The 57,671-nt window shown below is 40.5% G+C and carries 55 protein-coding genes (1 of these 55 running past the window's edge); 24 read left to right on the top strand and 31 right to left on the bottom strand.

Going from position 1 to position 57,671, the window contains the following annotated elements:
* Positions 1 to 152, bottom strand: partial view of a hypothetical protein gene (locus RH40_RS04215; protein ID WP_009600117.1) — the 5' portion only. 40 nt of this gene lie to the left of the window's left edge; 152 of the gene's 192 nt are visible here — the first part of the coding sequence; it begins with the start codon at positions 150 to 152; its stop codon lies beyond the left edge, outside the window.
* A gap of 174 nt (positions 153 to 326) precedes the next feature.
* Between RH40_RS04215 and RH40_RS04210 the strand changes: the two genes are divergently transcribed.
* Complete coding sequence (locus RH40_RS04210; protein ID WP_009600116.1) at positions 327 to 845, top strand: GNAT family N-acetyltransferase; 519 nt, start codon at positions 327 to 329, stop codon at positions 843 to 845.
* A gap of 103 nt (positions 846 to 948) precedes the next feature.
* Here the strand turns inward: RH40_RS04210 and RH40_RS04205 are convergent, their stop codons facing one another.
* Genes RH40_RS04205 through RH40_RS04195 form a run of 3 tightly spaced genes read right to left on the bottom strand, consistent with a single transcriptional unit; the run spans position 949 to position 3,016 of the window.
* Positions 949 to 1,779, bottom strand: a complete 831-nt coding sequence (locus RH40_RS04205) for a membrane protein (RefSeq protein WP_009600115.1) — start codon at positions 1,777 to 1,779, stop codon at positions 949 to 951.
* On the bottom strand, positions 1,779 to 2,648 hold the full coding sequence (locus RH40_RS04200; protein ID WP_009600114.1) for an ABC transporter ATP-binding protein: 870 nt from the start codon (positions 2,646 to 2,648) through the stop codon (positions 1,779 to 1,781). Before RH40_RS04200 ends, RH40_RS04205 begins: the two co-directional genes overlap by 1 nt.
* Complete coding sequence (locus tag RH40_RS04195; protein ID WP_009600113.1) at positions 2,645 to 3,016, bottom strand: GntR family transcriptional regulator; 372 nt, start codon at positions 3,014 to 3,016, stop codon at positions 2,645 to 2,647. The genes RH40_RS04200 and RH40_RS04195 overlap by 4 nt, the downstream gene beginning before the upstream one ends.
* A gap of 393 nt (positions 3,017 to 3,409) precedes the next feature.
* Here RH40_RS04195 and RH40_RS04190 point away from each other — a divergent pair, with 393 nt between their 5' ends.
* Together RH40_RS04190 and RH40_RS04185 are read left to right on the top strand one after the other, a co-directional pair.
* Positions 3,410 to 3,787, top strand: a complete 378-nt coding sequence (locus tag RH40_RS04190) for a hypothetical protein (RefSeq protein WP_009600112.1) — start codon at positions 3,410 to 3,412, stop codon at positions 3,785 to 3,787.
* A 48-nt stretch (positions 3,788 to 3,835) separates the two neighbouring features.
* Entirely contained in the window at positions 3,836 to 4,456 is a 621-nt protein-coding gene (locus RH40_RS04185; protein WP_009600111.1) for a hypothetical protein, read from the top strand.
* A 599-nt stretch (positions 4,457 to 5,055) separates the two neighbouring features.
* Here the strand turns inward: RH40_RS04185 and RH40_RS04175 are convergent.
* Positions 5,056 to 6,129 (bottom strand): ABC transporter substrate-binding protein, encoded by a 1,074-nt coding sequence (locus RH40_RS04175; RefSeq protein ID WP_009600109.1) that lies wholly within the window; start codon positions 6,127 to 6,129, stop codon positions 5,056 to 5,058.
* A 215-nt stretch (positions 6,130 to 6,344) separates the two neighbouring features.
* On the opposite strand from RH40_RS04175, the gene RH40_RS04170 reads away from it, so the two are divergent.
* From RH40_RS04170 to RH40_RS04150, 4 genes are all read left to right on the top strand, one after another.
* Positions 6,345 to 7,457 carry a DUF481 domain-containing protein gene (locus tag RH40_RS04170; protein WP_009600108.1) on the top strand — a complete coding sequence of 371 codons (1,113 nt, stop codon included), beginning with the start codon at positions 6,345 to 6,347 and terminating at the stop codon, positions 7,455 to 7,457.
* Positions 7,458 to 8,091: 634 nt separating this feature from the next.
* Positions 8,092 to 8,646 (top strand): hypothetical protein, encoded by a 555-nt coding sequence (locus RH40_RS04165; RefSeq protein WP_009600106.1) that lies wholly within the window; start codon positions 8,092 to 8,094, stop codon positions 8,644 to 8,646.
* Between the two features lie 99 nt (positions 8,647 to 8,745).
* Positions 8,746 to 10,107 carry a tetratricopeptide repeat protein gene (locus RH40_RS04160; RefSeq protein WP_009600105.1) on the top strand — a complete coding sequence of 454 codons (1,362 nt, stop codon included), beginning with the start codon at positions 8,746 to 8,748 and terminating at the stop codon, positions 10,105 to 10,107.
* A gap of 225 nt (positions 10,108 to 10,332) precedes the next feature.
* Positions 10,333 to 10,563 carry a DUF2789 family protein gene (locus tag RH40_RS04150; protein WP_009600103.1) on the top strand — a complete coding sequence of 77 codons (231 nt, stop codon included), beginning with the start codon at positions 10,333 to 10,335 and terminating at the stop codon, positions 10,561 to 10,563.
* A gap of 162 nt (positions 10,564 to 10,725) precedes the next feature.
* Here the strand turns inward: RH40_RS04150 and metG are convergent, their stop codons facing one another.
* Positions 10,726 to 12,225, bottom strand: a complete 1,500-nt coding sequence (gene metG / locus RH40_RS04145; protein WP_009600102.1) for a methionine--tRNA ligase — start codon at positions 12,223 to 12,225, stop codon at positions 10,726 to 10,728.
* Between the two features lie 511 nt (positions 12,226 to 12,736).
* On the opposite strand from metG, the gene RH40_RS04140 reads away from it, so the two are divergent.
* The 5 genes from RH40_RS04140 to RH40_RS04120 all read left to right on the top strand — a co-directional run bounded on the left by RH40_RS04140 (position 12,737) and on the right by RH40_RS04120 (position 18,766).
* Complete coding sequence (locus tag RH40_RS04140; protein WP_009600101.1) at positions 12,737 to 13,951, top strand: multidrug effflux MFS transporter; 1,215 nt, start codon at positions 12,737 to 12,739, stop codon at positions 13,949 to 13,951.
* A gap of 283 nt (positions 13,952 to 14,234) precedes the next feature.
* Positions 14,235 to 15,833 carry a hypothetical protein gene (locus tag RH40_RS04135; protein WP_009600100.1) on the top strand — a complete coding sequence of 533 codons (1,599 nt, stop codon included), beginning with the start codon at positions 14,235 to 14,237 and terminating at the stop codon, positions 15,831 to 15,833.
* Positions 15,834 to 15,990: 157 nt separating this feature from the next.
* A complete protein-coding gene (locus tag RH40_RS04130) occupies positions 15,991 to 16,722 on the top strand; it encodes a substrate-binding periplasmic protein (RefSeq protein ID WP_009600099.1) in 732 nt (243 codons plus the stop codon).
* Between the two features lie 499 nt (positions 16,723 to 17,221).
* Positions 17,222 to 18,430, top strand: coding sequence for a type III PLP-dependent enzyme domain-containing protein (locus RH40_RS04125; protein ID WP_009600098.1), 1,209 nt, complete (start codon positions 17,222 to 17,224; stop codon positions 18,428 to 18,430).
* 87 nt (positions 18,431 to 18,517) lie between these two features.
* Positions 18,518 to 18,766, top strand: coding sequence for a DUF3297 family protein (locus tag RH40_RS04120; RefSeq protein ID WP_009600097.1), 249 nt, complete (start codon positions 18,518 to 18,520; stop codon positions 18,764 to 18,766).
* 308 nt (positions 18,767 to 19,074) lie between these two features.
* Here the strand turns inward: RH40_RS04120 and RH40_RS04115 are convergent, their stop codons facing one another.
* Positions 19,075 to 19,734, bottom strand: a complete 660-nt coding sequence (locus RH40_RS04115; protein WP_009600095.1) for a DUF6624 domain-containing protein — start codon at positions 19,732 to 19,734, stop codon at positions 19,075 to 19,077.
* 886 nt (positions 19,735 to 20,620) lie between these two features.
* On the opposite strand from RH40_RS04115, the gene RH40_RS04110 reads away from it, so the two are divergent.
* From RH40_RS04110 to RH40_RS04090, 5 genes are all read left to right on the top strand, one after another.
* Positions 20,621 to 22,462 (top strand): carotenoid oxygenase family protein, encoded by a 1,842-nt coding sequence (locus RH40_RS04110; protein WP_009600094.1) that lies wholly within the window; start codon positions 20,621 to 20,623, stop codon positions 22,460 to 22,462.
* A gap of 67 nt (positions 22,463 to 22,529) precedes the next feature.
* Positions 22,530 to 24,140, top strand: a complete 1,611-nt coding sequence (locus tag RH40_RS04105; RefSeq protein ID WP_009600093.1) for an FAD-binding protein — start codon at positions 22,530 to 22,532, stop codon at positions 24,138 to 24,140.
* Between the two features lie 80 nt (positions 24,141 to 24,220).
* On the top strand, positions 24,221 to 25,279 hold the full coding sequence (locus tag RH40_RS04100) for a hypothetical protein (RefSeq protein WP_009600092.1): 1,059 nt from the start codon (positions 24,221 to 24,223) through the stop codon (positions 25,277 to 25,279).
* A 65-nt stretch (positions 25,280 to 25,344) separates the two neighbouring features.
* The gene (locus RH40_RS04095) at positions 25,345 to 25,596 is read left to right on the top strand and encodes a DUF2999 family protein (RefSeq protein WP_009600091.1); all 252 of its coding nucleotides are present in this window, start codon (positions 25,345 to 25,347) and stop codon (positions 25,594 to 25,596) included.
* Positions 25,597 to 25,735: 139 nt separating this feature from the next.
* The gene (locus RH40_RS04090; RefSeq protein ID WP_009600090.1) at positions 25,736 to 26,482 is read left to right on the top strand and encodes an SDR family oxidoreductase; all 747 of its coding nucleotides are present in this window, start codon (positions 25,736 to 25,738) and stop codon (positions 26,480 to 26,482) included.
* 108 nt (positions 26,483 to 26,590) lie between these two features.
* Here RH40_RS04090 and RH40_RS04085 read toward each other — a convergent pair whose 3' ends face one another.
* The 3 genes from RH40_RS04085 to RH40_RS04080 all read right to left on the bottom strand — a co-directional run bounded on the left by RH40_RS04085 (position 26,591) and on the right by RH40_RS04080 (position 27,684).
* Complete coding sequence (locus RH40_RS04085) at positions 26,591 to 26,944, bottom strand: VOC family protein (protein WP_039954188.1); 354 nt, start codon at positions 26,942 to 26,944, stop codon at positions 26,591 to 26,593.
* A 145-nt stretch (positions 26,945 to 27,089) separates the two neighbouring features.
* Entirely contained in the window at positions 27,090 to 27,269 is a 180-nt protein-coding gene (locus RH40_RS20595; RefSeq protein ID WP_009600088.1) for a DUF2947 family protein, read from the bottom strand.
* Positions 27,270 to 27,312: 43 nt separating this feature from the next.
* Positions 27,313 to 27,684 (bottom strand): nuclear transport factor 2 family protein, encoded by a 372-nt coding sequence (locus tag RH40_RS04080; RefSeq protein WP_009600087.1) that lies wholly within the window; start codon positions 27,682 to 27,684, stop codon positions 27,313 to 27,315.
* A 292-nt stretch (positions 27,685 to 27,976) separates the two neighbouring features.
* On the opposite strand from RH40_RS04080, the gene RH40_RS04075 reads away from it, so the two are divergent.
* The 3 genes from RH40_RS04075 (at position 27,977) to RH40_RS04060 (ending at position 30,668) form a co-directional block, all read left to right on the top strand.
* Complete coding sequence (locus RH40_RS04075; RefSeq protein WP_009600086.1) at positions 27,977 to 28,441, top strand: type III secretion system chaperone; 465 nt, start codon at positions 27,977 to 27,979, stop codon at positions 28,439 to 28,441.
* A gap of 146 nt (positions 28,442 to 28,587) precedes the next feature.
* Positions 28,588 to 29,457, top strand: coding sequence for a metallophosphoesterase family protein (locus RH40_RS20935; protein ID WP_174260318.1), 870 nt, complete (start codon positions 28,588 to 28,590; stop codon positions 29,455 to 29,457).
* Between the two features lie 326 nt (positions 29,458 to 29,783).
* On the top strand, positions 29,784 to 30,668 hold the full coding sequence (locus RH40_RS04060; protein ID WP_009600082.1) for a hypothetical protein: 885 nt from the start codon (positions 29,784 to 29,786) through the stop codon (positions 30,666 to 30,668).
* Between the two features lie 56 nt (positions 30,669 to 30,724).
* Here RH40_RS04060 and RH40_RS04055 read toward each other — a convergent pair whose 3' ends face one another.
* Both RH40_RS04055 and RH40_RS04050 read right to left on the bottom strand, forming a co-directional pair.
* The gene (locus RH40_RS04055; RefSeq protein ID WP_009600081.1) at positions 30,725 to 31,171 is read right to left on the bottom strand and encodes a hypothetical protein; all 447 of its coding nucleotides are present in this window, start codon (positions 31,169 to 31,171) and stop codon (positions 30,725 to 30,727) included.
* Between the two features lie 133 nt (positions 31,172 to 31,304).
* On the bottom strand, positions 31,305 to 32,069 hold the full coding sequence (locus tag RH40_RS04050; protein WP_009600080.1) for an HAD-IIB family hydrolase: 765 nt from the start codon (positions 32,067 to 32,069) through the stop codon (positions 31,305 to 31,307).
* Between the two features lie 146 nt (positions 32,070 to 32,215).
* Between RH40_RS04050 and RH40_RS04045 the strand changes: the two genes are divergently transcribed.
* The gene (locus RH40_RS04045) at positions 32,216 to 33,037 is read left to right on the top strand and encodes a helix-turn-helix transcriptional regulator (protein ID WP_009600079.1); all 822 of its coding nucleotides are present in this window, start codon (positions 32,216 to 32,218) and stop codon (positions 33,035 to 33,037) included.
* 44 nt (positions 33,038 to 33,081) lie between these two features.
* On the opposite strand, the gene RH40_RS04040 is transcribed toward RH40_RS04045, so the two are convergent.
* The 5 genes from RH40_RS04040 to RH40_RS04015 form a co-directional block, all read right to left on the bottom strand.
* Entirely contained in the window at positions 33,082 to 34,434 is a 1,353-nt protein-coding gene (locus tag RH40_RS04040) for an MATE family efflux transporter (RefSeq protein WP_009600078.1), read from the bottom strand.
* A gap of 253 nt (positions 34,435 to 34,687) precedes the next feature.
* Complete coding sequence (locus tag RH40_RS04030; protein ID WP_241209863.1) at positions 34,688 to 34,876, bottom strand: hypothetical protein; 189 nt, start codon at positions 34,874 to 34,876, stop codon at positions 34,688 to 34,690.
* A 57-nt stretch (positions 34,877 to 34,933) separates the two neighbouring features.
* Entirely contained in the window at positions 34,934 to 35,179 is a 246-nt protein-coding gene (locus RH40_RS04025) for a GIY-YIG nuclease family protein (RefSeq protein WP_009600076.1), read from the bottom strand.
* 493 nt (positions 35,180 to 35,672) lie between these two features.
* Entirely contained in the window at positions 35,673 to 36,020 is a 348-nt protein-coding gene (locus RH40_RS04020) for a hypothetical protein (protein WP_009600075.1), read from the bottom strand.
* 744 nt (positions 36,021 to 36,764) lie between these two features.
* Complete coding sequence (locus tag RH40_RS04015) at positions 36,765 to 37,238, bottom strand: T6SS immunity protein Tdi1 domain-containing protein (protein ID WP_009600074.1); 474 nt, start codon at positions 37,236 to 37,238, stop codon at positions 36,765 to 36,767.
* A 668-nt stretch (positions 37,239 to 37,906) separates the two neighbouring features.
* Here RH40_RS04015 and RH40_RS04010 point away from each other — a divergent pair.
* Positions 37,907 to 39,019 (top strand): hypothetical protein, encoded by a 1,113-nt coding sequence (locus tag RH40_RS04010; RefSeq protein ID WP_009600073.1) that lies wholly within the window; start codon positions 37,907 to 37,909, stop codon positions 39,017 to 39,019.
* A 372-nt stretch (positions 39,020 to 39,391) separates the two neighbouring features.
* Here RH40_RS04010 and RH40_RS04005 read toward each other — a convergent pair whose 3' ends face one another.
* The 7 genes from RH40_RS04005 to RH40_RS03975 form a co-directional block, all read right to left on the bottom strand.
* A complete protein-coding gene (locus tag RH40_RS04005; RefSeq protein WP_009600071.1) occupies positions 39,392 to 39,703 on the bottom strand; it encodes a hypothetical protein in 312 nt (103 codons plus the stop codon).
* 403 nt (positions 39,704 to 40,106) lie between these two features.
* Positions 40,107 to 40,442 carry a DUF6966 domain-containing protein gene (locus RH40_RS04000; RefSeq protein WP_009600070.1) on the bottom strand — a complete coding sequence of 112 codons (336 nt, stop codon included), beginning with the start codon at positions 40,440 to 40,442 and terminating at the stop codon, positions 40,107 to 40,109.
* 355 nt (positions 40,443 to 40,797) lie between these two features.
* Positions 40,798 to 41,481 (bottom strand): SLATT domain-containing protein, encoded by a 684-nt coding sequence (locus RH40_RS03995; RefSeq protein WP_009600069.1) that lies wholly within the window; start codon positions 41,479 to 41,481, stop codon positions 40,798 to 40,800.
* 13 nt (positions 41,482 to 41,494) lie between these two features.
* The gene (locus tag RH40_RS03990) at positions 41,495 to 42,760 is read right to left on the bottom strand and encodes an SMODS domain-containing nucleotidyltransferase (RefSeq protein ID WP_009600068.1); all 1,266 of its coding nucleotides are present in this window, start codon (positions 42,758 to 42,760) and stop codon (positions 41,495 to 41,497) included.
* A gap of 426 nt (positions 42,761 to 43,186) precedes the next feature.
* A complete protein-coding gene (locus RH40_RS03985; protein WP_009600066.1) occupies positions 43,187 to 43,687 on the bottom strand; it encodes a hypothetical protein in 501 nt (166 codons plus the stop codon).
* A gap of 7 nt (positions 43,688 to 43,694) precedes the next feature.
* A complete protein-coding gene (locus RH40_RS03980) occupies positions 43,695 to 44,600 on the bottom strand; it encodes an endonuclease/exonuclease/phosphatase family protein (RefSeq protein WP_009600065.1) in 906 nt (301 codons plus the stop codon).
* 538 nt (positions 44,601 to 45,138) lie between these two features.
* Entirely contained in the window at positions 45,139 to 45,972 is an 834-nt protein-coding gene (locus RH40_RS03975; protein ID WP_009600064.1) for an EcsC family protein, read from the bottom strand.
* 396 nt (positions 45,973 to 46,368) lie between these two features.
* Between RH40_RS03975 and RH40_RS03970 the strand changes: the two genes are divergently transcribed.
* Complete coding sequence (locus RH40_RS03970) at positions 46,369 to 47,715, top strand: MATE family efflux transporter (protein WP_009600063.1); 1,347 nt, start codon at positions 46,369 to 46,371, stop codon at positions 47,713 to 47,715.
* A 39-nt stretch (positions 47,716 to 47,754) separates the two neighbouring features.
* On the opposite strand, the gene nhaC is transcribed toward RH40_RS03970, so the two are convergent.
* The 6 genes from nhaC to RH40_RS03940 all read right to left on the bottom strand — a co-directional run bounded on the left by nhaC (position 47,755) and on the right by RH40_RS03940 (position 55,483).
* Positions 47,755 to 49,182 (bottom strand): Na+/H+ antiporter NhaC, encoded by a 1,428-nt coding sequence (nhaC, locus tag RH40_RS03965; protein ID WP_009600062.1) that lies wholly within the window; start codon positions 49,180 to 49,182, stop codon positions 47,755 to 47,757.
* A 165-nt stretch (positions 49,183 to 49,347) separates the two neighbouring features.
* Entirely contained in the window at positions 49,348 to 50,220 is an 873-nt protein-coding gene (purU, locus tag RH40_RS03960) for a formyltetrahydrofolate deformylase (protein ID WP_009600061.1), read from the bottom strand.
* Between the two features lie 64 nt (positions 50,221 to 50,284).
* Entirely contained in the window at positions 50,285 to 50,923 is a 639-nt protein-coding gene (locus tag RH40_RS20230) for a sarcosine oxidase subunit gamma (RefSeq protein ID WP_009600060.1), read from the bottom strand.
* A complete protein-coding gene (locus RH40_RS03950; protein WP_009600059.1) occupies positions 50,916 to 53,939 on the bottom strand; it encodes a sarcosine oxidase subunit alpha family protein in 3,024 nt (1,007 codons plus the stop codon). The genes RH40_RS20230 and RH40_RS03950 overlap by 8 nt, the downstream gene beginning before the upstream one ends.
* The gene (locus RH40_RS03945; RefSeq protein WP_009600058.1) at positions 53,926 to 54,222 is read right to left on the bottom strand and encodes a sarcosine oxidase subunit delta; all 297 of its coding nucleotides are present in this window, start codon (positions 54,220 to 54,222) and stop codon (positions 53,926 to 53,928) included. The genes RH40_RS03950 and RH40_RS03945 overlap by 14 nt, the downstream gene beginning before the upstream one ends.
* Positions 54,223 to 54,232: 10 nt before the next feature.
* Positions 54,233 to 55,483, bottom strand: coding sequence for a sarcosine oxidase subunit beta family protein (locus tag RH40_RS03940; RefSeq protein WP_009600057.1), 1,251 nt, complete (start codon positions 55,481 to 55,483; stop codon positions 54,233 to 54,235).
* A 127-nt stretch (positions 55,484 to 55,610) separates the two neighbouring features.
* On the opposite strand from RH40_RS03940, the gene RH40_RS03935 reads away from it, so the two are divergent.
* Positions 55,611 to 56,720 (top strand): GlxA family transcriptional regulator, encoded by a 1,110-nt coding sequence (locus RH40_RS03935; RefSeq protein ID WP_081454961.1) that lies wholly within the window; start codon positions 55,611 to 55,613, stop codon positions 56,718 to 56,720.
* 77 nt (positions 56,721 to 56,797) lie between these two features.
* Here the strand turns inward: RH40_RS03935 and RH40_RS03930 are convergent, their stop codons facing one another.
* Positions 56,798 to 57,091, bottom strand: a complete 294-nt coding sequence (locus RH40_RS03930; protein ID WP_009600055.1) for a hypothetical protein — start codon at positions 57,089 to 57,091, stop codon at positions 56,798 to 56,800.
* Positions 57,092 to 57,671: the final 580 nt, after the last annotated feature.

Raw genomic sequence — 57,671 nt, 5'->3', positions numbered from 1 at the left:
TTATGATAAATGTGAGCCTTGTGTTGCTCGATGAGTACTATCGCCGAGATTGGGCTGACAGAATGGATTTCACCTTTACGAAAAGAGACCGGACGCCCCCACGCACCATCCTTATACTCTCCTGCAACATCAAACTGAATAAGAACGTTCATGCGTACCTCCAAACCACATGTGGCACTCTTAAAGCTTAGTCTGTAAATTGCAATTTTATTAGTCTGTCAATAAAAGACTCTTTTCTATTCACCTAGTCTTTGACTAATCCCATGATTCATTGGACTCTTTATATATGCTACCTTGGGCTTAATAACAGCACTCAAGGAAAGACCATGCGACTCATTAGCCCATCAAACGCTTTCAAGCAATCGTTCAAGCACTTCTATTCAGATTTGGAGCAGAGTGACCCCGAAAGAGCAGAATATTATCAAGAGAGCCAGATAAACTTCGAAAGTTATGTGCAAAGGCTCGCTAATGAAGAAAAAGGTATTAACCTCAAACCCAATTATGTCCCCTGTCATCATTTTTGGTTTGTTGATCAGCACAATCAGATATTGGGCTGCCTTCGGATTCGCCACAATCTGGGTAACGACTTTTTATTAATTGAGGCAGGTCACATTGGTTACGATATCGCACCAGCATTTCGTGGAAAAGGATTTGGCAGTATGATGTTAAAATTGGCGTTACCAAAAGCCAAGCAACTTAACATTGGCAAGGCACTTATTACAGCCGATGAGGATAACATAGCTTCGCGTAAAGTGATTGAGGCAAATGGCGGGCAACTTGAAAGCATCATTACTGGAACTGTCTTTCCCTATCGTATTGCGAGGTATTGGGTGGACTGCCAATAGCACAGTTAGAAAACTTCACCAATAGTTGAGAGTTGCGATTAAGAAAGTCCTCGCAACTTCTCTTTCTCTTCGCGCCAAACGCTTCAAGATTACTTGAATATATTTATGCGACTGTGCGGCTTAACCTTAAGCTTATTACTAAACTCACGACACCCAGTAAAAAATAAATACAAAGATTGAGCGTACCAAACTGAGTAAAAGCATAGTATATGCTGTCTTCAGTTAAAACATTGATTGGTAGCCACATAACCAGTCTGAAAAATTGACTTAGCATCGCATCGCCAAAAATCACTGAAGACAGCAGTTTTAAGACATAAAAACCCAAAAGCATAATAAGAAGCGGTGAGTTTATTCGCTGTGATATTGCCATCGCCAGAATAGCCAGTGGCAGTAATGCAATGCCCACAGCCCACATTCTAAAGATAAACTCTAACCAATGAGTCAAGACATACCACATAGAACCACCTTCCCAAAATAAGGGCATTTTTTCATTTAGGAAGTGGCTGGTAGCCCACATAATGATGTCAGTACTTATTACTAGTATTGAACAAATTACAGGAACAATTAAAAGTCCAAAAATGAGCTTAATTGCATGTTGCGTACCATCTGAGATAGGCATACTGCGCCAAAACATCAAACTTCCCTCTAGACGTTCTTTGCGCAGAGTTTTGGGGAAATACAAGGTTGATAATAAGATCGAGACCATACCACTTAAAAAGAAAATAATATGACTCAATTGCTCACCAAAGTTGGGGCCAGAATCCCAATCATCAAAGTTGTACGACAACTCATAACTAATATTGCTTTGAAAGCCTGCATTTGAAGACAAGAGAACAAGCATCACGAGGCCACAAAACAGTAAAAATAACGGCACCCGTGTAACCACTTTATGCTCTAGCCATTCTTTTTCTAATAAGGTCATAATTACGTTCATCACAGTGCACCTTTCTGTAGAGCAAGAAACATATCACTCAGCTTTACATTGTAAATTTTATCGATATTAGTTAATAAATCACGTTGCTCAGAGCGTAATAGTAAACGTGAGCTGCCAAGTACTCGCTCATTTGATAAAGGTTTAATTGCGCTTAGATCCGTATTTTTTTCATCACTGATTTCAACAATGACGTAGTCATTAGCTATGTCCTCCATCGTCGATTGCATCACAATTTCACCCTGTTTTAAGATCAGCACATCGGTAAGAAGGTGCTCGATTTCCGATACTTCATGACTGGCAATAATTAAGGCCCGCTCGCCATCATGAAACCATTCCAACAAGTGGCGATAAAACGTATCTCGATAAACGAGATCTAAGCCCAATGTCGGCTCGTCCAGAATCAATACTTTTGCATCCGTAGCGATAACAATGGATAGGTGAAGTTGAACCTTCATTCCTTTTGACAATGTGTATATTTTACTGCTCAGCTTGATATCAGTTTTTTCAAGAACTGCCAACGCTTTATGTTTATCGAAGCTCGGATGAACGCCATCGGTATAACGTATAACTTGTTCGACAGTCATCCAATCAGGCAGAACACTAACATCAGAAATATAAGATAAATGTTGCATCACTTTCGGACGCTGAGACTGTGGTTCATACCCTAGTATGTCTATCTTTCCTTGGTAGTCATGAGCACCCAATAAACTCTTTATCAGCGTTGATTTCCCTGCCCCATTGTGTCCGAGCAAACCCAATACTTGACCGGTTTTCAATTCAAAGCTGAGGTTATTTATTGCCTCAGAGCGGCCTTGTTTCGAGCCTGAATAGCTCTTAGTCACATTTTTTGCCTTGATTAAAATACTCATATCTTCTCCTCAAGGTGCTGCTCAATTTGTTCAATAAATTCAGAAACAGAAATATTCAGTCGTTGCAACTTTGTTGCGATAGCAGGAATATCTGTTTCAATAAAATGTTTCTTTTGACTCACTAACAACTGCTCGAGTGCTCCTTCGGCAACAAACATACCCTGCCCTCTCCTCTTCTCAACTAGCCCCTCATCAACTAACAATTGATAGCCTTTCATTACGGTTAAATGATTTATCTTTAAATCACCGGCCACCACCCTAACTGACGGTAACGCTTGCCCCTCTGACCAAGCACCTTGCAATATTTGGTCAGTAATACGTCTCGCAAGTTGCCGGAAAATAGGTTGATCTTCGTCCCAATCTGACATCAGATAATTCCTAAGTTATTGCATGGTGATATACATGAGTACAACAGTAAAGCAAAATAGGAAAATTGCAATAGCGATTAAGAACTTTCGTGAAAAGTTGATATGACCGATTTCTATCAAGATCAGGGCCATTGATAGGCTCTTAATACAAGTATCTAGCTAAAATTACAATACTACCAATGTTGTAAAATAATACTTACCCCTTATATTAAATAACAAACAATCAAACAATCAAACAATCAAACAATCAAACAATCAAACAATCAAAAATAACACTTGACCTAGATTAAATTTCATTTAAAAGCGATTTATTCAAAATAAAAAAACAAAAAAATTGAAATGAAAATATTTTCAATATACAAGTATACCTGTGATAAATAAAAAGAAAAAAACATGAAATTTATATCTTTCCCTAAAAAAATGGAATCATTTTTGGCTAGTCATGAAAAAAGAAAACACGCTCCTACCGTTATTGCATTTACAAAAATGAAAATAAAATTTAATAGTTTATCGAGCTTAAATGATTGCTTTGATGAGTTAATGAACTCAGATGAAAGACTACTTTCTATACCCAACGATAAAGCGCGTTATGACTGGCATCGAGTAGACGTCATTGATAATGAAATAAGATTTGGTGTAGTATGGTACGATGAGGTTTTTTTTGATGAAAAAAGAGAAATATATACTGACCCAATGCACTCTAAAATGCTAAATCGTTTTGGTGTAGCACCGAGTGATTATGAAGTAAATCATTATAGAATGGTAAGATAATATATTTTTAACGGGGGGGGACCCTCCCAACTTTATGAAATTTACACAATGAAAATTTTTTCACTTAATCGCACTATATCTATTATAATTTGGTCTCAATGCGTCTTTTTTACTATTGGTATTCTTGTTTTTTCTATAGGTATACAAGTCTATCAAGTTGAGGGAATCTCAGGATATAGCCTTCTTTATTTGTTAATGTTATCACCCGGATTAATATTCTCGAGAAAAATAGGGCAAGTTGTTGACGGTAATAACATATTTAAGACAGTAAGAAATTCAATCATTTTGTTGTTAATTATATCATTTTTTATTATTAATTTTGATAGCTTATTTTTTTATTACTTTGTCTCAGCTTTGATATCTATTTTAGTTCAGGTTGTTAGTATAACAACATCATCATCTATTTCTATAGCCACATCTCCAGATAAAATGAATAAGGCTCAAGGTTTGCAGACCTCTACAAGTGGTATCATTTATATCATCACTCCAATTATCAGTAACACTTTTTTAAACTATCAATCTTTTTATATCCTTGGGATTATTTGTTGTTTATCTTATCTCATTCTTTTGCTTACTCTTTGTCTTATCGGGCCTTATTTTACTCACACACACAAAAATAATGGCTATAATAAAGATAGTGTTACATTCGTAGAAAAAGGATTTTTTTAATACTTCCCCTTCAATCTTCATATGTATTCATTTTATCTTGTTTTAACTCTTATGCACTCAGTAGTCTCAACCTTTCAGTATCAAATATAACATTTTTTATGATAGGGTTAGGGGGCTTTCTTGGTGGTCTTTTATGTTTCAAACTAAAAATATCTACTGACAATCAAAAAGCACTCTCTTTTTCTTGTTTACTAATACTTCTTTCATACTTGACCTTATTTTCACCTTATTTAGTACTTTTAGGCCCTGTAATGTTGGGTATAAGCTATAATTTGGCTTTTTCTCTTACAAGAGCCCAAATAAAGGCAAAATATCGAGACAGTATCATAGGTAGTGCACTAGGAAGGTTTCAATTCTATGCCGGTATTGGCAGTTTACTATCCTATACTCTTGTCACAGTGTATCCGAGTAGTGTTTCATCACCCAATTTAAGTATTGCGCTAGCTGTCTTTATATTACTGATTACTTTTCTGTACTTGAGTAAAGATAGAGATTTCTCTTCTGATAAAAAGATTGTCAAAAGAAAGGTAGTATGAGTTCGGGCACTAACCCGTTTATTGCTATGGCTGAACCATAACCAGACAGCCGTGCAAAACCAGCTATTTTCCAGCCTGATTCCACAAAAGCTCATAGAAGTTACTGGTTCTCTTATCGAGAGCCTGCCAAAGATTACCCTCAATATAGAATTCATCAGATTGAACGTTAAACCTTTGCTGCTCTTCACTACTCCAGTGCTCTTTTGCGTTGGTCACGACAGGTACAGACCCAAACATTCTTGTCATCTCCGCTTGTACCTCACCACTCAGCATGTAATCGATGAGAAAGTAGGCCGCCTCTAACTTCTCTTTATCGTCTCGAATACTCGATGAGATCGCAATTGTGTCCAACCACAAGGTTTGTCCCTCTTTGGGAATGACCATTTTCCAGTCTTGCCCTTCACTGTTAGCAGCGGCAATACCAAAGCCATAGGTTGTTATATAATGCCAGCTTTTCATATCATCTGGCATTGCCATTCCACCCCAATACTTTGTTGTGTTACCCCTCATGTCTTGGAGGATCTTTAGCGCTTTATCGTGGTCAACATTATTTTGATCGTAAACATCCTTTGGGTTTGTACCTGCCATGATAGCTGCAATATAACCATTAGCCTCTACAAGCTTATCAGTCATGGACACTTTTCCTTTGTTCTCTGGGGCAGATAAAACTTCCCAAGAAGAAGGAGCGGGAACGTATGACGCATTATAAGCAAGACCATAAGAACCGCCTATCAATGGAACGGAGAAATGTTTTTCATCTTTTAGATCATACATTGATTCAGACAAGGAACTTGGAAGGCTGGCTACATTCGATAGACGCGATCGATCAATCGGTACAAGAAGATTATACAAACGCCCGCCCTCTCGATTATAAAAACTCGACGTCGGCGTGACTATATCGGCTTTTGAAGACCTCAAGACATGAAACATGTCATCAAAGTTCGTTATATAAACAGGTTCATTGTCTAAATCCTCAGAAATCGTTAACGTGATATCTTTGCCTTTAGAAATAGCATATGCTTCAAAGTCCTGCTTAAAGCTTGATATGTAACCTTCCCACTCTAAAATGGCTAGTTCAATAGATTTAGCAGGCATTGCGATACCGATAAGCACCAAACCAAAAACTTTATTATTCATATTCGTGTTCCTAAATCGAAAAACTGAAAATAAGTGTTCTGCGTCACGGTTTAAGTCTAGTCTTTTTGAGACACCTTTCATGTCATTGAGGCTTATCACCTAAATTCTCCCTCATAACTCAGCTCCTGACCACGGATTGTCTTGGTAATGACATCGGTATGCTTTTCTCTGTTTAACCTATCTTTATGCAATTCCTACCAAAAGAGCTTATTAAAATGAAAGTCAATGTAACCCTACTATTCATATGTACTTGGTTCATTTCCTCGCATATCTGCGCGAAAGAAAGTGTAGACAAAAATGGTGTCAATCAAACGGTCTATCTTTCTGATAAAAAGGATTGGATACGCCTCAATTCTGGTGAAATTATTCAGGGTAAACTAAAGGGAAGCATCAACAATGAGCTGGGCTCTTACAAGAAAAAAATAGAATTTAAAAGCGATAAGCTGGGTACACAATCAATCAAACTCAGTGATATCAACTTAATGCAGACAACCGAAAACTATACTATTCGTACCAGTACGGGTGATATCTATAGCGGCAGATTATCTGTCCAAAAAGATGTCGTTTTTCTGATTCAAAAAGGCCAACAACAAACTATACCGATGAAAGATGTGGTATCCATCTATCGTAGTGGAACAAACGAGTCTACTCCATGGGAAGCAAAAGTTACTCTAGGCATAGATTTAAAAAGTGGCAACACTGACAAATTTAGCTTTAGAGGAGAAGCACAAGGAGAGCGGAGAACTGTAGATTCAAGAACGAAGCTTGGTGCCAGCTATGAAAACTCAAAAGCAAATGGAGAAAAGACCGCAGATAAATCTGTTTTATCAGGGTCATACGATCTCTACCTCAATGACCGACTATTTTTAAGGCCTATCGATTCTTCTCTCATCACAGATGAGTTCCAAAATCTTGATTATCAATTCACAGAGTCAGTCAGTGTTGGTTATTTTTTCATAGCAAACTCAGAAACAGAGTGGGATGTGTATTTGGGCCCCGGCTTCACCTACACTAAGTATCTAACCGTTGAAGAAGGTGAAGACACCAGTGTTAATAGTGCTGCACTCACATTAGGCTCAAATTTTAGTCATGAGATCACGAAAAATATCAACTTCAAACACACTTATAAACTCAATTGGGCAAACAGTGAATCAGGCGGCGCAGCTCATACTAATGCACTCGCTTTTGATATCGATCTAGTCGGAAATCTTTCTCTGGAAATCAAAGGAGTTTGGGACCACATATCTCATCCTAAAACCGACTCAAAGGGCGTTACCCCGAAAAAAGACGACTATACAACCTTTGTGAGCCTAGGCTACACACTTTGAGCCTAAGAAACTAAATATACGCTTTTACAGAGAGAAGAATAAAATTTTCGATTGCTATACCCAAGTGACTTCAAAATGCAGGATTCAGAGCGATGCCACAGTGTTGAATTCAAGGAAAATAACGCAGCGTAATAGTGACCTCTTACCAAGTTGTTTGACGATGAAATCGGCACTGTGGCACGCTCCCAAAGGGCGAGTTGTCTTGCTGAACCTAGCATCTTGAGGTTACTTGGGTATATACCCAAGTGACTTCAAAATGCAGGATTCAGAGCGATGCCACAGTGCTGAATTCAAGGAAAATAACGCAGCGGAGTAGTAGGCTCTTTACAAGTTGTTTGACGATGAAATCAGCGCTGTGGCACGCTCCCAAAGGGCGAGAAAAATCTTGCAGTATAAAGGTTGAGGGTCAGCACTGTTACGATTTTAAGCAAGAGAACGATATTTTCGAATCACTTCAGTTTCGACACCTTGCCCCCACAAATTCAAACCTCCTTCCACATTTGATCAAGACTAATTATCAACATCAACTGTGACTTTTCATCCAATTGGTTAATTTTTTTAGCGAAATTCATTCATTTTATAAATGCCAGATGATAAACATCAAGATGCATAATAAGTTAAATGAGAGAACTCTATGAAAACTATCAAATTTATTGCTATTTCCGCCTTAGCACTGGCTTTGCCAACGCAAGCAAATACTACCCTTGACGTAGTTTTCCCCTCTGAAAATGGAACTACCAATAAAAATCTTGAAGGACTGTGCTCTTTGGCAGAACAAGAGCATCATGGCGTTATATTAGACAAAGCAATAAGGTTTGATATTCCCACTATAATGGAAGCGGTTAACCCAGGTAAGTACGTCATGTCATGTGAAGTTCAGTTTCTGGGTGAACAGTATCTAACTCAATTTAGCGTAATTAAGTTTCACAGAAGTGAACATGGTAGCTATGCAGATAGTTACGATCAATCTGGCTTTGCATTTGGTATCAAGCCGATAAAAACTCGCTCCTCCTGCTATATTCCGCAAGACTTAACCTTTGACCCAACCTGTTTGGCTGCTTTTTACGGTAACAACTCGTATTTTCTTGACAGTATAAGCGGAGAAAGCAACACCCAGTGGCACTTTGATCAAAGCTACTCCTCCGCTGTTGGAGTATTTCTCTTAGATAACCCCCATATATCCGAGTAACTTCAACAACCACTAAAACAATGCCTACCTACTAAAAGGTAGACATTGTTTTTAAAATTCGTTACAGTGATCAAGATAGAAATATAGAGGCTGAGTATTATGGCTAATGATGTAAGAAATCTTGATATGAATGGCGTGGATTCAGACGGCGCAGCTAAGTATGAAAGTGTACTGGAAAAAATGTTTAGCTTTTTACCTGAGGCAATGGATGAACTTGATGATTTAATCACCCGCTACCCAGACTTTATTCTCGGGCATATCTTCAAGGCTTATATGTTAGCTGCAGATGGTCGTCGGTCAACATTGAAAGACATATCTAAGCGAGTAAATGACATCGAGCACCTTGCAGGCACACCAAATTTACGTGAGAAGCTTCATTTAGATGCGTTAAAACAATGGAGTGAGAACAACCTAAAAGCCGCCATCGATACTTGGCAACTTATTTTGAGCATGTGGCCCCAAGACATACTCGCCTATCGCCAATTTCAAGGCCAAATATTTTGGTTTGGCCAAAAGGCTAGAGCACTCAATCTCTCGGCACAATTGTTACCCCATTGGAATGAAGACACACCTGGCTATTGGATGTTCTCTTCAATGCATGGGTTCGCACTAGAAGAAATGGGGCACTATGACTTGGCTGAGCATTTTGCGCGCCAAGCACTCGCAGACAACTCACGAGATCTGGCTGCGAAACATACACTAGCACACCTTTATGAAATGCAGGGACGAACTCAAGATGGTATTCACTTTCTTGAAAACCAAATATCCACATTAAACCAACATAATGCATTTCGCGGCCACCTTTGGTGGCACCTCGCACTCTTTTATTTAGAGCAAGGTGATGTGGACCAAGCTCTCGCTCTATTTGATAAAGAGATCTATTCTGTTCCCTCCGCCAACTACCTTGATATTCAAAATGGCGCGTCATTACTCATACGCCTCGACTTTTTGGGTATTGATGTGGGAGAAAGGTGGAGCAAACTTGTTCAGGGGGTGACAGAGATCGCAGGTGACAGCTCGATAATGTTTACGGAATTACACAATGCGATGGTCATTGCCAATAACCCTTTAAACTCGAACTTCAATGGCCACATTGATAAAGTCGCTGCATCACCTTTGATCCGACAAGAAAGTGAGTTTTCTATTGCGACTCAAATTATGGAGGCCATTGCTGCTTACCATAGTAAACAATATCAGCATGCAGCAAATCTCATCACTGCAGTCAAAGAACTTCATTATCAACTGGGTGGCAGCCATGCTCAGCAAGATGTGCTGAGTCAATACCTCATCATGGCTCATGCTAATTTAAATCAGTGGCCTCAGGTTGTCAGCTTATTGAAGCTACGTTTCATGTCTCGGGCCGATCATGGCTCACTGAACGAGATACAATCAAAACTATCACAGATCGAACAAGTGAAGAGTATTGATGCACTGCTCCCTCATCTAGCGAAAGTAGAATAAGGGACAAAAGTTTTGTTCCTTTATAGAATTTAGTGAAAATTTCACTGCGAGATAGTGGGCTATTTTCAAGTTGTTTGACGCTGTAGGCTTCACCAATGAGTTTACCTTGCCGATGAACTCGAGTGGAAAAACTATGATTATTGTTTTGATAAAGAGCTGATAACCCCCTTTGACAGCGATATCCACTATACTTTTGTCAAGCAAATCTATAAAAAAGGCAGCTCTATGGAAAAGTTCAATCACGACTTACACCACCTATTCAGCCAATTAGGAATGGATAATTCAAAGGAGTTTATTGAGGACTATCTTCAACATCATTCGCTAGATGACTCACAGACGCTTGCCGATGCACCTTTTCTCAAGCCCTCGCAGCAAGCTTTTATTAAAGAGTCACAAAATGAGGATGCCGATTGGTGCGAAGTTATCGACCAATTCGATGCATTATTACGAAAATAATGATAATACCCAAGTCACTTCATTGGCTTGGGTATATACCAGATAAAGTCCCACCATTACGCTGCGTTATTTTCTTGAACCCAACACTGTGACATCACTCTGAATCCTACATCCTAAGGCACTCTGGGATGCTACGCCAAATGACTTATCACCGAGCGAAACCTATACTCGGGTAAAGTGGCTTTGTACTTTTTTTATAGAAATATCCCTTAATAAGGGACATCCCCTCTCGAGTGAAGCACTTCGGTTATCCCCTAATTCATTTAGAATACTCTCTGACAGCGATGGGATTATTGGTGAATATAAGATGGCGATTTCTCGCACTACATTTGCCACCACAAAGCAGGTACTACTGACATGCTCACGAGTAAGCCCTTTATTGATTAGCCACGGAGAACGCTCATGAAAAAAGCGATTTAACTCGGTCAAGATTTGATTGAGTAATTGACTAACGATTAAGATATCAAAAGTCTGGTAGCCATTAATCACTTTATCTAGCTTAACTTCTGCTTCAGTAACAATTTGACGACATTCAATGTCTAAGTCTGTTATACCCACAATTTCCCCAGACAACTGTTTTAAAATAAGCGTATTGTTCCGTTTTACCAAGTTCGCGAAATTATTCACCAGATCGGCATTAATGACATGCTTGAGTGAGTCTTGAACTAAGTCTCCATCTCTAAACAATGGTTTCTGCTTTATTAAAGCGTATCTGAGGCCATCATTCGACAATTCGGTTTGAAAAGCTTTGGGGTGGACAACCGTCTCAGGAATTGATTTTGAAATCTTGTGCCCTTCGACTTTCCACCAGCCATGAACAATAAGGTGTTTAGGAAGAGGAAGCTCCAAAGCAAGAAGGAATGCTGGCCAGTAAATAGCATGAAACTTTAATATATCCTTACCCAAAATATGAGTGGTCTTTTTTAATTGATCCGGGTTATATCCTGCTTTTTGAATCGCACTTAAATAACTGAAAAGAGCATCAATCCAGACATAAATGGTGTGATTTTCATCCCCCGGAACGGAAATGCCCCATTTATGATTGATTCTAGATACCGACAAGTCCTCAAGAGGTTCCTCTTTTAGCTGTTTCACCACATAGTCTTGAGTGAATGTTGGTATTATAAAATCCTGATTCGACGTGTAGAATTCCAGTAATTGTTCACGATATCGACTGAGGCGAAATAAATACGTTTCCTCCTCAAAAGACTGCACCTCTGTTTTATGAATAGCACAATATTTTTCGTCAACTAAATCACGTTTATTATAAAATTGCTCACAACCAATGCAGTACTGCCCCTGATAGTTTCCAAGATAGATATCACCCTTATCACGCAGCTTTTTCCATACTTTTTCGACAAATTGAGCATGGAAACGGTCGGTAGTGCGAATAAAAACATCGGGATCAATCTTGAGAGCAGACCAAAGTTCAGCAAAGGATGCTGACTTCCTATCGACAAAATCTTCTACCTCAGTACAGCTTTTAGAGGCCGCCTGAGTGATTTTTAGGCCATGTTCATCAGTCCCTGTAATTAGGCAACTTTCTGAGTTAGCGAGTAGAGAATAACGATGAAAAATATCAGCTAAAATACCACTATATGCATGACCCAAATGTGGTTCACCGTTGGCATAGAATATTGGGGTCGTAAAAATGTTTGTCATAAATACCTCTCCAGAAACATAACTTAACTGGAAAGGGGGGATATTTTGCCTTATTCACCATTCCAGTTTTTTTAAATGGAATGATGTTGCTAGTGAAAAATTTAACGCAAGCAAACCATCCCTCGCAGCATTCGCTGTGAAGGCATGATCATCATATTGATTAACGCTAAATATATTTTTTTCATAAATTCACGCTAGCAAAATAAATAAGGAATTTCAACCATCAAGTTATACCCAAGTAACCTCAAGATACTAGATTCAGCGAGAATAACTTATTTTACAGGCAAGGCAACTCGCCCTTTGGGAGCGATAAAATATTTCTACGTAAACTTGTTTCTTAAATACAGGATGTTATAGTAATTTAACACTTAATCACAACTAAGTGGCAGGAATGATAACCTCTGCGTAAAGTTCCTCTCCTATACGCAACATTCCAAAAATAAACCCTGTTTACGAGCTCGCCTTGGGCACGCTTATATCTTGTCATATTTATTTTAAAGTTGGATTAGTTATGTTTCCTATTTCCCCTGAAGGAAAATGGTTTCGTTTTCTCATGGTATTTATATTCCTTGCCGCCGCAATGGAAACTGATATTTATTTGCCTACCTTTCCCGATATACTTGAAGATTTCCGTACTAATGAAGCCATGGTACAAAGAATTTTAAGCTATAACTTTATTGGTATTTGTATAGGCTCTTTGCTGTACGGACCACTATCGGACCACTTTGGACGCAGACCGATATTAATGTTTGGTTTTGGCATCTTCATTGTTTCGAGTGTTGGTTGTATTTTCTCAGTGAATATAGAGCAACTGATTACCTTTAGACTCATACAAGGCTTTGGTAGCTCGGCTTGTGTTATCGTCGGGACAGCGATGATCTTTGATCTATTCGAAGAGGACTCTGCAGCTAAACTGATTGCCGATCTTAACACCATTACGGTGAGTCTGATGGCTTTTGCTCCGCTTATTGGAGGGTGGATAAGCCTTAACCTAGGATACAGAGCAAACTTCACTTTTATCGCAATTTTGGTCTTACTCTCTGCGATAAAGTGTTTTCTGCTGCTACCCGAATCTTTAGCAAAAGAGAAAAGAAAACCCATATCAACCAAGCGAGTGCTTACTGATTACAAAGTAGTTTTATCATCAGCCCAGTTTTGGTACAACACTTTGATCACTAGCCTGATCCTTGCATCTTATATGGTGTACGTTTCCAACATGTCATTACTCTATATTGAGAAACTTGGTGTAAGCTCAACACATTTTCCTCTTTATCAAATTGCGACACTGGGAACCTTTGCGTTTGTCAGTTTAAATAATGGCAAGCTGATAGACAAATTTGGCTCAGATAAATTAAAAAATGCAGGACTTGGTCTGATCATGATCGCCACCATTGTATTTTTTATCGTTCCTAAATCTGCTATTCACTCCCCTCTTTTTCTAACTGGAGTCATGTGTGTATTTTCAGTTGGAGCAGGGTTATCAATCGGGCTATTTTTTGCAAGCTCTATGCAAGTTTTTCCTGAACTCACTGGGATAGCAGCATCGCTTGTTACGGCAATTCGGTTACTCATTGTTGCCGTAGCAATTGACGTTGGCAGTATTTTTTACAATGGAACGCCGGAATCTGTTATTCAGATCATCACTTGTGTCGTTCTTTGCTTAACTATACTCACCACGGTTAATCATTTTTTTAAACCTAAGTTATCACAACCTTCAGTCGAATAACTGCATTTTAAACAAAAGCCTCAAATCCAAAATTTGAGGCTTTACCTACTCTTATCACCTTTCGCTTCGAACGAATGTCCAAATAGATATCATCATTGATTATTGCTTAGTAGCACGTTAGTACAACGTCTTCGCACAGTTTAAAGGACTTTTATCAATATCTAATCATAACTTTGATATGCAACAGTCAGAACATAAGAATGAGTAACGATATCTTAGGCAGATAAATTTTGATCAATATTTAACCACAGTTTATCAAGCCCACAACCGAGATTCGTTAACCATGAAACCATTACTTTTACTTCCCACTGTTTTGCTTTTAACTTTACCCAATGCCCAAGCCGTTACCGCCACAGAGCCTTCCTTAAAGTTCTACCGAAACACCGAAACTATTAACAAAAAAAATCTCAATGTACATATTGCCTTAGTCGACAGCATTACAGAAGGAATAATACCAACCACATTTAGATTCAATGATATAGATATTAAAAAAGTCGATGAATTAACTTGGAAGATTACCAATAATACCCCTATCCCATCAGACTTTTTTCCGGTAAAATTAGGCAAGCTACCGGGCCTTGAACTCGTGGCATCAAATCTTGAAATCCCCGCCTTTAGTTCAGCGATGGTAACCTTTGATCAACTTTCCACCGACCACCTTGAATTTGTTTACCAAGGGAATATATTTTTACCAAAAGTGACTCTCGGCCCCTACAATGAAGAGGACTGCAATACCCCACAAGATCCTCCTAAAACTTGCTATAGCTTTCCAGATCCAGAACAAAAAGAGACGATCAAAAACATGATCGCTCTAATGCACAAGCTCAGTAATACCAAACAATATGCTGATTCGATCGAACTATTTATGATAGACCGCTGCACAAGCCAGCCTTCACGCTGTAGCAATTACAATGACCCTCAGTTGCCCTACGGAATAAGAAACCTACTCGCTTTTGGGGGGCAAGACCATAATTTAGCGCTAAAAGTGATGCGTAATCGCTACCGCTCAGAAGGCGTCGGAGGAGGAAGTAGCGTCAAACTCAATCAATACCTGACCAACACAGGGGGTTGGGCATCCACTTGGCATTCGATACTCAATCCCGACAACGCTTATTCAAAACGTTTTTATCGAACCTGGTTTCACGAAATAGCCCACGCCCATGGTTTCAGTCATGCAAGTGGTATGACATATGGGTTTGCTGATTATTTCGCTAAAGATATTGTCCCGCTAATGACAACAGAAGAAGAACGTAAAACAATCACACCATATAACCAACCAGAGGTGTTACTAGACTACCATATGGAAGCAACGGCTGAAGATCAGCCAAAGAAAATTTCCATAGACTTTCTCGGGTCTCAGAGTAGCCAAAGTGAGGTTGATTTTCAGGTAATCACTGCCTGTGAGTGGGAAAAAGAAGTCAATAACATTGAGGGAGAAATCACACTAACTTATAACACAATCCCCGATTGTCCCGTTTTTTTAAGAGCATCTGAGGCTGGCTCAAATGAGTTTGCAACCATAAAAATACCTCGCCACGGCTTTGCTGAATCATCAAGCTATATCATCGACAACAAAAAATTTACTGTTCTCAATACTCAACTTCTCAACGAAAAAGACAACGGCTGGGGGATTCGAAAACAGTGCAACCTGCCTAATACTCACCTCGCAACAAAAGATGAGTATCAAATGTTATGGAATCACTTAAGTGAAGCAGATCTATTAAATACGTTAGAGCGTCAATATTTTCTATCATCAGATGGGCCACGCTCCTACTACATCTGGCAACTTAATTTCTTACAAGAACACATGGACTCTAAACGATATAGAATGCAGAACAAACTTGGTTCCAAACATAGCTTAGTTTGTGTAAGCGAAAGGTAGAAAACTTCATATACACCCAATTAACTCAACGTTACTTGGGTGTATACCACTCTAAATCGCGCACCTTGAAATTATTTAGGTATATACTTTAAGGATGCGCATTCACCTATACCTCAATGGCAATCAACATAATCACCAGAATCAAAGGATGATAGCAATGTTGATTTCAAACTTGATCACTTTATTGTTTATCATGTCTTCGTTACCACTAAAAGCAGACGTGCTAACTTTAACGTCTTTAGAATGGCCGCCATATTCTGGCCAAGCGGTTGAGCGACAGGGAGCATCGGTCGCAGTAGTTAAGGCTGCCGTAGAATCCATGGGCCATGAGCTAAAAGTGGAATTTTATCCTTGGGAGCGAACTGTCCACCTAGCGAAAACTCAACCCGACTATGCTGGTTACTTTCCCGAGTATTACTTTGAAACAGACGAGTTGCTATTCTCACACCCTATCGGTAGTGGACCACTTGGCTTTGTCGAAAATATCAATAAACCCATTTCTTGGAAGAGCCTCACTGATCTCAAAAAACTAGATATTGGCGTGGTTCGTGGGTACACCAACACTGCTGAACTCGATAGGATGATTGCCAATCAAGAAATCAACGCATTTGCAGTCACCAATGATAGCCAGAATATCTTAAAAGTAGCGGGGCAACGTATTCCAATAGCAGTAATAGATAGCTACGTGCTCCAATATTTGCTCGAGCACGATCCCTATCTCACCACGGCGAGAAATAAAGTAAAAATGAACAGTAAGCTGTTGGAAGAAAAACAGCTCTTTGTTGCGTTTTCCAATGATGAGAGCGGCAAAAAATGGAAGGCGATTGTTGATGAAGGATTAAAAAACATCGACAGTGAAGCCATCATGCGGCAGTATTTTGAAAAATAACAATAAGCCAGCAGGGCACTGTTAAAATTGCCCTGCTGTACAAATAAGGCGGCAGTTAGGTGACCTCAAGATGCAAGATAAAAACCTTATTTGCTATTATAGCCATCATTCTTACTTAACCGAGCAAATTGAGGTTTCTTGAATATTTTTGAGACTAAAAGCAACTGACGGGATTAAAATAGCATTTTGGATAGACAATATCCCTATATCCATCTTGAGAAGCTAACAACTCGGCGCTTAAAACAGACGAAAATACTATTATTGATAAAATCACTTTCTTCATTATTATCTCCTTATAAAGAAAATAAATAATATCATTTATTCTTAACATTTCAATATAATAAACATCTGGTAGGACATGAAAATAAATATAAGATTTTAAATAAAACCAAAAAAACAAGTATTTAAATTTATATTTTACACACAAGTTTTTAATAAGTAACGTATCCCATTAAATATTATAAATACCCAAATTTAAATACTATTGTGAAATGACATAATGATTAACAAAACGATTATCGAAACATTGGCCAATGAAGAAAGCGACCAGATTATCTTAGATATTGAAGGTATAAGACGCCAATACACCTTTTTACAAGACTCATTACCCAATACTCAAATACGTTTTGCAATCAAAGCATGCCCGAACGATGAGGTCCTTGCAGCTCTTGCTCAAAAAGGGGCTGGCTTTGATGCCGCCAGTCCAAACGAAATTATTGCTGCAATAAAATCAGGGGCAAACCTTAAAAATATTCATTATGGCAACACGATTAAATCTAATGAGCAAATCAGTTTAGCATTTAAACTGGGCATCAAAGACTTTGTTACAGACAGTAAAGAAGATCTCTATGCAGTTTCTGAATATGCTCCCAACAGTAATATATTTTGCCGCATTGCCACTGATGGAAATGGTGCAGTCTGGTCTTTAAGTAAGAAATTTGGTTGCTCAATAAACGCAACAGTAGAAATACTTAAACTTGCAAAAAATATAGGCTTAGAACCTGTCGGGGTTTCCCTTCATATCGGATCACAACAATTACAAGTTGATGCTTGGAATAAAGTCTTTTCGAGCTTAGCTGAACTACTCAAGCGTTTAGCGAAAGATAATATATATCCTAAATACATAAATTTAGGAGGAGGCCTACCTGCATCTGGCTATTTAGACAAGCACGGAAAAGTTATGCATGCAGATATTAAAAAAACCTTAAAAACGATAAAGGATGGCATCAACCATTTAGGCTCACTCTCGCTACGACCATTGCAGTTTATTATCGAGCCAGGAAGATTTATGGTGGCTGACTTTGGCGTTATCAGAGCTCACGTTGTTCGTCTCACAACACGAGAGCAGCTCAATGGAGAAAAGCAGCACTGGTTATATCTGAGTGTAGGTAGATATAATGGCTTATATGAGCTTGACGCACTGCGCTTCCCAATTTTATTTCCCACGGTCAAAAGTAACCAATATGTAAAAGCATTTGTCGCAGGACCAACATGTGACAGTGATGATATACTCACCAGTGAAAATGCTCCCATTTCAGTCCCAGCCAACCTTAAAGCCGGTGACCCAGTATTGATACTCTCTACAGGAGCTTATACTACTTCATGTTCGAGTGTTGGATTTAACGGGTTTCTTCCTCTGCCCTCCCGTTGCGTCGAGCTTGAAACCACCCATTGTAATGGTACTAAAGCAGATCGTATATTGAACTGAGGCAACGCGCTATAACCACTTTCACACTTGCAGGAATGATTGAGCCTCAATACAATACCCCGACTTTTTACAATGATGATTTAAATTATGAACGATACAACTGCAAGACCCTCATTGCCTGATCGATTAGCGGGAAATCCTCGTAGCCCTTTTTTCGTTAAAGAATGCTTTGACCATCAAATTGGTATTCGTTTTAACGGTAAGGAACGTACTGACATTGAAGAGTATTGTATCAGTGAGGGGTGGGTAAAAATTGCATCGCCAAAAGCAAAAGATCGATACGGCAACCCTATGCTTATTCAGCTAAAAGGGACCGTTGAAGCCTATTATATCTGATTGCTAACGCTCGCGTTTATCTTTAAGAACTTGTCACAGAGAGAGTGTCATCGCTAGACAGTACTGAGCGATGACACTCTCTCTGTGACATAATTTTCTCGAACTTTACTCTGTAACAAGATTCTTAATCAACAGACCCATATCCAATATAAATTGGTTCTTTAGAAGAGCAATATTAGTCATATTTTCTTCACCAGCCATGATAACAGCTCATTTTCTTGTGTGATCTCTATATAAACTGATTTTCTGTTAAAAACTCCATCGGTGTACAATATTGCACCATTTTTTCTCGCAAATAATACTCAAAATCACTCGATGGAGAGCTCGGATAAGTTTTCGGCAGAGAGTGAAACGCCGAGCATTTCTTGTACTAAATCTAGGTAAACTTTTATAGGTGGTAGGCCTATTTCTTCTCGTCTTTTATCAAGATTAGACATATTTTCGACGGGATAAAGTACCGTTTCTCTGTTAACGATCCGTACTTGAGTACCATATCTTTGAGGCAAATTGGAACCGACTAAGACCCTATCGGTGAATAAGGCATATTCCTGATTACCAATTTCACCGGCAGAATTAGCTTTCTCTAAACTGGGAAGGAGTGATTTTTGGAAATCAGAGTCAGAAGAGTGATGAACGAGGAAGAACATTGCTTCCACACCTTCCTTTCCAATCTGTTCCTCTGTCAGCCAACCATACTCATTGATGATTTCTTTAACTCTACTAGCATTATGAGCCTGAACCTTATCAAAATTATCTTTAATATCAGCAGGTATGTTTTCAACACCGTATAACGCGAGAGATTCGTTAAATTCTTTCTGAACACGCTGATCATTCTTCCTCATTTTGATAATCTCACTTGTGATCGAGCTTGATATAGCAGTATCATCAATTTTGTAATTTACACACCCCGATAGAATGATACAAAAAGTAAAAATAAATAAATTTAGCTTTATATTTGAGAATTTCATTTTGGATATTTTCCACTATTTTTCGATAGAGAATAAATTTGACTCTTATATTCATAAATGACTTCAATGATAAGATCTTAATACCGTAGCTCAACAAAGAGAGTCAGTAGAACTTAATACGACTTGTAGGTATGCGTATGACTTGTGCTGTCCGAGCTTTCAGTTTCTTTTATTCTTCGTTCACGATCATCTTAACAAGCCAAACTTAATTCTACACTTTTAATCATAAATTATTGATTTAAATATATTTATAATGGCAGATTGTTCTGCTGACACGGAATCTATAAATTACTCTGTTTAATTTCAATGAATATACAAAACATATGTGATCAGTATCATTAAAAACTAAAATCCTCTGATTTAGATAAATTGAATTAAAATGTAAGCCTTGAAATTACCCGATAAATTATAAAATTAACAATTTTTAAAAATTGAATTAAATATAGTATTCTTGGAACAATCGAAGAAATGAATAACAATGGTTCTTATGCTGCCTTTAAAATTTTGTTGCCCACCCAAATGCTGAGCGCAATTTAAATTTGTTAATAGATTCACATTACGCCAAACATTAACTTAGATATACTGCTGAATAGGGTTTGGTTATAACTAAGCTTGGAGCCAAATGCTACTTGACCCGCATAAATAATATTCCCTGCAAGTCTTACTTTCCTTGTCTGCTCCTAGTAATAGAAAGAGGCAAAATACATATAAAAATTTGATTTAAGTATAATAAAATCATACATTTATTGAGACTCTTCTTTGTAAATGAAATGAGTTATTGCACTGCTTCTCTGCCACAATTCATAGTTTTGCACATTAGCTAACCTACTCAATAAAACTCATCTATTTTTCATATGTATTATCAACAATATATATTGGAAAAGGCATGAGAAGACGTACATTTTTGAAAGGGATGGCAGGAGCAGCCGTTGTGCCCAGTCAGCTTTTTGCTTCCTCGCGAGCTGATGACTCTCTGTTCCCGCATTCAATCATGCAAGCAGATTTCAACTCAACATCTGGAGAGCTTCATCTTATTGGCGGGCAGCTACCTTCCGATATTTATGGCCACATTTTTTTCGCAGAAGGCATTCCTCTAGAACCAGACCACTTGAGCCCTAGTGGACGCGGTGCTCTAACTCGTCTCGATTTTTCTAGTGATAACGTTCAGTTCATGCGAAAAATGATCGATACCCCCTCAGCTCTGATGCAACAGCATATTCACTACTGGCCCGATCGATTTCGTTTATTGGGAGGGATGGCATACTACAGTCCAACGATGGGGTTCGTTAACTATTGTAATACCGCACCAAACTATCTAGGGGATAATCGGTTCGCTCTAAGTTACGAGGGAGGAGTCCCTTATGAGTTTGATGCAACCAGCTTAGAGCTTATTACTCCAATAGGCCATTACCATGAGTGGCAAAGTAGCCTCCCGCCTTGGATGGATGCCTTTATTCCTGATAAGTGGCTATTCCCACAAGTCCGCACGACTGGCCACCCCTACTTTGACCTTGATTCTGACGAGTGCTTTACCATTAACTATGGTGGCAATATCTCCAATACCGGTACAAGTAACGGTTTTATCAAGCTGATGAGGTGGGACAAACACAACCCTCTTGAAAACTGGAATATTGTTAATCGCGATGGTCAATCCGCTTTTATCGCCGCCACAGCCCACTCTCTTGGCGTGACTCGTCATCATGTTTTAATTTTTGAAACCGCGGCACAAGTGGAGCCATTGAGAATGATTGGTATCCGTTCTGTGTATGCTCAAACACATAGAACGCCAGTGTGGATCATTCGCAAGCGTGACCTGATCCCGGGGCGAGACCACGTTGTTGCAGACTATCTTGAATTGGATTTTGATACCTCCGATATCATGTGTAATTACGACGATCATGAAAATGAAATTACCTTGTATGGTCAGTACCTGGGTGCCATGGATAAATCTGAACCATTGTATTCAGGCGATCGACTTTTATTTGGTGGGCATGTTGCTGAATCTCTCGCAGGTTACCCCGCAGCTCCTGTGGACATTGGCGGACTGGTCAGAGCAAGAATTGAGGTCAAGCCCTATTCTGCCCGTGAGATCACGGGAGACTTTCGCCTGATCAGAGACGACCAGCTATTTTGGGATATGAATGATCCCGCCTATCGAGGCCACTTTCAATTTCCTGAACGTTTTGAACATATTTATTGGGCCGCCGTAGGATATCGCAAAGACCATGTCATTGAACGTGTAACAGATGCGTATGAAAACTATCCCAACCGACTTTTTAGTAATGGCTCTCTGCCGCAAACGGATCAGCCTTCTGCTCTCGTGCATATGAACTGCTCTTCCATGAGCCTATCTGACGCGTATCAATTCCCTCCAGATTGTGTCATGCGTACACCACAATTTATGGCAAGAGCCAACAGCACCGCTCAAGATGATGGCTATATTTTTACCGCCGTCGTTCGTAAAAACCCAACCTACGGGGTTGGAAATGGGAAAGAAATCTGGATCTTTGACGCACAGAATTTAGCTCAAGGCCCTATCACCATATTAGGTCACCCCAACCTCAACTTCGCGACAACCAATCACGCGCTTTGGGTATCACAAATAGGCCCAAGGCCAATGGATGCATACAAGGCTCAAATCGGTGACTTTTTTCGAGAAAAAGCCCCCAGCCATAGGAGTTCAGTAAGAAGAGTCATTGAGGACCAAATTTTACCTCGCTTTGGCTAAATTATTCTGCCGTAAATAAAACCAAAGCAGGTATTTAATTACAACGTCATTAATAAGGAAGTTAATAATGCAAATAAAAACCGTGGCTCTGAGTGCCACACTACTTTCTCTCGCGCTTGGTGCCGCTTTTGCTTTGCACTCCAACGAACAGGAGCGAGAAATTTCTAACTATCAAGGAACTTACACCTGCAGCCCAGAAGCGATTTACGATCCTTCTTCCATAGAAGAAGTCCAAGATATTGTTCAGGATGCACTGCTGCGCGGCAAAACGGTGATGACTGGCAATAGAAAATTTGCTAGCCAAATCGATGCCGCTTGCGCGGGTGATGATCAAGTTCAAATCACTCTAAAAAATATGAATAAGATCATCAGTTTTGATGCCAATGCGAAACAAGTTACCGTCGAAGCAGGCATGCGTTTTAATGATCTTAATGACTTTCTCCGTCAACAAGGCTACGCCATCAATATGGTGACAGAGCTTGCTATCTTTACCGTGGGTGGCATGTTAGGAAGCGGCACCCATGGCTCTACCCTCGAAAAGCCAAGTAATATGTTGGCCGATTACGTCAGCGAACTAAAAGTCGTTGATGGCAAGGGAGAGGTAAGAATATTAAACGGCGATTTACTCGATGCAGCAAGGGTTAACCTAGGTGTATTGGGTGTGGTTGTTGAAGCCACCCTTAACCTAGAAGATGCCTTTAAAGTCAAAGCACAAGTCCAAGGCTATGACGACGATACTGGGTTAGAAGATATTATTCTAGACATTGCTCGCAGCAACTATTCTGCAAACATTGCTTGGTTTCCGGGCTTAGGACGCTATACAACCACTCTTTACAATCCAGTTCCTATCGAAACCGTTGGACAAGCCTATAATGCACAAGCTGATGTGACTGATGCAGAAGAATTTTTCTTTGGCTTGCTGTTTAATGCCGCCCATGAGTGGCCGGGATCAGGCTTGCAGTGCCTTGCTGCTTACGCTCGTTATAACGGCAGAGCCAGCTCTTATTTTAGGGATTCGGTGACAGGTGACAAAGTTGATGAGCCCGTTGGTTACTCCGACCAAATGCAGTATTTCAAGTGTAAAGATCCCAACCAGTGTATCTGGGATAGACTTCCGATCGCTCTTCAAGAGGTTGCCATTGAGATCGAGCGCTTACCAGATTGGATTCGTGATGTTAGACAAATTGTCGCCGCACATCCTCGAACCTGTTTCCCTCTCAATGGCATTTACTTTAGATTTGGTAAAGCCTCAGATAGCTACTTGGGTATGAGTGCAGGACGTGAAACCGCCTTTGTCGGTATTGAATATACACTGCGCCAAGAAGGGCAGAAAGAACCCAAGAATTATTTCGTCAACCTTGAAATCGAGCAAATGTCACTGCGCAAATACGATGCAAGACCACATTGGGGTAAGAATTCCGTCGCCATTTTTGAAAATATGCCTTCGCGTTTTCCTAAATGGCCTGAGTTTATTCAAGCCAAAGCAGAACTCGATCCATTCAATGTATTCAGTAATCCGTTTTGGCAAAGGGCAAGTGGCGATGTTTCTCTTGATGAGTACTTAACTCCGGGCTGTAACGTTCGTGGTGAATGTTACTGCCAAGAAGATGAACACTGTCAGGAAGGGACAAGTTGTCAAGAAGGCCTCTATTTCACCGAAGCGCGCATTTGTCGTTAATTTCTTATATACCAAGTGCGGGCATTGCCCGTACTTGGTCTCACTCTAATCACAGAGCCCCAATAAAGAATCCTATTATCATGAAAGTATTAAATTTATTTTGTCTATTTCTGACCATTTTTTCTTTACAAACAGTGGCAACAACGCTCGAAGATTTGCGCCCCCATGTTCCTTCATCAGAGAGTACTTGGGCAGAGCAGTGGTTTTACAACATATCGATACCAAATACGGGATATTTTAAGGTCAGCCTACAAACCTATATTGCGCCTGATTTTATAGATCCCACCCCCAAAGCATACATTCATTTGGCCTACACTCCCCTCAATGGCTCGGCCATCAAATACGATATTTTCCGTGATGATCTTATCTTAAAAGGCTTTGATAATCTCGAACAGTTTCACTACGAAGTTCCGGGCATCGTTGTAGCCAATAAAGATACATTAACGATTACCTTTGAGGGGTTTAATTTTTCGATGAATTGGGCTGGAGAACATGCCCATTATTGGCGAGGCAAAAACCCGGGACAAACTCCCTTTGGCATTATACCAGAGCTCCCTGGAGTCGGTGGAAAATGGTTTTTGTACACGGTAGGCACGCCTATTCAATATCAATTTGATGATGGCAACCATTCACTGTCTGGGAGTGGCTTTGCTCAATTGGACAAGGGCTGGTTTGACAAAGAATCAAGTTCTGGGGTGATTTACACAATGGGCCTGTCTGACGAACTTTACTATATGTTTACAGGTGCAAGGGTAGGCACTTCCGCCATCGAATTATGGGCGGGTCGTTATATCTCCAAAAACTACGATCTGATCTTTTATCCTGCCATCGGCAATGTCTCAGTAAAGCGAGAATACGATTCCTGCAACGGCGATTTTAAGCTTGAAATGGATAAGCTCACCTATAAATTGGTCCTAGAGGCAAAATCAGAACTTGATGACTTTTATCGTCAGGTTTTCCCATCCGCGATTATTTTTGGTGGCGAGCAACGTTATATGAAATCGATGAAAGCCAAAGTCAGTTCGAGTCTGTATCACTACGGCCAGCTTGTTGAAACGATTGAAATGCCCCAAGCATTATTGGAGTTCAGTGGTCCATATTTTTGCAGCGCAACCAAAAATGATTCCGTTACAAGATAGTTTTATCGCCGCGATTCAGGTGATAAACTCACTTCGGGTCAGATAACGAATAAAGGATGACAACCATGAATCCAATCCTAGCAATATTGAAAGAAAACAACGTTAGTGATGAAAAAATAGCAAGCCTTTTCCAAGCTATGACAGACAATCCATTGGCCGCCATGGCGACTGTCAGCGAGTTAGGTTTACCTCAAGAAAAGCTGCAAATGCTAATGACTCAAGTGATGCAAAACCCTACTCTAATAAAAGAAGCGGTCGAGGAGCTTGGATTAGACTTTTCGAAAGTAGAAGCAGCAAAAGCTAAGCTCCAAAACTAAGCAGCGCTCCTCGCAACCATAGCCGCTCTATTCAAACAATAGGCGGCTTGCCAACCTTGGTTTCTGTATTTTAAGCTCACTCTGCCTTTGACTATCGACGCACAACAAATAACAATCTAATTGAGGGCAAAGCCACTTTATGAACACTCTCATTACATGCGCAACTTCAGGTATGGGCAGCCAAATCGCTCGCGCACTCACTGAAGACAATCTTATTTTAACCGGTCGAGACCGAGACAAACTTCAAACCCTTTGCGAGTTTTCTGAAAACAGCACGATTCCTGTTGAGCTGGATTTTTTTAATCCTGAGAGTATTCAGAGTGCCGCCACAAACATTGCCAACGGTGGAAAGTTAGACCGAATAGTCTTCATCATTCCTCGAATACCGCCATCTTCAAACATATTTCCTTCTGACGAGGAATGGGCTGATCTCTACAAGAATTATTTCATCAATCCGCTCAGCCTTTTGCGTCAACTTTTCGAAGCAAACGCGGTGAGTGATGGAGCTAAAATGGTATTGATATCGGGGATCAGCTCTAAATCCGCTCTTACCCACTATGCGACAAATAATTGCCTTCGTTCGGCCTGGTTAGGGCAAGCAAAAGCCATGGCATTAACTCTAGGTGAGAAGCGTATTTCCGTTAACACCCTTTCACTGGGTGGCGTGATGACCGAAAGTTATACTGAAAAGATGAAAAATAAGGCGTTGAGCCAAAACATTTCATTTGACGAACTAATGAAAAATGAAGTTTCGAACGTGCCTCTACAAAAATATGCATCCATTGACGATGTTGTGGGTGCTGTAGTGGCGTTGCTTGGTCCTCTAACGAACCATATGACTGGGCAAAATATCATGCTCGACGGTGGTTTCTTTAAAGGCTACTAAGGATTTAACGCGCTATTAAGCAGCTAACTTAATACAAGAGCTGTAAAACCACCTCAAAGAAATAGGACCATAAATGCCACGAGTCTAATGTCCATATTAAGACGTTTGTTATACGGTCTTCCCGCGTAGACCTATTAGGTTTCCAAATGGGTCTTCAACTTGGCACATCGAAAGTCCATCTTCAATTTCCATTGGTCCACGATAAAGAGACGCACCCAGTACTTTAAAATGAGCTAGAGCAACAGATAAATTATCCACTGACCAGTAAACAACCGTACCGCTTTTACCAGTACCAACCTTTTCGTCAGCTTGAACGATTTCTAGCGAGAAACCATTTAAGTCGAGTACCGTAAAGTCAAACTCAGGGTGGTAAACCGGAACTGCTTCAGGAAAAGCTTTTTTGTACCATTCAAGTCCTTTAGCTACATCTGGGACATGGACAAGAACCGCTGATGGATTCATGATTTTCTCCAACCACATAACACTCTTTAGCCGACTAATTGTCGACTTGCTCTCTTACATGATGCGCTCTTAGCTATATCTATTCAAATAAAATCAATAGTTAAGACATTAAAACTGGATAAGTTTGGCGAAGGTAAAATCAGGTTCACAATAAGGACTTAGGCCACTCATCATCTTGCATTTTCATCAAGTGACGATTAAAGACACTTACGTATTCGATCCATGCTTGCGCACATTCATCTTTACTCAAGATATTTATCGCTTCGAGATCCTCAGATGACATTTTCGGATCATCGTGAAAAACGCCTAGTATTTCCTTACTCACTCTATTCCTCGTGTAATATATACCTGTTTACCCAAGCCTGATATTAAACCAATTCAAACATTGGGCATGGAGTCCCTTGATGAAACTTCAGTTGCCAACGAGAGCCGTTAAAGGCCCAAATAGAACAACGCTTAGCATAATCGCTAGTCTCGCCTGAAGGTGTTACTATAACTGACTCATACTTCAATAACTGAACCGATGGTTCAAGTTGGACACATTCATAGTTTTGCGAATGAATCCGAACCTCTGAAGGTTCTTCCGACTTCATCAATTCTATGATTGAAGCAAAGTCATAACTGTCCCCTGATATACCAACCTCAGAAAAGCTAGGATGAATCAGACGTTCGATATCTGATAGGCTCTGACGTATTTCATACTGATGAAGTTCGATTTCTTGCTCAATCAAGATATCCATATATTCTCCAAATTCGATGAGGGCATATAACGCTTATTAGCCGATAAATTGTCACATAAATAAAAACCAAAGGTAACACGTCCAGATAAGGATTGTGATGTTAAAGGTTTATGTCCTGAATAATTTTTCATAGCTAAATATAAGAAAAAAGTTCAGCTTTATAAAAAATAACGACCAATGTTAATAACATTTCTACGTTCTACTGGGTATTGTAAATTTACTTCATTAAATAAAGTACTGTTTAAAGAGCCTCTGGCTCTACTTACCTGAGTATGTAATCAAAATAACCTGTATGAATAACGAACAAAAAATAGTAGACAATTTGCTTCAAGAGCTTGGTAGAACATGGGGTTTAGGCTTCTTAAAACTAGACGATTCCGGACGATGTGTTTTTAAAACAGAAGAAGGGATTGACCTGACCATTGATATGATAGCAGGTAGCTCACACTTGCAACTTTTTGCTGATTTAGGCTCTATGCCATATAACGAAGAGAAGCAGTTTTTGATGCGTTTAATGCATTATAATTTTAACAGCACTATCTTACGTCAGGCATATTTTGCTCTCGATCCTGAAAATAATAGGGTTGTACTCCGTTATCAGCACCCCACCGAGGGATTAGACGTAAATATTCTCGCTAATATTATCGGAAATTTTACCACCATATCACCTGAAGCTAAAAACTCCATTAGAGATTTATTTGAATCAACGAATAACACATCTTTTCAAATTGATAATACAAACTTCATCAGAGGATAACTAATATTATGCCAGATATCACAATAAAACCTGTTCAAACGAATTTAACTCCCAATATCTCTCCATTGCCCTCCAACAATGAACCCAGTGTCAGGCTCACTGCTGCGACCTCGAATCTTTCACAAAGCACAACACCGAGCCGAAGCATGAATGAGGCGACTCACTCTATTCAAAATCTGAGTGCGGGGGATAATAATTCAGCCCCTCAAACGGTGCAGGAGCATCGTAGCGCAGTCAGAGATATTGACTTTAAGTCAGACTTTAATCAAAAGTTAATGACATTTTCAGAGAAATTTGATCAGTTTTACTCACATACGAAAGATACCGGTATATTAAAGTTTGTAGACAAAGAAGGGCTTATTGATAAGTTTTTTGCTGATGGTCAATTGTCTTCACCTCCAGCCCACACAACAAGGGAGTCTGCTGCAGCATACATAGAATCAACAAAGTCTCTTGGCTTTACTTCACAGAACCTCCCCGGGCAGCCTATTTTTGCCTTAGATGGTCCAGGTGGAGAACATTTTGCGCGCCATGAAGTCATGCACCTTCTCTCTGCTGAAGGAGGTATGACAAATATCGCTAATACCTCAACAAACTTAAATGAAGCCATAACTGAGGCAACGACGAGAATAGTTGAGGATGTTTTAGGACGCAATGACGATGAAACCATTAGTGCTAGAAAAAACGCTTATCCAGCTTTAACTGAACTTATTTTAGGTGTAGTAAACAGTGATGAGAAAATCATGGCAGGATTGTTTGAAGGGTATATTAAAGATAAAGGTATAAATGAACTAGTGGAGCCGATGGTAGATCGATGGCGTGAGCGTTCAGATAGTGGGCAAATTACTAAAGCAGCCCATAAATACCCCGCTAGAGGAGATCAAAATAAAATAATGACAAAGGCATTCACCGATTTGGCTGGGAATTTAGGAGGTGCCTCCTCTTTAGAGCAAGCTTCTGAGAATTTTGGTACGCAAAATCAGATTAATAAAATGAAAAACTTTATTGGTTTCTAAGTGTAGTATCAATTCAGGACACACACCTTTAAAAAAGTAATGCCAAATCACAGCTCTCAGTTTGAAGCTTATGTTGAGGGCTGTGAATTTTTAGAGGTAACGGAGCCGATTTTAATAATTCAGGGCATACACCAATAAAAACTAAAGGTAATGCGTCCTGAATTTACCATAGAGGGGTTAGACGTAAATATTCTCGCTAATATTATCGGAAATCTTACCACCATATCACCTGAAGCTAAAAACTCCATTAGAGATTTATTTGAATTAACCAATAACACGCCTTTTCAAATTGATAATACAAACTTCATCAGAGGTTAACTAATACTATGCCAGAAATCACGACAAAACCTGTTGAAACGAATTTAACTTCCAATATCTCTCCATTGCCCTCCGACAATGAACCCAGTGTCAGGCTCACTGCTGCGACCTCGAATCTTTCACAAAGCACAACACCGAGCCGAAGCATGAATGAGGCGACTCACTCTATTCAAAATCTGAGTGCGGGTGATAAACAACCTCAAGTAGATAGCTTGGCTCAAATCAAAACTCAGTCCACACCAGAGAACAACGTACTAGATAATGCTCGTGTTGAAGTTAGCAAAATCGGCGCAAAGAAGGATTCGTTTGGTAATTTAGAACTCGAAGTGAGTAATAAACGTAGTTTTAGCATTGCCAGTATGGATAAGGGGATATTTATTCCTTCGCAGGGGGCAGCTAAAGAAAAAGTGGTAAATGTGCATCAAGGAAAATCGCTGAAGAACAATACGGTGCACAGTGACTGGAATAGGCGGAGAGCACCATCTGATAAGCACAGTTTGAATATTTCAAGCATTGCTAAACCTTCTAAAAGAAGTAGTAACGGCGATCTCATTGGTAAACTAATACAAGGTAAGACAACTGCCCAGCAGATGTTTTTATTCAAATCGAACTCGCAGTCTGAAACAACCTTTCCCCGATCAGGATTTCATATCGAATATAAAAGTGAAGTTTTCGACTCAAAGGGAACAAAATTAGCGTCAGATGAGGTGGAAATTCCGCCTAACTCAGATAATTACGCAATCATTAGCATCAAAAAATACCCGGAAAATGTGACTATTGATGGAGTGACTGCAGAGAAAGGGAGTGGGGATCCGGTTGAAGCAAAGTGGAAAATTAGTCGCGACGCGCAAGTGACAGGGGATGAGCTCAAGTGGAACGTTGATCCCATATGATCCTACTGGTGGGGGAAGGTTACTATCCCCCACTTCAGTTTGGTGTGTGACCTGAATCATTTCCTTGCCTGAGCTAACGTCGACCACTCTTGCTTTGTACCAAATGCAAACAAACTGCCTATAAACAGACAGATACCAGAACTTATCAGCCAAAAAGTCAAGGAGTTATCTGGGAACATTGGCATTAGTGCTGGAAAAGAGGATGCTCTTAGGAGAAACACACTTGTAATCACAACTAAAATGGAGCGCGTAAATGGAAGTCTCCTTATTACGCCCGCCCCTGCTAAGGCAAAAGTACCCCAGACACACAAAGCTGCTGCTATTGTAAGCGTGACTAACGTAGGGTACCAAAGTCCTTGCTCCGCCATTTGTGCCATCGCTTCCCCAGCCCCGAACACTCGATACCAGTCAGCGCCAAATACAATACATCCCAAATGAGCTAATGCAGCTAAAAAACAACACCCCGAAGATGCTATGAGACATTTGTTTTTTCGACGATTCATTTACCTTCCTTGATACTAAGACTTATTCGACGACTAAATGCAGTTTTTCATCCAGCTATGATGTAACCTTTTTATCATAATTTAATTTAAAATCAATGAATTAAAAATAGGGATTTAAGATTGCAAAATGGTGTTAAAGGTGTGTGTCCTGAATTATTCCTGCCACTACCTCTAAAACGCGATCAAATGAACAGCGGTAACTTGCTTTATCATAAGAGCTAGTCTCTCCAACGAAAATTGATATTTTCGAGTTATCTAACATGTCAAAGTCATTGCAGTCGTTACCTATTGCTAAAGTGTTCTCGAATTCGACGCCGAGTTTATCAAGGGCTTCTGCCTTGTTCGTTTTAATAGGGGTTAAATCAAAAAAATCATCATGAGTATGGGAATGTAGACTACATTTCAGATTATTAGACAAAATCAACTGTTCTATATCTTTTTTTACTTGTGAGCAGAGAATTAAGAGCTTAGTAACACCATGCCTAATGATTTCTTCTTCAGATACTCTAAAATCTGATAGTGATTCAATATAACTGTGGAAATCGTGTTTCTTTTGTGAAAATGAATATTTCCACTCACTATCAATAACATAGGGGATCGATTTGGTTTTTAAAAGAGCGAGTATAGGCCCTATTTCTTCATAGGGAAATTGGTTTGAAAAAATCATATCCCCATGTTTCCATGCTTGCCCACCATTACAACCGATAAATGTAGCACCTCTTAATTCTTCTGGTATTAACGGTAACATATCTCTAATTGGTCTGGCTGAAGCAAAAAACAAATTATAACCCGATGTAAGACTCACTATATTTTTAGCCTTTTCGATATCTAACGGCTTGCCTTGTTTAATTATCGTTCCGTCCAAGTCAAAAACAATATTTAGATTCTCATTACCCATGCCAGTTTCCTTAATAAATTAAAAATATGTACGAGAGTTAAAATGTATAGTTTTGGCTATTCATTTTTTTACCTAGTCCTTAACTTTAACGCCTACCCATGGTATTTTCAGTGGTTTGAGCTCACCTTGTAGAGGTTTTAGTCCAAATGGCGAATATCAAGTTAACTCGTTTTTCACCGAACCGTTCGATCCGAGTTCATCATTTAAAAAATAGTTCTCCAATGTTTGAGCTCCATGCTCATGACAGTTATGAATTAATAATGTTAACTAATTGTAATGGGAAGCGTTATATCGGTGATTCTGTATCTAGAACAGAGGAAAATGAGCTAATTCTCATTCCACCATATGTGCGACATACTTGGGATTGTGAAAGTAAAGCTCAAGATATCGTAGTTGTGTTATTTGGAAACGAGCTTCTCGACACTGCCATCCCTGAGTTTCAACCTGTTATACATTGGCTCAAGGCCATTAATCAGGTGGTTACTTTAACACTCGATACAAAATGTAAAGAATCTCTATACAAAACACCGATGTTAGAAATGAAGCGGTCAAATTCAGTCGCACAAGTAACCAAAGTGATTAGTATTCTTGATTCCCTGCGCACCAGTTGTGATAAAAATGAGTCGCATATAACAGCTGCTCAACAAGTCTGGCTACCTAAACTTATAGAGTACATCAGTACTGATGAAATTCGTTCTTTTACTGATTGTGCCTCGAAGTTTAATATGAGTGAGTCATCTTTGAAGAGATTGTTAAAGAAAGAATTAGACACTAACTTTACCGAGTTATATCGGCATATCAGGATTAAGAAAGCTCAGAGGTTATTAGCGAGAACATCCATTCCGATTTCGATTATCGCGGAACAAAGTAATTTCAATTCCGTTCGCTCATTTAATGAAGCGTTTAAATTGTACAGCTCAGTAACACCCAAGCAGTTTAGAATTGAGCATCAATGGCGTTTAAACTAGTAGCACTGTTAAAGGTGTGTGTCCTGAATCATTTCTTTAGGAAATTAAAATTCACGTGGCACCCCTTCCACTTTACTTTTTGAAAAATAACCGTAAATATCTAAAATCTTGTAACTAAATAGGGCTGACAAAACGAGGCTACCGACACCCTGACAAACCACGAGCACGAACAAACTCCCGCCAGACATACTTACCCAAAGCGTCAGTGGAATCATGCAAATATAACTAGCAAATGAAGAGGCCTTCATAATAAATTCGGCCCTTTCATGCGCCACAATCACCACATTTAAGTGCTGTTCGGCAAAATAAAAAGGAAAGGAAAGTAAGATGGCAAGTAAGGCAAGTTGCGACAACTCAAACACTTCACTGCCAGGTGTATTAAAGAGCCCTAAAAGCTGATCTGAAAAAGTAAACACCAGCGAAACGACTGAAATTGAAGAGACAAACGAATACGCCAAATAGCGCATTAGAGATTGCTGCGTCCCTTGCCCCAAATGGTAGGCATAAAAGGTTTGTAGCGCTGCGACACAAGCTTGTGGCACTCTAAACATATAGATAGCGATAGTAAACGCGACATTGTAGGCTGCAAGTGCATTTGTACCCATCCAGCCAACAAAAATAGAAATCGCTACCCCCTGTACACAATCATTAAGAATACTAATACTAATAGGGATACCCTGTTTGAAAATATCCTTAACGTAGGGAATCACTTCGCCCACCGCCGATGAGCTCTGGCAATATTTTCTATATATTTTTTTGTGTACCATAGGTAGATAAAACAGCACACCAACAACTTCAGAAACAATTGTAGAAATAGCCACGGTTTCAATCGGCGAGAAAACTTGGTAGTGGAAAAGGAAAAAGTAGTTAAGGCAAAAATTAACCGTCAGAGCAATCCCCACGCGAATGTAGAGAAGCTTATGAATATCCATTACCCGAAACAAAAACGAAGCCCAAGCAACAAAAACAGAAAAAGGTACTTTAAGCCAAATTATTTGTGTATAAACCTGAGACAGTTCAACAACCTCCTCAGGCTGCCGAAGCAATCTCAGAGTTTCCGGCAAGAAGACAATTATCAAGCATATCAGTAAAATCAAGGGCACAAGACAAAACAAGCTTGCCTTCAGCAATTTTGATATTTCCGAATAATCAGCTTTGCTTCCCAGCAACTTTGCAAACTTCATTGAAGTAAAGCTGTAAATTCCCATTGCCAAAACCATGACCACCGCAATGATGCCTGTGGTTTGACCAAGCGCGGCTTGATACTTTTCACCAAAGCCGCCGATCATGATGAAATCGAGCGAACTGAGTAGAAAGCTAGATATGCTGACAAGAAATACGTTGGAAGAAAACTTGTAAAAGTTCGTTAGGTTAATGCTGTAATCAAGTTGCTTCATTATTCCAAAGCTCATTTTCAAAAAAAGTCAAAAAATCAATACATCGGAGGGTTAGTTGCTCTGGTGTCCCGCTCTGTCCATGACCAACATCAGATTGAGTGTAAATCAATGGCTCATGCCCACAATAATAATTCAGGACATACACCAATAAAAACCAAAGGTAATACGTCCAAATAAGGATCATGATGTTAAAGGTGTGTGTCCTGAATTATTCAACAATTTATGAATAAGCTATTTTAGGGAATAGATATTTTTAAAGGTGTATGTCCAGAATTATTTTGCCTTTGCCGAAGACTTTTTCACTATCGTCTTCAAAGTTAACTACCACTTGGATGTCATTTTGATCATCAGACAATTGAACCCAATCAACCCATTCTATAACAGGTGAGGTTTGCCCATTTTCATAGACTATCCGGAATCCTTCACCCAAATCTTCAGACAATACAGATTCTATCTTTTCTTTATTCATATTTTAAAAGGTGTGTGTCCTGAATTATTTCTAGTGCTGGAAACCGAAATTACGGATATACCCTTTAAATTTTTGGTTATAGTCTCTATGCTCTGTATTGAACGCCGCTTCGTTATGTTGTCTCCAACGACGAACCATATCGTCTGATTGGCCTATATATAACCCATTGATACACTTATGCATGTAAACAATAAATTCGTGACGTTTAAGATCACTTTCCTTAACACCGTTAAGTAATGAAACAGGCAAAGTTGATTTCAATGTAGGCTTTTTCATGCAGAACTCTATGAATTTTTAGGTCTTTCGTACTATAAAAAAACATATCAAGGCGTTCAAGACGTATTCTCAACGCTTGGCATGATATTTTCGGTGATGATTATTCCTATTATGGTAATATGTGTGAGTTTGCTATCAAAAACAGCCATCAGACCGCCTCAAGCACTCATAGCGAAGATTTTAGACACTTGTTCAAGGCCAGCATGCTGCCATAACGACTTGTAAGTTTGTGACGCTTTCAAAGCGATTTACAGGGCAAAAATTAGCAAATTCATTTGAGCTAAGTGATGTATAGGTGTGTGTCCTGAATAATTTATCCTGAATAATTGGAAATTCGTTTCAATAAATACTCAGATATTCAATCAAATACAGTCTCTTTTAATCCAAATCGGCGACGATACCCCCGAAGCGCCATATTATCTCAATAGAAACTTCAAACTGAGAGGAGTAATTTAGCATTATTTTAAAAGGTGTGTGTCCTGAATTATTGTCGTTATTTTAGTACTACAATGTTCAGAGCAATTACATCAAGTTGCCCTAACTCATTAAAATTAAGTCGAAAGTGCTTGTAACCCTCGTTGCTATTGATTATTTCTGATTGAACGTGTTGCTTCAGCCAAATAGATGAACATATTTCATAACAGCAGTCATCTCGCTCCCCCTCTAGCAAATCAAATACCATCTGCCACTTACATGCTACATGATCAGCGAAAAATAGCTTTACCGAGTTTGTCTGCCAATTTTTAAACTCAGCTCGTAAATCACCATCTTCTTGATGGATTTCAGGATATTCTGCATCTGCAGTAGAAAACCCCAAGTCTAGTAGTTTAACTGTTTCCATATCCCTTCCCAGCCCAAGAACATAATTCTATAGTACCGACATAAACTGTCGGAAAACACTAAATATTTTTAAGGTGTGTGTCCTGAATTATCTTACCTCTAGGACTGTCAATACATCTGTTTCATCCCAAACTAACATTTAAAATCCCGATATACATAACGCCCTGTTAAGGGGTGAGCAATGCAATACAAAGGTCGCCGCGCACCACCCTAAACACAGTTAATAACTCAGGGCACATACTAATTGAAACCAAGGATAACACATCAAGATTAGGATTATGTAAAGGTGTGTGTCCTGAATTATTTGAGAAAAAGCTTGGTTCGAATAACTACAGGTAAGGCAAACGTACAGCCGCAGATTTTGAGTAGATATTCGCGCTGAGAGGGAATGGGGCAAAAACAATTCAGAACACACCAAAAGTAAAACGCCCAAATAAGGATCATGATGTTAAAGGTGTGTGTCCTGAATCATTCACCAATACAACCAAAGGTAACACGTCTAGATAAGGATCGTGATGTAAAGGTGTGTGTCCTGAATAATTTCTTATGAGTGCTAATGCTTGCAACAAATAACGCCACATAATTAAACCAAATGTGACCTTACTTTGCGAGGCTAGAGGTTTTACTTAATAGGAAAGGAGCGTAGCTTTTAGATGAGCTATTGATAAATATAGAGGCTTGAGCTTGTTCAACACTTGGGATTTAACGTTGGCTACGCAACGCTTAATCCTTATCTGTCATACCTTTAGTCGGTGATTGTAAAGTTCACTTGTGTGCCATCAGGTATATCTTTGATTTTTAGATTGATTTGACCTGACATCGCAAAGTAGACCTCAATATCCGAAAGCTCATAATTTTCTGGCTCATAAGCTCCGCCTAAGACAGGAAGCTGTTTAAATCCATAAAGCTTACCGTCCACTAAATTTACACCAAGCTCTTTCAACTGAGCTACAACGGGGATTAAGAACCACTCGTTAACTAACTCATTATCTTGAAGCTTTGACTGAAAATCCTCGTATGAGTCTGCTACCTTTTCAAACTCACCACTACCTGTAATGAGCCAATATATTTCACCTGATGCTGTTTGTAGAAACGCATCACCTACGGAAGTAATTAAGATTGGTAAAGCAGAACCAACTAGCCACTGCCAATCTTCAACTAACTTCTCACGTTCAATATGATCAAACCTAATTGTTAGCTCATTCCATGTTAAAGACACAATTTTCTCCTTGAGACATAACGCGTTATCGACAGGTTTTTACGTAATCATGTGCGACCAATCATAACGCTAATTATACTCACGCTCAATCTTATGCCCGTATTGCCTAGCGACGAGGATGTAAATTTCAGAAATTGCCGAGAGTTTCCGTATAACTCCGGCGTCTTCTGAACAATAGGATTTTCAACCTACATACGCCCAAAATGAGCTTGGTCTGCCCCTCTTTCATCGGGTTAGATTTGATAGGTAAAACGCACGCCCCTAAAATGTGTAGAGCATTTGGTCTAACAAGAAATGGGGCATTTTCGTTTTTGATTGCCCCGATAGCAAAGCTTTGGACAGAAACGTGTTGTCCCCCTTTTGGGTGTGTGTCCTGAACTCTTGAATCAAAACCTAGGGTTACACATCAAGATAAGGATTGTGATGTAAAGGTGTGTGTCCTGAATTATTTATCCTGAATCATTTCATCCTAGCTTTACTCTTAACTGACGTGACTAAAGTATTGCCACCCATAGCTTTTCTAAACAGATCCATACCGGCACGTACCATATAGTAGTGCACTAATGTTAATAATTCATATTAAATTGATTTCATATTAAGTTTTTTGTTCTAGTATAAATAGACTTAAGAGGTTTAGTAACTAAAACAAGAGTACAGGGATATCTAATATGGGAAGTACAGACTTAATGACTTATCTAAACTACATGCAGACTTGGGATGAAGAGTCAGACTCAAACATAAATCAGATTTTAGACGAGCATGGCCTTTTTGTAGGGCTTGGCGATTTCGCCTCTGATAAAGCAGTGGATGAAGAGTTTGATTCTTTGGTTGATCTAGCAAAAGAAGTTAGAGACTGGACTGTAGCTGCGGACTCAATTGAAATGGCAGCCGACGCTGCAGCAATTGCTAGCTTCTGGTCTTTTGGTATAGGGATGGCCGCGTTCGTTGCATTACAAGCAGAGGCTGCTGTAGATAAAGCTGTTGCGTCGAGTAAAGCAAAAGAACTTAACAAAAAGCTAGAAAACGCCGACACAGACATATCTAAAAAAATAAATTCAGACGTATTACACTATATTGAAAAATATAAAAAAAATAACAACTTGATAGTTTCAAAAGCACCAGCGGGCTTAGATACTCAAGCGTGTCGTTCGTCTCTACTACAGTTTATTGGTGAAATAGAAAAAAAGGGTGAAAAAGCAACCCCAGATCTTTTTAGACAGTATGCTTCAAGCGCGAGAGTTGTTTTCAAGAGTGATGAAATAAACCAAGTGAAGGATGCACTTGACGAGCTCAACTTTAGCGATAAATCTAAAGAAGACGTTACGAAGTTTATGAAAGTGTTGGCTGACCTACCAGTGTCAACGACTTTTACAAGACAAGTTCTCACCTTTACACAAGGGATCTCTTTATCAATTGCTTTACGAAATCTTAAAATGCAGCAAAACACAATCCAAGAGTGTGCTGAAGCTGCAGGGTTACCATTAGAAGAGGTAGACTCATCTGCTCTGAAAATGATGGACAGTTCAGCTAAATTCGCCCTTGGTATTTCCGCAATCCTTACTGTCGTGAATGTTGTTTTGGACATTATTAATCTGATTGATGTGGTCAAGCAATGTAATAAAATGGTTGATGAACTAAACGGCTCGATGAGAGAAAACTACAAAAAGTTTTTTAATCAAATTAAGGATGCCTCAAAAGCTTATAATGAAGCCATAAGCGGTGCGGATGATAACAAGCTAACTCCACCTAATAAAGCATCTAAAGATAGTCTCCCCGCCTGATCAGAAGTATAGATAAAATGGCCTTCGGTCAAATTGAAGGCCATGAACCCTACCTACACTTAACTCTTTTAATTGAACACATTGAGCGCACCAACAGCATGGCCGCACTACCTATTATCTACCAAATTTGTGGGAACAATGGGATTGTTTTAGGTAACAAACTGAGAATATTTGGGCAGTAAGTTTGACTCGGGTACAAATTCAGTTTGTGAAGGTTTTGGACAGAAACGTGTTGTCCCCCTTTGGGTGTGTGTCCTGAACTCTTGCGATAAAAACCAAAGGTAATACGTCCAAATAGAATCATGATGTTAAAGGTGTGTGTCCTGAATAATTCCGGCCTCTTGACCGGAGAAGGGCTCATTAAAACTGAATTCAATCTATTACTTTGCTGTAAATAATAATACAACTTCCGTTTTCCATTGCGCTTTCGTAAGCTTCTGCCATATCTAAATTATTATCACTCTTGATTTTATCTAAGTCCCCTAAAGCAACTTTCGTAAATTTAAAATCACGCCAACCCTCAACTGTGTCCGCAATTCGCTCAGCATGGTCAAGGTCATCATAAAATCCTTTTTCCTGCCTTACGAGGAACACTGCCGGATGCCTTTCACCTTTTGGGTATCCAAAAGAATTCCCTTCTTCTGAAATTGCAGAGCACAAAAAAACGCCAATTTCGTAGTCCAAAACTTCTCCTTATATAAGCCCCTATAACGGCTAAAAATAGTTGGCTCAAATTTGTGAGGCACGAACAAAACCAACTGTTTGTTGTCCGCTCTTTAAGCACTTTATTATGTGCATTACCTAAATAGTGCAACATTGATACTCGGATTTACGTAAACCCTTACACCATATGGAATTGACTATACACCACTATATCGACCTCCAAAAAACTTTGAAAGCACAAACTCCGAATACTCTCCTGTTTTGTCTTTCTTTCGTAAGACTGCATCACAGTCTATTAGCTGAATAGAAAATATTGAAGTGTTAAAGGTGTGTGTCCTGAATTACCATTAATAAAAACCAAGGATAACACATCAATTTTAAAGGTGTGTGTCCTGAATAATTCCCAAACGCCTTGTTAACCTTTTTATTCACTCTGTTTTAGTTTGACTGCAAGGTCATAGACCTTTGAAGACAGGTCACTACTTGAACCGTACAGCTTAATTAATTCGTTTCTTTCTTTCGAATGGTGAGGGTTGTAGTAGTCATTGAAACTACCCATACCACCATAGACTGCCCTTATAGAACTCGAAAGCTCATACAAGTTTTCTTCGACATAACCATATTCAATTAGATCATTTACATGCTTAAGTTGCTTTTCAAAATGGTTAGTCCAGATACAACTGTCATCTGTCTTTAAATGCAGGCATAATTGTTCAATCGCCAACTTCAAATCTGAAAGAACTATATCTTTGGAGTCCACATTATCTCTCCCTGAAGGTTAACGTTCTTATTCTTAATAACAGGCCGTCGCCTTTTTCTGACTGCCCGACTTTCGCCTAATTTATGATGAGCTACTAAAATCAAACAAAATACATCGAGATTTGTACTCTATCCTCACATAAAAACACGCTAGCGTGTTATCTCTTTTTAACGATACGTGTTATCCAAGATGGGAAAAGCACAAGCCTTTAAGAGACAATAATTTACAAAACCAACCATCGACAAAGCGAGACCAAGATCATTCAGGACACACACCAAAAGAACTGTTAAAGGTGTGTGTCCTGAATTATTTCAATAAAAACCAAAGGTAACATGTCCAGATAAGGATTATGATGTTAAGGTGTGTGCCCTAAATTAGAATTATCTTCCTCTTGTATAAGAGAGTCTTCCTTCCAACCCCCATCAACACTAGACTCTTCTATACAATCCCACGTTTTACTGAAGAAGTAGAACGGATTTATATAAATGAACAAAGCTATCATGGCAGCTAAAACTGTTGATCTTAGGCTAAGTGGTATCTTATCTTTCCAAGTAAGCCCCAACTCAATACAGAACCACTTATTATTGTGCTCAGAAAAGAGCTTGTAATGGGCGTACCAGGAAGCAAGGAAAACGGGGGAAGGTTGATAAACCTCTTTGTGTTCGGTCTGGAGTTTTCGCAGCTCTACTCGGCCTGAAGCTTCTGATTCAGGTTCAGAAGGTTCTATTTCTGAATGGAGCAATTCAAGTCTTTTACTGATATCCGTAAGCTCACCACCAGCTTTACAATACTTATCTTTTTGTATTTCTCGTGGTTTAAGCATTAGCCCAATCAAGCCAGCTATCAATAAGAATGAAGCAAGTGATTTATTGTTAAAAGTTTCAAATGAAAGCCCAAGGATACCTAGAGATAATGATAGCAGGCTGATGATACTAGGTAGCTTCTCACAAATATCCAAAGATGCAAGGTTCAGCTTAGCCCCATAAATTACATTATAATATTCTCTAGCTATCTGTTTTTTAGTTGTTTGTTCTGACATTTAAGTATTACTCCTAAGCAATAGGAACCTCAATTCTATCTCTAGCAACCACTACGTTATTTTGTAATGCATAGCACTCTACTAAGTGATCACCATAAAAATCTGCTGTTTCAGTCTTTGTTCTCGTACCATCATCGTCGACAATTTGACCGCGAATATTATTACGCCTATCAGCGATATCACCTTGGTTAAGAACTTTCCACTTAAGTTCGAAATCACCAACTATATCTATGTTCATTGCTGTAAACTTCAGCTTCCTTTCTGGCAAAATCCGTTCTTTAGAATCTAACATTCGTGACAGGAAATTAGTCATCACATCTGTTTTGACTTCACAATCTAAAGCAATATTATATTTCAAGTCTTGTTCATATTTATGTTCAATAAACTCTTCTGTTGTTTCTGCTTTAGCTACAGCGGTATTGTTCGGGAATTTTCTGCCAAAAACGCTTTTATAGTATCTATTACATTTATCAGCTTTCGCTTCAGCTCTCGCAGTTATGGCCTCATCACAGTCCTCTCTTGCAGCCTTCGCATCACTCTGAAATTTCTTTTTGACCTTTACATGCGAGTTGCTTCCTGGAGCAAGGTAGTATTGTTTATCAGGTTCGTTTTCTAAAAACTCAAAAAAGTCTCTTACTAACACGTCATATTTCCCATAGCTAGTGTTGTCAAAATCTTCATTTTTATCGATAAAACGATAGCAAAGGGTATCAATCAGAAAGCCACTCATTTCGATATTATTCCTAGTTCTCCACGCTCGAACCATCTTAGCTAGCCGTCTTAAGTTGCCATTCCTTTCCTTATTCTTTTCTTTGAACTCTTTTAACTCGGCTTTTGGATCACATACCAGCCAACTACCTCCATTATATGTATCTGGATAATAGTACTTACCATTTGTAAGCTTGAAAACGGGAACAACTTCAATGACGTAGTTACTAAAGCTTACGACGATAACATTGCGATCCTTCTTTGTTTCAGTTTGAGGGTAAACTTTTTTAATCTGTTCTTTGCAGACATCTAGTAAGCCAGATTGATCTTTCTTGTAGGTACCCCAAAGACTAGGGGGCATGATGTAGAGCATATCTAAATCAGAGATACCGTCTATCCCCGTATATCTTCCATAAGATCCAACTTGTAGACTGTTCGCTGTTTTGCTTTCACTATCACGAAAATGCATATTTAGACGGCGGGTGATACTGCCGTATCTCCCACTAATTTGACCTGCGTTTTTAATCTGAAGGTTAGTTAAGAAAGATTTAAAATCACTTTGAACAGTCATGCGGTACTCCAGAGTTCTTTAGCCACCTATTACATGGAAGCATTTATATTAAAAACAACTAGTTGTGGAAAAATTCAGGACACACACCAATAAAACCAAAGGTAACACGTCCAGAGAAACATTTTAAACGCTATTCCATAAAATTGGACTTCATAAGCTTACGAAGTCCTGAATGGTTGCTAAGTTAAAGAGTTCAGGACACATACCAAAAGGGGGGCAACACGTTTTTGGACAGAAACTGGTTAGTCAGTTCGCTGTATTTGGGCTGGTAGATATTAGGAAAAGTATGGGTAAAGACCTACTAACATGAGCAGCACAATACCTATGCTTCGCATAATACCTTAACAACTAAATCTAACGGGTTATCTGCTTCAAATAGCCAGCACCTTCGGCACCCGTCACAGGATGCCTCGCGGCAACTAAAGGTTATTCAGGTTCAGAATCTTCCGAACTTTCTTGCAATGCTTGTTCTACTTTAGATTTAAAATCTATCAACTCTAGATTAAGCCTTGGGTTCTCAAGAGCTTTATTTATTGAGGTTGCATACTCATCTTGGTTGTAACAGAGCATTTTGTCTTTGTTTATGAGCACTGTGACGGGATAGACATCATCACTTTCTTTATATCTAAACAGAGTCACTTTACTAACATTCGTGTCTTTAGCCCCCAACGAAAGTATTGTATATCCTGTCGCAACCCTTGCCGGGTCAACCCAAGCATTAAATGCCGCACCTAACGCTGTGATAGAGTTGCCCGAGTTCATCCCTTTATACTCAAGCCGATCATATAGGCTAACTTTAAACCCAAAGTGCTCACTTAACGTCTTAGTCAGTTCATTGTAGATATCGTCAAGTTCTCTTTGATTTTTCTTTACAAGAGATGCACTAGCCTGCCCCTTGGCCAAGCTTTCTTTAAAATTAAAACTCATATCAACCTCATGGGTGCTTAACTATCTCACATACAACAGGTAAGTGATCAATTATGGATTTGTTATCTAAAATACTAGATTCTAAAGGCTCATCAAACAGCGTTCTTGTTGTTGACTCGTTCAAATGCCATTCACTTGGTCCCAGAAAGTTCCCAGAAAACACCATCTGATCGAATGTATGCCAATACTGGCCACACGGGTCTTGATACCTATGTGAGCCGGATGGAAAATGCGGGGTATCTCTCATTGTATAGTTGTAGACCTCTTTTGATGGCAATGCTCGCCAGAAAGGATTGTAAAACAATTCCGTCGGATGCCTTCTAACGGCTTCATGACACCTCGTTGCATTTAGTTCTTCAAGCATCACACTATCATATGGGCTAGCGTTGAAATCGCCCATAATAATGATGTGCTCATCGTTGCGCATCATATCCCTTACAGCATCATATAAACCTTGAGCCGCGAGTTTTCGTTTAGACTCTCCACTGGAAGTTATCCTGCTAGCCCAATGACACAGGATTAGATTAAACTTATCAGCTTCTTTTAAATCGATAACTTGAAGAGCCTGCCCTAGTTTAATTACCTGTCCTCGTTCAGTCCTCTTTAAGTCCACTTCGTGTGAAACACATACTCTCCGAGGGTCGTATATGACAGCAGTATCAAATTTTGTTCGACCCACTTTGTGATCTAAAGGTAGAACCTGATAGGGAGTTCCCTGAAAATGGATTTGAATTTGGTCCATATCATTAGAGGAGACCTCACATACCCCTATCAGAGACAAGTCATGTTTTATAAGAATCTCTACCAGAATTCGACTTATTGATTGATAGTTTTCGGGACTACCTTTGGTCTTAGCTCTTGGAGGGCTTAGTGAAACGTTCCACCAACCAAACTTCAAATTATGTAATCGCATAGTCCGATTTAACTGATTGATTTAAAATAAGGTAACAACAGCGAAAGTTACCACATAATGCGCGGCTAAGTATATGCTAATAATCACGCATAACAGGATAATCGAGAACTTATTTTAATGTTCCCCGAACATCAAGCTCAAAAATGCTTGTCGTTACGCCTAGCTAGACGATATTGAAGTTCTTTTTGCCACTGAGTTTAGCACTGATACTCGGGTTTTTATCCCCTCTTGTATAAGCCTTGTCGTACTACACTCGGATAACCTTTAGTAGGGAAAATACGTATTAACAACATGTGAGTGAGTAAAAGGTCTAGCTTAAAATGGGGCAGATCTGAGCTAGCATTTTTTTGAGAAGTGTGTTTGAGAAGTGCCATAAGGTCTATGAAGTCTCTGCCACTCAGTGAGCTTACTCGCCTTGAGAAAAGCATCAAGGCCGCCGCCCTTCTAGAGCAGATCGCAAAATTTACTTATATAGAGGCTCGGGCTTGTTCAACACTTGGGATTTAACGTTGGCTACGCAACGCTTAATCCTTATCTGTTAGGCCACTACCGGATTTGAGATCCTAGTATATTCAGCTTTTATCAATTCAAAGCTGTACTTCTTTTCAAGCCTTTTAATGATGAAGTGACCGCGAGCCATATCTTGATAATAGTCGGTGAACATTGTATTTAGTGTGGCACCAGCTACTGCACCAATAATTGGCACAGCTTGAGCCGCTGCCTTTTCAGTAATAACTACCCCAAACCTGGCTGCAATTTTCTCTATTAAAGCAGCCAACCATTTGCCTGTTTGTGTTGGCGTCAGGTGTTGCACAAAATTTGCAGACGCTTGCTGAGCTGCGATTTCCGCAAGTTCCTTGGATAACACTTGCATAGCCTCAGCAGTGAAGCTCCTTGTCACATAGTACGCCGTATCGACGGCGTCATCATCCTCAGACGGTCCTCCCAAGGCAAACACCTCTAAACAAGCCTGTTTTGTTTCTACTTTGTCTAGATCAAAGCCTTCACTTCTTGCTATATCAGCAACTGAGCGAAGCATGATTGTTGTTGAAACTGGGAGTTCTATCGCTAGTGCAGTAAAACCAAAAGCTCCACCGACAGCCCCTGATACAGCAGCAAAAAGCTTATTTGTCTTAGTTGACGCTTCTGTATTTGGCTCATTGTCTAAACTCCACAGTGCAGCATCAGCAGCCTTGTGAAGCGCAGTTTCCACTATACTGTGAATTTTTTTTTCCGCCCCCTTAGGAAGCTTTCCCATCAAGAAGTCTATTGGCTTTCCGATAAACTGAGTCATTTTTTCTGTAATTGTATCCTGCTCCAATAGACCTACTGCTTTCTCTAAATCTCGCAGATCTCTTTCTTCAAGACTCATATTATTAGTCCTTTTTTGATGACGAGTGGCTTAACGCTTATTAGACGGATTTAATCCGTAATTGTACGTGATCAATCATAAAGCTAATTATACTCACGCTCAATCTAATGCCTGTATTACCTAGCGACTAGGATGTGAACTTCAGAAATTGCCGAAAGTTTCCGTATAACTCAGGCGGATTCTAAGCAATACGATTTTCAACCTACACACACCCAAAATAAGCTCGGTCTGACCCTCTTTCATTGGATTAAATTTGATAGGGAAAAACCCATTATAAACACCATTCCATAAAATTGGAGTTCATAAGCTTACGAAGTAGAATGAGATAAATGTCCTTAATGCATTAGCATTCATAGTGTTATAATTTCCGCCACTAAATGAGGTCGGATTGTATACATGAATTTAGACGTTATCGAAAAACGGATACGCTCTTCCATATTGAAGTCAGCTATTCCTGCCATTGCGGCCATGATTATCATGTCCATGGTCAGCATCGTAGACGGCTTTTTTATCGGCAATTATCTGGGTAAATCCTCACTTGCTGCGGTCAATTTGGGTTTACCAATTTTGTATATTTTTCTTGGTGTTGGCTTAATGACGGGAGTGGGCGGTGCTATCCAAAGTATTCGTGCCCTTGGCAGTCAAGAATTTGAACAGGCAAACAACGGCTTTAATCAAACCCTTGCGAGTGTTCTTATCTCATTAGCAGGATTAAGTTTGTGTTTTTCTTTGTTTCTAGAGCCGCTTAGCCATTTGTTCGACGTCGATAACACCGTCAAAACTGAATTCCTTAACTACTATTTTTGGATGGTCTTAGCCTACCCCTTTTCAATTCTTAATATCATTTATGGCATTTTTGCGCGGGCAGAAGGCAAACCCATTTTAGCCTTAAACCTCTCACTTTTATCTCTGCTACTCAATGTTATTTTAAACTATCTGTTTGTTGCGGTGTTTAACGCTGGGATAGCGGGTATTGCTATTGCCTCCATCATTGCAGTGCTGCTTTGTCAGTGTTTTGGCCTCGCCTACTTTAAGTTTAAATCAAAGCATTTCGGCTTCGCTCGCTTTGATTTCCAACGTCTCTTTTGTGCCAATATGCTCAAAAATGGCAGCTCTGAGTTTATCGCTCAAATATCTCTTTGCTTTACCATCGCAGCACTGAACGCCGCCATCATTAAAGTAAGTGGGGTAACAGGCGTTGCAGCCATGACGGTAGTCAGCTATACCTCGATGATTTTCTCCATGATAGTGATTGGATTTAATCAAGGTGTTGGACCTTTAATTGGCCTCTCTATGGGCGCAAAACGTTTCGAACTGGCTAAGAAGCTTCGTAACACCACCATACTGTATGTGGTGGGTCTTGGCGCTGCCTTGTGGCTGTTATTATCCATATTTCATCAAGATTACGGGCAATTGTTTGTCGATAACAGTGATGTGAATGCTCTGATCTCAAAAGGTTTGCCCATTTATGCATTAGCTTTTCTGTTTCTCGGATTCAATATGACCAGCACCAATTACTTTACTGCGCGCGGCAAAGCCAAACAGTCAGCTTTCATCGCGTCATTGAGAAGCCTTGTTGTCTTAATGCCGTGTATTATTGTGTTACCGTCACTACTTGGTATGGATGGCGTTTGGTTAATCGCGCCCACAACAGAGCTTATCACTATGCTAGCGTCAATCTATTTGCTTGTGATGCATGACAAAGTTGCCTTAGATACCGTGCCGTCAACCAATAAAGCATGAGTTTAGCCAGCAACTTTTGGTGGCTCTCAAATGCCTAAGCTAGGACTCCAATATGGGTTGATCTAATACGGTAAACCTATCACTAAATGCATAAAAAACGCTGATTAAAGGTGATAACCAACAAGCAAAGGCAAGCGGAATATATAACAAGTTTTCTATGTTGCCTTCTGCAATACCAAGACCTAACGCACTTATCACCACCGCGCCACCAGCATTCCATGGAACCAGAGGAGAGATCAGGGTTCCACCCTCCTCAACCGCGCGAGACAGATTGAGTTTTGAATACCCTTTTTGCTGGTAAATAGGGGTAAACATTCTCCCCGGCAGACTGATGGATAAATACGGATCGCCGGCAATTAAATTGGTCGCAATAGAGGTACCAATCGCTGAGGTTTGCAAACGCAGAAAGGTCTTACTCTTGTATAAAATCGCATTGACTATCGTTTCTAGGCAGCGAGTACGCTCAAGCGCCCCTCCGAACCCAAGCGAAATCATCATCAAGGTAATGACCCAAGCCATTGACTGAATGCCTCCTCGGGCAAGTAAAGAATCAATTTCACTCACGCCCGTCGCTATCTGATAGCCACTTTGCATATATTTAAACGCATCGTGCAGTCCCACTCCCTGAAACCACATTGCGACCACAGAGCCGCTTAGCACACCGACAAAGAGTGAGGGCAGCGTGGGCAGTTTCAGTAAAGAGCAAAGTAAAACAAGTCCTGGGGGGATCAATAACCAAAGAGACAAGTCAAAATGCTGCTCGATGCCAGAGGTAATTCGATGGATCTTCTCTAGGTTATCAGAGTCCAAGGAGACGCCATTAAACCCAACCAGCAGATAAATCACAAAGGCAATAAGCATGGCTGGCAAGGTGGTGGGTAACATATTCTTGATATGCTCGAACAAATCAACGCCAATCACAGCCGGCGCTAAGTTGGTTGTGTCAGACAGGGGAGACATCTTATCGCCAAAAAAAGCGCCCGAAACCACAGCCCCTGCGGTCCAATAAATAGGAATATCAAATCCAACCCCGATCCCCACCAAAGCAAGACCGACAGTACTGACCGTCCCCCACGAGGTGCCAAGAGACAGTGAAATCACCGCACACAGTAGCATGCTGGCGGCGAGAAAAATCTTAGGATCAAGTAGCGTCAGCCCGTAATAGAGCAATAGAGGCACGGTTCCGCTGGCAATCCAGATCCCAACGATCATTCCAACCAGCATCAAAATTGCAATAGACTGAACCGCCAAACGAACCGTGTGCATCACTCCTTCTTCAATATCATCCCATTGATAGCCACGAATTAAGGCAAAGATGGCCGTGACACAAATTCCAACAACCAAAGGAATATGAGGGGTAAAGTCATGAAAAATAAACAATTGGACTGCCAAAATAGACAGTGTGATACCTATTGGTGTGAGTGCCATTGCTAAACTGGGTGGCGGTATAATTCTCGATTCGGTCATGCTTACTTCTCCTTGTACTGACAAATTTGGCGTGCACAAAGCCCAAGCATGTTTTCTGGTTTAACCGCCAGATATGGCATGCTTTAATGGGTTTTCTGGGTTGATGACGTTACTCAGTGGGCTTTTAAGCCCACCTAGCACCCAAGTTACTTGGGCATATTGTTGCTATGATCGCTCAAAGACAATCGTCTTATCATTGAATAAAAATATCCTTTTCTCAGCATGGTATTGAACAGCGCGGGCTAATGTCTGCGCCTCAATATCTTTGCCTTTTCTGGTGAGATCCTCTGGATAGTAGGTATGATTTACTGTCTCCATCCCTTGAGTAATGATGGGGCCCTCATCCAAATCATCACTGACATAATGTGCCGTCGCCCCTACCAGCTTAACCCCTTTGTTGTAGGCTTGATGGTAAGGTTTTGCGCCCTTAAACCCGGGCAATAACGAATGGTGGATATTAATCGCTTTACCTGCCCATACTTCACACATCTCATGCGAGAGCACCTGCATATACCGCGCAAGCACCAATAACTCGCATTGGTATTGATCGAGAATTGACTGAACTTGAGATTCTTGTTGAGCTTTAGTGCTGGGCGTTATTGGGCAGTGATAGAATGGAATATCATGCCACTCAGTCAAAGACTGCAGGTCGGTGTGATTAGAGATAACCGCACAGATTTCAACAGATAAATTTCCGGTACGATAGCGATATAGCAAGTCATTCAAGCAGTGATCGTACTTTGAAACCATGATCACAACTTTGGGCTTGTAGTCCAGCGGCGTCAACTCCCACTCCATTTCAAATGCTTTTGAGCGCTCGGAAAACTGCTGACAAAATACGTCTCGATCAAACTCACTATCAGCTTCAAGGCGAAACACAGTACGAATAAAAAAGCGCTGGTTCAACTCATCGTCAAATGAATTAAGCTCATTGATATAGCCCCCTGACTCCCTTAAAAACCTCGTCACAACGTCAACTGTCCCTGAACGACTTGGGCAGCTTGCTGTTAATACATAGCTCGCAACAGGCTGATTCATGTTATTTCCTCTCTAGCGTTGGGCTAAGCCGCAGAATTACCACGGCCTAGAGCATCTTGAATTATTATTGTCGACGAAATACCACACCATACTCTTGGCTTGCGTCCATCAGCCAGGTCAATAGATAATTAGCCAAGCTGCGCCTTACAATCAGTTCAAATGACTGATTGTCGACTCGACAAATTCGAACGTTCGATTTTGCCACACAAGTCCCTACCGTTTTGCCTATGGTCAACTTACCCAAATCATAGGACGTCGATTTTTTGAGGACATTTTCTGCATTTTGTCCTTCAAGCCTGAGCAAAACTTGTCCCCCTGACACATCCGTCAGCGCACAATCGTTAGAGAGAGAATTACGTAATATCGATTCCACCCCAATGGCATCACTTGATTGAGCAACAATGAGCCATTCATCTGGAGAAAGCCAAAATGTACGATAAGCTTCCGTCTCGGTGCTAGTATTTGGCACCAGAGGCAGCATAATGTTTAATACTACCTGAGCGCTAGACAGAAATTCAGAATTTTCAGGATTGCCCCTCAATATTAACTGACTTATCCCCCTGACTTCCTCTATCCACACGGTGGGATCCTTCACTAAGTGGGTAGGATTGACACCACCACCATCCGTGAGAGGAGAGCGTTCATAAGGTTGCCACGAGCAATGCTCATCAACGTCATTTTTCGAAATCAACACATCAGACATTTTGCCGTTCTCCTTGTGGGTCATAAAAGACTGAATTACTGATCTTTGCCTCAACCGTCTCTCCGTTTGCAAGAGGGAAATAGACTGTCTCACCCATTCGCGATAACCCTCCTTCGATGACGCCGAGTGCAATTGAATGCCCTAAGCTTGGACTAAAGTAACTCGACGTGACGTGCCCAACCATGGTCATAGGTATAGGTTCAGACGGATCAAACACCGCTTGAGCACCCTCAGGCAAAACCTGCTGGGGATTTTTGGTCAAGAGCCCAACAAATTGCTTACGATCGCTACGGACATTCTCTTGCCTCTGCCAAGATCTTTTGCCAAGAAAACTAAACGGCTTATTTTTTCCAATAATCCAGTTCATCCCCATATCTTGAGGTGACATAGAACCATCGGTATCTTGGCCAGCGATGATAAACCCCTTCTCGGCTCGTAGAATATGCATCGTCTCTGTGCCATACGGGGTGATTTCAAACTCTTTTCCGGCTGCAAAGATCTGCTGCCAAACATACAGCCCATAATTGGCTTGGACATTGATTTCGAAGGACAACTCACCTGTGAAACTAATTCGGAATACACGGGCATCAACACCAGCCACATTCATTCTCTGCCAACTCATGTATGGGAAAGCTTGATTTGATATGTCCTTACCATCGACAAGCTTCTCAAGTAGAGCACGACTGTTTGGGCCTGAAATTGTCATTGTCGCCCACTGATCCGTCACACTGGAAAAATACACATCCAATTCTGGCCACTCTGTTTGGTGCCAGAGCTCCAACCAATCCAAAACAGCGGCCGCTCCACCAGAAGTAGTGGTCATAATAAAGTGATTATCGCTGATACAAGATGTGACGCCATCGTCGAAAATCATGCCATCGTCTTTACACATGATCCCATAACGACAACGGCCAGGCTCAAGCTTACTCCAAGCGTTGGTGTACACTCGATTGAGAAACTCTCGCGCATCTTTGCCTTGAATATCAATTTTCCCTAGTGTGGAAGCGTCTAATATTCCCACGCTGTTGCGGGTAGCAAGACATTCTCGATTCAATGCCTCTTGCATCGTCTCGCCTTTGAGGGGAAAGTACCAAGGCCGCTTCCATTGACCAACATCTTCAAACTCTGCCTGTTGCTCAACATGCCACTGATGTATTGGTGTAAACCTGGTCGGATCGAAAAGTTGTCCAACGTCTCTTCCAGCAAGGGCACCAAAGGTGACTGGCGTATACATGGGGCGAAAGATTGTGGTTCCCACCTCAGCCATATTTTTGTTCAGTAAACGAGCGACGATAGCCATACCATTGATGTTAGATGTTTTTCCTTGCTCAGTACCAAACCCCATCGCGGTATAACGCTTAACATGTTCGATTGACTCAAACCCCTCGCGTATCGCAAGCTCGATTCCAGCCGCCGTCACATCATTCTGAAAATCAACAAATTGCTTTGGTGCTCGACTCACAGCGTGCATGTGGGGCACGCAATATAACGCCATTGCTTGCTCTTCCAAGTGCTCGTCTATCTTTGGCGTAGCCGTAACATAATCATGGTGGTCCAAAGCACCGAGTAATTCTCGAATCGCCACACCACATTCGCTGCCCTCAGCAAACACATCGCTCAAGCGATAAGTGCCTTTTACCCCTCCGACAAAATGTTGTTCTTTCGCAGTTGGATTGGGTACGAAACCCAACACGTTTTCACACCAAATCGGTTTGTTGCCGGTATGACAAGATAAATGAACCGTAGGACTCCACCCTCCGGAGCTTGCCACCGTATCGCAAAGATACTCTCGCTCCTTGCCAGTCACTTTTTTACCATCGACGCTGATAGGCGCAACCAATACTGAGCGAACCCGCTTACTGCCTTTCGCTTCGACAACGGCATGCCCAGTGATGACCTCTATCCCTGATTCTCGAGCTAACTGAACCAGCGGCCCATTTGGCGCCTCTCGGGTATCAATGATCGCTTCAACGTTACGACCACTGGCATGCCAATCAAGTGCAGTATGGTAGGCGTAGTCATTGGTGGTCATCAGTATTAAGTTATTACCCGGCACCACTGCGTATCGGTTGATATAGGTTGAGATTGCTGAGGCTAACATGCATCCGGGGAGATCATTATTGGCATAGACTAGCGGCCTCTCAATGGCTCCAGTGGCCAAAATCGTTTTTTTGGTCCTAATTCGGTGTAAGCGCTGCCTGGCTCCAGTGGCGCATTCTGATAAGTGATCAGTTCGCCTCTCTACCGCTCCAAGAAAATTATGGTCATAGGAGCCAAAGACGGTCGTTCGCGGCAACAGTGTAAAATTATCGTCACTATACAAGGTGCTAAGAGTATCGTTGAGCCAAGCCAAAACTTGGCAACTATCCTGCTCGCTATTGATGGATAAAAGACAGCCGCCAAACTCATTTTGTTCATCCACCACAATGACCTTTAGCCCACTGCCAATCAGTGCTTTTGCCGCGGCTAGTCCCGCAGGGCCTCCGCCGACGATAAGCACGTCGCAATGGTGGTGCATTTTGTCGTAGATATCCGGATCAGGCTGCTCGGGAGCTTTGCCTAGCCCCGCCGCTTTGCGAATGTATTTCTCATAAGTTGGCCACATTTTTTCAGGCTGCATAAAGGTTTTGTAATAGAAGCCTGCTGGCATCATCCTACCTGCGAGCTTTCCGACGCAAGCCATGGCATCGTGCTCGACACTCGGCCAACCGGAAACAGAGCTGGCAACTAAGTTCGTATATAACTCTGTTTGAGTTGCTCTTAGGTTAGGAATCGTGGTGTTGGGCATACTTCCCACTTGAACAATAGCATTTGGCTCCTCAGCACCCGCGGAGAATATGCCTCGTGGACGAGAGTATTTAAAACTGCGCCCTACCACATCAATACCATTTGCTAGCAACGCCGACGCGAGAGTATCTCCACGATAGCCCATGTAGGTTTTTCCGTTAAAAACGAAGGGAATGGTACGACTGCGATCCAAACGGCCCAACCTACTGATTCGATTAATTTGTTTCACCAGCCATCTCCTCGTTCTTTTGTTCACCTACTTTATAGGTTTGCTCAATGACATAGGTAACCGTGTTGCGGCTAACATTAAAATATTTCCGACAACCTGCCGAATGAAGCCAAAGTTCTTGGTGGATACCTTTCGGGTTTTTGCGATGAAAAAGGTATTCACCCCAAGTTTGATCAGAAACCGACTCTGGTTCTTTTGGACGAACAATATGCGCTTCTCCAGCGTAGTGAAACTCATGTTCTTCTCGTAACTCCGCGCAGTAAGGACAATAAATCTGTAACATATGAGCCTCCCTAGTGTGCAACGCCAGCAGCGCCGTGCTCATCAATCAATCGACCAGTGATAAAGCGGTCCAAAGAAAAAGGTTTGGCTAAAGGATGAGGATGATCATTGGCTATCGTAGAGGCAAAAACATGCCCAGATCCCGGCGTGGCTTTAAATCCCCCCGTTCCCCAACCGCAATTAAAATACAGTCCACCAATGGGCGTCTTACTGATGATTGGGCAAGCATCTGGGCATGTATCAACAATGCCTCCCCAATGTCGATTGAGCCTCACTCGACTGACGATTGGAAACATCTCGATAATCGCCGCAATGGTGCTCTCTATGATGGAAAAGGATCCTCGTTGCCCATAGCCAAGGTAACCGTCAATACCAGCGCCAATGACCAAGTCTCCTTTGTCCGATTGACTCATGTAGCCGTGAACATGATTCGACATGACCACTGTATCTAGGCAGGGTTTAAGAGGCTCAGAGACCATGGCTTGCAGCGGGTGAGATTCCAAAGGCAACGACAGGTTGACCATTCGAGCAAGCTCCCCAGAGTGTCCAGCGGCAACGCAGCCGACTTTACTCGCACCAATGAAGCCATTTTTGGTTTCAACGCCTTTTACCATGCCATCAACGACACGGATCCCTGTCACTTCATTTTGTTGGATAAGATCAACACCCAATTGATCCGCCGCTCTCGCAAACCCCCATGCAACCGCATCATGCCTTGCTGTTCCACCTCGTTTTTGCCAGCTCGCGCCTAAAACAGGGTATCTTGCGTCAGGAGCGCAATTCAAAATAGGGACGAGCTCTTGTACCTCTTTCGTACTCAACACCTCACTGTCGATACCGTTCAGTCGATTAGCATTGACTCGGCGCTCAATGTCTCTCATGTCTTGAAGTGTATGGCCCAAGTTCAAAACACCCCTTTGACTAAACATCAGGTTATAGTTCAGTTCGAGAGAGAGCCCTTCCCATAACTTCATTGCGTGCTCATAGAGCTTCGCTGCATCATCCCAAAGGTAGTTTGAGCGCACTATGGTGGTATTTCGAGCCGTATTTCCCCCGCCTAAGTAGCCCTTTTCAACTACCGCAATATTTGTAATGCCATGTTCTTTCGCTAAATAGTAAGCAGTCGCGAGACCATGCCCTCCCCCGCCAATGATGATGACGTCATAATGCTTTTTAGGTAATGGGTTTCGCCATACTTTCTGCCAGTTTTCATGATAGCTAAGTGCATGTTTAAAAAGCCCAAATCCGGAATAATGATTCATCGCCTACCTTCCATCTTACTTGGCTGGGTGGCAGATTTAAGGTAACTCAGATCTACCTCGCAGCCACTCATATGTAAAAAATATGTTAATAAAAACTAGCGAAATACCATCAATGATGAGTTAAGATATGCGACAAAATCTGTCGTTTTTGCGACACGATTTATCATTTGAACCGACCGGAAGAGATAACACTATGGCACAGCAACGTCAGTTTACAGGGCAGCTTCGAGAAACAAATCTGTCATTTCTTCCGCCGGTGGATGGAGAGCAGAGGCCAATAAATGTTCTGCTCATTTTGCTAGACAACTTTTCTCTTATTTCTTTTACCAGCGTCATTGATAGCCTAGTCACGGCAAACTTGGTGACATCGACAAAAAATTTCTCGTTTTTTACCTGTGGTATCAATAAATCCAGTGTGATGAGTGATGTTGGAATTTCAATCACTGTCGATGTGACTTTACGCCCAGATATCCTCAAGCAAGCAGAAATGATCATTGTCTGTGGTGGATACCGCTCCCCACTAAACGAAATCCCTCTGTTATCACGGGCATTAAGAGCCGTAAATGATAAAAAGCAAAGGCTAGGTGGCCTGTGGAATGGTGCTTTGGCACTCTGCCATGCAGGTATCTTGAGTAGCCAAACCTTTGCCCTTCATCCCGATAATCACGCCTATGCCAGAGAACATTTTCCGCACATTAATCTTACCAGCCAAACCTACGTGATTGATGGTCACTTTTTTTCATCTTCAGGGCCGACAAGTTCACTTGAAATGATGTTAAACCTAATACAACTCATGCTAGGTGAGGCCTGTGCAAATGGGGTTCGAGAGATTTTGTCCTGTGATAGAGATAAAGTCTCGGATCATTCAACGACATTCAATGACCCGCTTCCACTACAGGCCCCAGAGCGACTAAAAAAAGCGGTTCATTTGATGCAGCACCAACTCGATGAACCTTTACCCATTGAAACTGTAGCGAATCAGGTAGGCACGTCGCGACGCACTTTGGAGAGGCTGTTTAAACACCACTTAAATACTTCTCCATCTAAGCACTATTTAGAAATTAGGCTGACGTGCGCTCGACAACTGCTCACCCAATCGAACCAAACGATCTCTCAAATAGCCGTTGCGACCGGGTTTATCAGTGCCAATTACTTTAGCCAGTGCTTTAAAGAGTACTTTTCCGTATCACCAACGCAGATAAGAAGCCCGTCTCCAAACGACGGGCAATGCTGGTGAACAAAGACTTTTATTTTTTGTAGATGAGAAAGTGTGGGCTCAATCAACGCCGTGCAGATGACAGCAACAAGACGTGCTTAGTACTTAGCTTTGCATACTGCGATGATCACCGCGGCTAAGTGTTCTGCGCTAACTCCTGTAGGATCGCCTTCATCAGGCGCAAACTTTGTCATCAACCGCTCAGTGAGCTGCCTGAACTCATTACGGTAACGATTCCTAACATCATAATCATTAATCAACTCCCATACCGCGTTATCAATACACTGCTCCACTTTTTTATCAATGACGTTGTTGGCCTTTGAGTTTGGAGAGGCATTGGCGAAAAATGGTCCAGCAAGCATAAATATAACAATGATGAGTGTCGCTTTCATAGTGGCCTGTATGTTCTGCATCTGTTGACTAAAATAACAATTCTGACTAATTAGTATAGGAAATGATTACTGTCTTACCCAAGGAACTTGAAGATCTATTCACTTAGATTGCCCCTGATAACGAACCTGCATGCCAAGAACAATCACCTTTTTGAGGCATAAATCAAAACAAAGTTAACAAAAAACACACTAAATCTTAAAAAATATTTATCATTGTAAAATATAAATAAAATACCAACTTTTTTAAACAAATAAAGCCATTGCAAAAACTTAAAATAATAATTTTAACACTATAATATTCAGATAAATTAATAGATAAAAAAACCATTTTTCAACCTAAAATTTAGAATATAAAAACAATTAAAATCAATCACATAAAAAGATAACGGTTACAGTAAAATAATATAAAAAATAAAGAATAATAATATTAAAAATAATGAAACAATGAATGTTTTATTATTTTATTTGAATTAAAAAGCACATTATTAGAAAATTTATTTGAATTTTCAAAATCACAAACTAATTATTAATTCGAGGATAAATGTCAAAAAGGAATTAATATGATTAGGAATTTAATATT

This window comes from Vibrio caribbeanicus ATCC BAA-2122 (genome assembly GCF_000165125.1).
In the GTDB taxonomy this organism is placed as follows: domain Bacteria; phylum Pseudomonadota; class Gammaproteobacteria; order Enterobacterales; family Vibrionaceae; genus Vibrio; species Vibrio caribbeanicus.
The sequence above is the reverse complement of the archived record's forward strand: the minus strand, read 5'-3'. Positions and strand labels throughout refer to the sequence as shown.

Coding starts and splice junctions, on each gene's coding strand:
- RH40_RS04210 (WP_009600116.1), top strand. CDS start 327: ATGCGACTCATTAGCCCATCAAACGCTTTCAAGCAATCGTTCAAGCAC.
- RH40_RS04205 (WP_009600115.1), bottom strand. CDS start 1,779: ATGAACGTAATTATGACCTTATTAGAAAAAGAATGGCTAGAGCATAAA.
- RH40_RS04200 (WP_009600114.1), bottom strand. CDS start 2,648: ATGAGTATTTTAATCAAGGCAAAAAATGTGACTAAGAGCTATTCAGGC.
- RH40_RS04195 (WP_009600113.1), bottom strand. CDS start 3,016: ATGTCAGATTGGGACGAAGATCAACCTATTTTCCGGCAACTTGCGAGA.
- RH40_RS04190 (WP_009600112.1), top strand. CDS start 3,410: ATGAAATTTATATCTTTCCCTAAAAAAATGGAATCATTTTTGGCTAGT.
- RH40_RS04185 (WP_009600111.1), top strand. CDS start 3,836: ATGAAAATTTTTTCACTTAATCGCACTATATCTATTATAATTTGGTCT.
- RH40_RS04175 (WP_009600109.1), bottom strand. CDS start 6,129: ATGAATAATAAAGTTTTTGGTTTGGTGCTTATCGGTATCGCAATGCCT.
- RH40_RS04170 (WP_009600108.1), top strand. CDS start 6,345: ATGAAAGTCAATGTAACCCTACTATTCATATGTACTTGGTTCATTTCC.
- RH40_RS04165 (WP_009600106.1), top strand. CDS start 8,092: ATGAAAACTATCAAATTTATTGCTATTTCCGCCTTAGCACTGGCTTTG.
- RH40_RS04160 (WP_009600105.1), top strand. CDS start 8,746: ATGGCTAATGATGTAAGAAATCTTGATATGAATGGCGTGGATTCAGAC.
- RH40_RS04150 (WP_009600103.1), top strand. CDS start 10,333: ATGGAAAAGTTCAATCACGACTTACACCACCTATTCAGCCAATTAGGA.
- metG (WP_009600102.1), bottom strand. CDS start 12,225: ATGACAAACATTTTTACGACCCCAATATTCTATGCCAACGGTGAACCA.
- RH40_RS04140 (WP_009600101.1), top strand. CDS start 12,737: ATGTTTCCTATTTCCCCTGAAGGAAAATGGTTTCGTTTTCTCATGGTA.
- RH40_RS04135 (WP_009600100.1), top strand. CDS start 14,235: ATGAAACCATTACTTTTACTTCCCACTGTTTTGCTTTTAACTTTACCC.
- RH40_RS04130 (WP_009600099.1), top strand. CDS start 15,991: ATGTTGATTTCAAACTTGATCACTTTATTGTTTATCATGTCTTCGTTA.
- RH40_RS04125 (WP_009600098.1), top strand. CDS start 17,222: ATGATTAACAAAACGATTATCGAAACATTGGCCAATGAAGAAAGCGAC.
- RH40_RS04120 (WP_009600097.1), top strand. CDS start 18,518: ATGAACGATACAACTGCAAGACCCTCATTGCCTGATCGATTAGCGGGA.
- RH40_RS04115 (WP_009600095.1), bottom strand. CDS start 19,734: ATGAAATTCTCAAATATAAAGCTAAATTTATTTATTTTTACTTTTTGT.
- RH40_RS04110 (WP_009600094.1), top strand. CDS start 20,621: ATGAGAAGACGTACATTTTTGAAAGGGATGGCAGGAGCAGCCGTTGTG.
- RH40_RS04105 (WP_009600093.1), top strand. CDS start 22,530: ATGCAAATAAAAACCGTGGCTCTGAGTGCCACACTACTTTCTCTCGCG.
- RH40_RS04100 (WP_009600092.1), top strand. CDS start 24,221: ATGAAAGTATTAAATTTATTTTGTCTATTTCTGACCATTTTTTCTTTA.
- RH40_RS04095 (WP_009600091.1), top strand. CDS start 25,345: ATGAATCCAATCCTAGCAATATTGAAAGAAAACAACGTTAGTGATGAA.
- RH40_RS04090 (WP_009600090.1), top strand. CDS start 25,736: ATGAACACTCTCATTACATGCGCAACTTCAGGTATGGGCAGCCAAATC.
- RH40_RS04085 (WP_039954188.1), bottom strand. CDS start 26,944: ATGAATCCATCAGCGGTTCTTGTCCATGTCCCAGATGTAGCTAAAGGA.
- RH40_RS04080 (WP_009600087.1), bottom strand. CDS start 27,684: ATGGATATCTTGATTGAGCAAGAAATCGAACTTCATCAGTATGAAATA.
- RH40_RS04075 (WP_009600086.1), top strand. CDS start 27,977: ATGAATAACGAACAAAAAATAGTAGACAATTTGCTTCAAGAGCTTGGT.
- RH40_RS20935 (WP_174260318.1), top strand. CDS start 28,588: ATGAATGAGGCGACTCACTCTATTCAAAATCTGAGTGCGGGGGATAAT.
- RH40_RS04060 (WP_009600082.1), top strand. CDS start 29,784: ATGCCAGAAATCACGACAAAACCTGTTGAAACGAATTTAACTTCCAAT.
- RH40_RS04055 (WP_009600081.1), bottom strand. CDS start 31,171: ATGAATCGTCGAAAAAACAAATGTCTCATAGCATCTTCGGGGTGTTGT.
- RH40_RS04050 (WP_009600080.1), bottom strand. CDS start 32,069: ATGGGTAATGAGAATCTAAATATTGTTTTTGACTTGGACGGAACGATA.
- RH40_RS04045 (WP_009600079.1), top strand. CDS start 32,216: ATGGCGAATATCAAGTTAACTCGTTTTTCACCGAACCGTTCGATCCGA.
- RH40_RS04040 (WP_009600078.1), bottom strand. CDS start 34,434: ATGAAGCAACTTGATTACAGCATTAACCTAACGAACTTTTACAAGTTT.
- RH40_RS04025 (WP_009600076.1), bottom strand. CDS start 35,179: ATGAAAAAGCCTACATTGAAATCAACTTTGCCTGTTTCATTACTTAAC.
- RH40_RS04020 (WP_009600075.1), bottom strand. CDS start 36,020: ATGGAAACAGTTAAACTACTAGACTTGGGGTTTTCTACTGCAGATGCA.
- RH40_RS04010 (WP_009600073.1), top strand. CDS start 37,907: ATGGGAAGTACAGACTTAATGACTTATCTAAACTACATGCAGACTTGG.
- RH40_RS03995 (WP_009600069.1), bottom strand. CDS start 41,481: ATGTCAGAACAAACAACTAAAAAACAGATAGCTAGAGAATATTATAAT.
- RH40_RS03990 (WP_009600068.1), bottom strand. CDS start 42,760: ATGACTGTTCAAAGTGATTTTAAATCTTTCTTAACTAACCTTCAGATT.
- RH40_RS03985 (WP_009600066.1), bottom strand. CDS start 43,687: ATGAGTTTTAATTTTAAAGAAAGCTTGGCCAAGGGGCAGGCTAGTGCA.
- RH40_RS03980 (WP_009600065.1), bottom strand. CDS start 44,600: ATGCGATTACATAATTTGAAGTTTGGTTGGTGGAACGTTTCACTAAGC.
- RH40_RS03975 (WP_009600064.1), bottom strand. CDS start 45,972: ATGAGTCTTGAAGAAAGAGATCTGCGAGATTTAGAGAAAGCAGTAGGT.
- RH40_RS03970 (WP_009600063.1), top strand. CDS start 46,369: ATGAATTTAGACGTTATCGAAAAACGGATACGCTCTTCCATATTGAAG.
- nhaC (WP_009600062.1), bottom strand. CDS start 49,182: ATGACCGAATCGAGAATTATACCGCCACCCAGTTTAGCAATGGCACTC.
- purU (WP_009600061.1), bottom strand. CDS start 50,220: ATGAATCAGCCTGTTGCGAGCTATGTATTAACAGCAAGCTGCCCAAGT.
- RH40_RS20230 (WP_009600060.1), bottom strand. CDS start 50,923: ATGTCTGATGTGTTGATTTCGAAAAATGACGTTGATGAGCATTGCTCG.
- RH40_RS03945 (WP_009600058.1), bottom strand. CDS start 54,222: ATGTTACAGATTTATTGTCCTTACTGCGCGGAGTTACGAGAAGAACAT.
- RH40_RS03940 (WP_009600057.1), bottom strand. CDS start 55,483: ATGAATCATTATTCCGGATTTGGGCTTTTTAAACATGCACTTAGCTAT.
- RH40_RS03935 (WP_081454961.1), top strand. CDS start 55,611: ATGCGACAAAATCTGTCGTTTTTGCGACACGATTTATCATTTGAACCG.
- RH40_RS03930 (WP_009600055.1), bottom strand. CDS start 57,091: ATGAAAGCGACACTCATCATTGTTATATTTATGCTTGCTGGACCATTT.